The organism is Variovorax sp. P2_H12, assembly GCF_056403395.1.
The window spans coordinates 52,340-107,457 of sequence record NZ_JBFUFO010000027.1; the positions used below are offsets into that span (position 1 = coordinate 52,340).

The window sequence follows — 55,118 nt, forward strand, 5'->3', positions numbered from 1 at the left end:
GCGGGGGCAGTGCCCGGCCGGCCGGCCTGGGCTGATCTTCATTGCGCCGGGGCGCCGCGAGCGCGCTCGCGGTCCAGGGCGACATCAGGTCGTCGTGGGTCTCGGTGCGGCCGATCCAACTGCGCAGGTGGTCGATGTCCAGGGTGTCTTCGGTCATGGCGGGGTTCGTTCGATGGAGCGGGTCGCGCTCATTCCTGTCGCGGACCGCCGGCCTCGCGCTCGACCCGCTGCCAGATTTCGACGCCCATCGGGTCGTCGATCTCCTCGAGGATGTGGCCCACCAGGCCGATGGCGCGGGCCATCACGCCGAAGCCGCGGATGATGCGCCACGGAAAGCCGAACTCGGAGGCGATCGCGCCGATGGCGCCGGTGGCGTTGATCGGCAGCGACTTGCCCGACACCCGTTCGGCTTCCACCTGCACCGCCTGCATCAGCGCCACGTAATGGCCCGACAGCCCGTTCTCGGCCGCGATCTGGAACAGGCGCGGCGTGCGCGGGTCGATCGGCTTGTGCAGCGGGTGGCCCAGTCCCGGCACGATCTCCTTGCGCTCGCGGAAGGCGGCGACGATCTCGCGCGCCATGTCCTCGAGCGGCCGGGTCGGCTGGGTGCCGGGCGGGATCGCCTCGTACAGCATGCGGGCCGCGCCCTCGGTGCTGCCGACGAACACCGTGCCGAGCCCGCAGAGGCCGGCCGCCACCGCGGCCTGCAGCGCTTCCGGTGCGCCGGCATAGGTCAGGCGCGCGACCAGCGCGCTCGGCGTGATGCCGTGCTCGACCAGCGTGACCACGATGGCGTTGAAGGTCACGGACTCCTGCGGCGTCGGGATGCGGCCGGTGAGCTCGAGGAAGGCCATGTCGCCGAGGTTCAGGTGGCCGAGGATCTCGGACGGCAGGTCGCGCCCGCGCACCGTGATCCGGTCGGGCGTGCTGTGGCCGAGTTCGGTGTGCAGGGATTTCTTGATCTTGGTCATGGGTGGGCAGGCATTCAGCAAAGCGGCAATGCTGCGAATCTAGTCCTTCGCGGCCGCCCTGGTTCAGTCAATGCCGAACCCTGCCTTTGGCAAAGGCGAATGCCGCTCGCGGGGCTCTTCTGGCACGCTTGCCCTCGCCCTCCACTGCTCACCCAAGCCCCCATGGACTCCGATTCCCTGTCAGCGATCCGCGAAGCGGCGCTGGACTATTTCACCCGCAGCGACAGCATCCGCCGCGGCCGCGCGCTGACCGAAGCACAGCCCGCGGGCGACCGCGCACGCGCCGCGGCCGCCGGCTGGGCCGAACTGGCGGCACTGGGCTGGCCCGGCATGCTGGCGCCCGAATCGGCCGGCGGCATGGCCCTCGACCTGTCGGGCGCGGCAGAGATCCTGCACGCCGCCGGCGAGCACGTGGCCCCCGAGCCGCTGCTGGCCGTGGCCGGCCTTGGCGCCCTGCTGCTGGCCCGCCTCGACGGCGCGCCAGCCGCAGCACTGCTGTCGGCACTGGTGGCGGGCCGCAGCCTGCCTGCGCTGGCCTGGCAGGAGAGCGCCGGCGACCTGAGCGACGTGCCGCTCGACTGCGGCTGCGAAGCCGGTCCGCAGGGCGGCGTGCTGCTGCAGGGCGAGAAGCAGATGGTGCTGCCCGGCGCGGCCGCCAGCGGCTGGCTGGTGTCGGCCCGCGGCGACGACGACACCGTGCTGCTGTGGGTGCCGCGCGGCAGCGCCGGCGTGACCGAGACCCTGGTGCCGCTGGTGGACGGCGGCGAGGCCGCCACGCTGCGCTTCGATCGCGTGGCGCTGCCCGCCGGCGCCGTGCTGGCGCAGGGTCCGGCGGCGCGGGATGCGCTGCGGCATGCGCTCGCCGCGGGCCAGATCCTGCAGGCCGCCGAGCTGCTCGGCACCGGCCGCGCCATGCTCGAGCAGACGCTGGCCTACCTGCGCACCCGGACGCAGTTCGGCAAGCCGATCGGCGCGTTCCAGGCGCTGCAGCACCGCACGGTCGACATGTTCATCCACCTCGAGATCGCGCGCGCGACGCTCGACGAGGTGCTGGCGCTGGCCGGCGATCCGGCCGGCGTCGCCATCGAACGGCTCGAGGCCGAGGCCAGCCGGGTCAATGCGCGCTGCACGGCGGCCGCGCTGCAGGCCTCGCGCTCGGCGGTGCAGCTGCACGGCGCGATCGGCTACACGCAAGAGTGCGACCTCAGCCTCTACTACAAGCGCACGCTGCGTCTCTCGGCCTGGCTCGGCAATGTCACGGCGCACCAGCGCCGCTATGCCGCGCTGGCCGACGCCGGATCGCGCACCGACGAAGCCGTGGCCTGGCACGGCGAGTTTCCGCAGAGCGCCGACTGGAGCGCGATGCCGGAGGCCGAGTTCCGCCGCATGGTGCGCGCCTTCCTGCAGCAGCGCTATCCGGCCGCGCTGCGCTACCTGTCGCACCGCGCGCGCTGGAGCGAGATGCGCGAGTGGTATCTCACGCTGTCGGCGCAGGGCTGGGTCGCGCCGGCCTGGCCGCAGGCGCACGGCGGCATGGGCCTCGCGGCCGACAAGATGATCGCCTGGATCGAGGAGCTCGAGCAGCACGGCGTGGCGCGCGCGCCGGACCAGGGCATCGTGATGATCGGGCCGCTGCTGATCCAGCACGGCACGCCCGAGCAGCAGCAGCGCTTCCTGCCGCGCATCCTGGCCGGCGATCACGTCTGGTGCCAGGGCTATTCCGAACCCAACGCCGGCTCCGACCTCGCGGGCCTGCGCACCGAGGCCTTGCAGGCGCGCGATGCCGAGGGCGATCACTTCATCGTCAACGGCCAGAAGATCTGGACCACGCTGGCGCAGGACGCCAACCACATCTTCCTGCTGGTGCGCACCGACCGCGAGGCCAAGAAGCAGGAAGGCATCAGCTTCCTGCTGTGCGACCTGCGCACGCCGGGCATCACCATCCGGCCGATCGACACGCTGGCCGGCGAACCCGAGTTCTGCGAGGTGTTCTTCGACCAGGTGCGGGTGCCGGCCGAGAACCTGGTGGGCAAGCTGCACGGCGGCTGGACCATCGCCAAGGCGCTGCTGGGCTTCGAGCGCATCTTCCTGGGCAGCCCCAAGCAGGCGCAGTACGCGCTGGGCCAACTGGCGCGCCTGGCGCAGTCGCGGCGGCTGTTCGCGGATCCGGTGTTCGCACAGCGCTACACGGCGCTCAGGCTCGACGTTGCGGATCTTTCCGCCGCCTATACAGGGTTTGCCAACATCGTGAAGGCCGGCAAGCCATTGCCCGCCTCGGTCTCGCTGCTCAAGATCTGGGCCAGCGAAACCTTCCACCGCATCGGCGCGCTGCTGATCGAGGCCAGCGAAGAGCAAGGCGCCATCGCGGGCGACCAGGACCTCGATGGCCAGCCCTTCAACGCGCTGTCGCCGTTGATCGGATCGACCTCCGCCATGATCTACGGCGGCACCAACGAGATCCAGCGCAACATCCTCGCGCGGCAGGTCCTGAACCTGCCGGGCTGAGTTCCGCAAGCAAGAGCACACACAGGGAGACCAGACCATGAGCCAGCCGAAGACCGCATCGAACATCGACCTCTCAACCCCTCCTCCGCCCCGGCGGCGCACATTGGCGCTGCTGGCCGGCACGGCGCTGTGGCCTTTGCTGGCGCCCGCGCAGACCGCCGGCCCCGCGCCGCTGCCGACGCTGGTCAAGCTGGTGGTCGGCTACACGCCCGGCGGTCCGGTCGACGGCGCCGCGCGCCTGCTCGCGCCTGCGCTGGCGCAGGAGCTGGGCACGCAGGTGATCGTGGAGAACCGGGCCGGCGCGGGCGGGTCGATGGGCGGCGATGTGGTCGCCAAGGCGGCGCCCGACGGCGCCACCCTGTTCTTCGGCGCCAGCCCGACGATCACGATCAACCCGAACGTGCAGCGCAAGATGGCCTTCGACCCGATGAAGGACCTGACGCCGATCGCGCCGCTGGTGGCCTACACCAACGTGCTGGTGGTCAACAAGGACCTGCCGGTGCGCACCGTGGCCGAGCTGCTGGCCTACGCCAAGGCCAATCCGCAGAAGGTGTTCTACGGCTCCGCCGGCGTCGGATCGTCCAACCACCTGAGCGGCGCGCTGCTCGAGAAGATGACGGGCGCGCCGATGGCGCACGTGGCCTACAAGGGCAGCGCGCCGGCGCTGTCCGACGTCATGGGCGGCACGCTCGCGATGATGTTCGACATCATCGCGACCTCGCGGCCCTTCATCGAATCGGGCAAGGTGCGCGCGCTGGCAGTCACCTCGCGCCAGCGCAACCGCATGCTGCCCGAGGTGCCGACCATGATCGAATCCGGCGTTGCCGACTTCGACGTCGGCGGCTGGTTCGGCCTCTATGGGCCGGCTCGCATGGACCCGGCGCTGGTGGCGCGCATCAACGCGGCGGCCGTGAAGGTGCTGGCGCGCGAGGCGGTGGCGGCGCGGCTGCTCGACCAGGGCTACGAGGTCTGGTCCGGGGCGCCCGCGGTGCTCGACCAGAAGGGGCAATCCGACCGCAAGCTGTGGGCCACGGTGTCCAAGGGCATCGAGGCGGAATAGCGTGGTGCCGTCTCGAATCCACGAACTGCTGGCGCTGCGTGCGGCGCAGACGCCCGATGCGATCTTCCTGCACGAGCCCGCCGGCAACACCTCGTACGCCGCGCTGCAAGCCATGGTCGACGCCGCCGCCGAAGACCTGCGCGGCGCCGGCGTGCGGCCCACCGACCGCGTGCTGCTGGTGGCCGAGAACTGCGCCGCGCACATCGCGCTGATCATGGCCTGCAGCCGGGTGGGCGCCTGGTCCTGCGGCGTCAACGCGCGCATGTCGCCGGGCGAGGTCGTCGCCATCGTCGAGCGTGCCGACGCACGGCTCAGCTACTTCACGAGCGAGGTTTCATCCGCGGCACTGCAGCATGCGCAGCAAGCCCACGCGGTGCCGAGCGCCCTGCCCGGCGTGCTGCGTTCGCCGCTGCGCGCGGGCGCCACTCCGGAGCCCGACGCGGCGCTGGCCGATACCGCGGCCATCATCTTCACCTCGGGCACGTCGGGCACGCCCAAGGGCGTGATGGTGTCGCACCGCGGCCTGCTGCACTTCGGCCGCGTGTCGGCGGCCTCGCGTGCGCTCACGGCCGACGACCGCGCCTACGCCTTCCTGCCGATGACGCACATCTTCGGGCTCGGGACGGTGCTGATGGCCTCGCTGAGCGGCGCCGCCTCGCTGGTGCTGCGCAGCAGCTTCTCGCCCGCGGACATGCTGCAGGCGCTGGCGCATGAAAGGGTGTCGAACCTGCAAGGTCCGCCCACCATGTACGCACGGCTGCTGGCGTATGTGGAAGAGACGCGCACGAAGCCGGCCTTCCCGCAGCTGCGCTACCTCTATACCGGTTCGGCACCGCTCGACCTGGCGCTCAAACAGCGCGTCGAGACGATGTTCGGGCAAGCGCTGCACTACGGCTACGGCTTGTCGGAATACGCCGGCTCGGTGTTCCTGACCCGGCGCGGCGTGGCACGCGACGACACCTCGGCGGGCTACCTGGTGGACGGCGGCGAGGCTCGCATCGTCGCTGCCGACGGCCGCGATGCCGCACCCGGCGAAGTCGGCGAGATCTGGCTGCGCGGCGCCGGCCTGATGCTGGGCTACTTCCGCGACCCGGCCGCCACCGCGCAGGTGATGCGGCCCGGCGGCTGGTACGCCTCGGGCGACCTCGGCCAGCTCGACGCGGACGGTGCGCTGTTCGTCGTCGGTCGCCTGAAAGAAATGATCATCCGCTCGGGCTTCAACGTGTACCCGGCCGAGGTCGAGGGTGTGTTGAATCGCTTTCCGGGCGTGCACCTGAGTGCCGTGGTGGGTGTGCCGGAGGCCGATGGCAACGAGGCGATTGAAGCCTTCGTCGAACTCGAGCCCGGCGCCGCGCTCGACCCCGACGCCCTGCAAGCGCATCTGCGGCAGCATCTGTCGCCGTACAAGCGGCCGTCGCGCATCACGGTACTGGATGCGCTGCCGACCACGTCGACCGGGAAGATCCTCAAGCGGGCGCTGGCGCCGCCCGCTTGACGACCTCTCGATCTCATGCGGCGGAACTTCCCCCCGCGTCTACTCGTTGCGGGGCGTGCAAGGAGGAGGAGAGTCACACTCCGCCTTCTGCGCACTTCGTTGCCGTTTCGCCGGCGAACTGTTACAAGCGTTCCCTCCTCGTCGCGTCAAACGAAAGGGAACAGCATGATGTCCTGTATCAGGCGCCTCGGGCTGATGGTGGCCAGTCTCGCAGCGGCCCTGTTCCTCTTGCAGGCGTGCGCGCAACCCATCGTTTCACAAACGCGGCTGTCCGGCGTTCAGCGCCTCTACATCCTGAACTGTGGCGAAGGCGTCGCGGGAGACATCTCGCGCTGGTCGCCGGGCGTCAATGTGGGCAAGTCGATGCCATTCGCCGACAGCTGCTACCTCATCAAGCACGCGCAGGGCTGGCTGCTGTGGGACACGGGCCTCGCCGACTCAGTCGCGGCCATGCCCGAAGGCTTGCGACCCTCGGATCCGCGCGCGACCACCTGGCACCTGCCGAAGAAGCTCGCGGCGCAGATTGACGAACTCGGCTTGAAGCCGTCGGACATCAAGTACGTCGCGGTTTCTCATGGCCACCCCGATCACATCGGCAATGTCGACATGTTCCCGAACTCGATGCTGCTGGTGCAAAAAGCCGAATACGAGTCCCCGAACGGAAGCTCCCTTCGGGCCCGGCCCAGCGCAACGGTGACCGCACTCGAAGGCGACCGCGACGTGTTCGGCGACGGCAGCGTCACCATCATCTCGACGCCCGGGCACACTGTGGGGCACCAATCGCTGGTCGTGAAGCTACCCCGAACCGGCGCAGTCCTGCTTTCCGGCGATGCCGTCCACTTCAAGGGCAATTGGGACCACAGACGCGTTCCCTCGATCAACTTCAACGCGGAGCAGACTGCCGCCTCGATGCAGCGGATCGCGAACATCATGGCCAGGGACGACGCCCAGCTCTGGATCAACCACGACAAGGCGCAGCGCGACGGACAGAAGCTGTCGCCCGCGTTCTACGAGTAGGGCGGCAAGGGCGCGTTCTCGGGCGCATGTTCCGGGCTCGACGTTCCCCGGGCCTGTCCATCGTCAGAGCATCTTTCGATAGACAATGAAACCCGATTTCTCGGCAACCTTGTCATAGAGCATCATCGCGGTGGCATTGGTCTCCTGGGTCTGCCAGTACACCCTCGGGGAACCGCCCGCCTTCGCCCGCCGATAGACTTCCTCGATGAGCGCGCGTGCGACGCCCCTCCCCCTGGCGGCTTTAACCGTATACAGGTCCTGCAGGTAGCAGCTCGGCCCGAGCTGAGTCGTGCTTCGATGGAAAAGGAAGTGGGCCAGACCGAGAAGGCCCGATGAGCCTTCAGCCACCAGCGCATGCATTGGCTCGCCAACGTCGTGAAAGCGCGACCACGTCGTCCGTGTGATGTCGACCGGCAATGCCGTCGTTCCGCTTCGGCCGTAGAACGAGTTGTAGCCGTCCCAGAGGGGCAGCCAAGCATCGAAGTCGCCTTCAACGGCCGGGCGGATGCGGACTTGTTCGGGCATAGGAAGACGTGAACTTGGGTTTGGGAGAGGCGAAGGTCTGGTTCCGTACTGAACCTTGTGGGGGTAGCCGTCGACTGCAGGATTTACACGGCAGCCACCTCCACCATCCCCTCCTTCGCCGCCGCAGCAAAGCGCTCGTGGTCGGTCCGGGTCTGCAACGCATAAGCGGCGGCGAAGTTCACCAGCGCATCGTCGAACACATCCGACTTGCCGAGGTAGCCGCTGATCATCGCCGCATCGCCCGATTTGGCGTGCGCCAGCGCCAGTGCCCAGCCGCAGAGCCTGCAGTATTCAATGAAGCCGCCTGGCGTGGTCCCGCCCGGCTCCAGGTCCATGCCACCCTTCATGTCGCGCAGCTGCCGGATGTAGAAGTGCACGCCGTCGATCTCGCCCCAGCCCAGGAAGATGTCGGGCGAACCCTGGATCAGACGCTGCCCCCGGACGACACGCTCGCCATGGTTGGCCGGTCCGTCGGCCGCGACAGGGCCGCCCGCGTAGCCCGCCAGCACCGAGGGCTGGGCCTCCTTGAGCTGCAGGAACAGCGGGTCGTCCTCGTCGCGCCCCTGCATCAGGACCATCCAGCAGCGGGTGCCGACGCTGCCCACGCCGACCACCTTCTGCGCGGCATCGACCACCCGGTAGCGCGACAGCAGAAGCCGGCGTTCGGGCGCCAGCGAATCGAGGTAGTGGGCCAGGCAATGGCCGATCGCCTCGCCCACCGGACGGCCCATCGAGGTCAGGGGCGAACGCACGATGAAGGGATGCTGCTCGACGATCCGGTGCTGGTCGTCCACCAGGTCGGTCATCTTGTCGAGCACCTGCATGTGGGTGCGCTTGCGCGCCTTGTCCAGCGCCGCTTCCGCACTCGGACGCATGGCGGGCGGCAGCGAGTCGATCAGCCGCGCGCTGTGGATGGTGTCGTACCAGGTCTCCAGCTCGCCCATGCCCGCGTAGCGGCGCATGCGGCTGCGGTAGCTTTCCACCGCGGCGCGCGCCGCGGCCTCGCGCTCGGACCGGTCGCCGCCCAGATGGTGCGACGCCACGAAGGCGCTGGCCGCCAGCCGCTTGACGTCCCATTCCCAGGGCCCGGGCTGGGTCTCGTCGAAATCGTTGATGGCGAACACCAGCTGCCGCTCGGCGGACGCGAAGACGCCGAAGTTCGCCACATGCATGTCGCCACAGGCCTGCACCTGGAGCCCGGTGGCCGGGCCCGGGGCCAGGTCGGCCGCCATCACCGCCGCCGAGCCGCGCAGGAAGGCAAACGGCGACTGCAGCATGCGTGCGTGCCGCACCGGCACCAGCTCCTGCAAGCGGGTGGCCGCCTGCGCCTTCAGGATGGCCACGGGGTCGACATGCGGCTGGCGCTGGAAGGCGCGGTGACTGGCCCGGGGCACGCGCTCGCGCAAGGCCTTGCCGGCGGCCATGCGCTCCTCGACGGTCGGCCTCGGGGCGGTGAATGCGCTCGCCAGCGCCTGCGCTCGCGTCGCGTCTTCGCTCTCGTTCGCGTTCTCGGGTTCGGCTCTATCGGCACGCGCCATTCTTCTCTCCGGTGGGGCTGCGCCGCACATCATGCCGGAACCCGCGCCGTGGCGGCAGCCGCGGAAGATCAATGCGCGACGCGCTGGCGCCAGTCCCGCGGCGAGCAGCCGAAGCGGTCGCGGAACGCCCGGCTGAAGTGCGCGGCATCGCTGAAGCCGCGGCCATAGGCGATCTCGCCGACCGTGCGGCCGGCCGCGCGCGGGTCCAGCAGGTCGCGGCTGCAGGCCTCGAGCCGGCGCTCCCAGATGTACTGCGCCGGCGTCACCGGCTCGCTCTTGAACACCCGGTGGATCTGGCTCACCGAGAGGCCAAGACCGGCCGCCAGCGTGCCGACCGACAGCGCCGGATCGTCCAGCCGCTCGTCGATGCGCCGCTTGATGCGCGCGAGGTGGAAGGCCGTCAGGTTGCTCAGGCCCGGCGAGCGCGCGGCCGGCAGCGTCTGCAGGCCAGCCACCAGGATGTTGAGCACGCCGTTGGCGACCGCCAGCGCCGAGGCCGGCTGCAACGCGTCGATGTCCTCGTGCAGCGTGCGGATCATGCCCAGCAGCAGGTGGCCGGCGCCCTCCCGGCCGGACACCGTCGTGGCGGTCAGCGTGTGGGTGTCGCGCAACTCGCTGCGCAGGCGTTCGCCGGGCAGCTTGAGCACGATCTGCTCGAAGGCGTCGTCGAACAGCAGTTCGTAGGGCCGCGTGCTGTCGTAGAGCACGAAGTCGCCCACCGACAGCAGCGCATCGCGACCGTCCTGTCGCACCACGCCCCGGCCACGGGCCTGGATGCCGACCAGGAAGCAATCGTCCGAAGAGCGCGCGATGTGGCCGGAGGTGCGCATCACCCGCTGCGGCCCGGAAGTGACGACCGAGACGTCGAGACTGGGCAGCGTGTGCTGGCGGATGCTGCCGCCGAAATCGCCGCCGGCGCGGTCGCCCGGCACCGGATCGCAGTCGAGCTGGACATAGACATTGCAGATCATGTCGGTCCAGTAGGCGAGCCGCTGCTCGCGCGGAACGACGGCAGTGCTGAGCAGTTGGGTCATGGGGATCCTTCCGGGGAAGTGCGGCCTGCAACGCTGGATCAAGAACGCTGCGAATTCCGGACAAGGCGTTTCCAGGCGGCGAACTTACGCTTCAAGCAACCCGCATGCCACCGCGCTAACCCGGATGCGGCGGCTTCCTTCCGTCACTTTTGGAGTCCCCCACCATGTCCAGCACCACCCATCCCCGCCTTCGCGTCGCCGCGGTGCAGGCCGCGCCCGTCTTCCTCGACCTCGACGCCACCCTCGACAAGACCATCGAACTCATGGCGCAGGCGGCCGGCCAGGGCGTGCAGCTGATCGCCTTCCCCGAAACCTGGGTGCCCGGCTATCCGTGGTGGATCTGGCTCGATTCGCCGGCCTGGGGCATGCAGTTCGTGCAGCGCTACCACGACAACGCACTGGTGGTCGGTTCGGCCGAATTCGACCGCATCCGCGAGGCCGCGCGCAAGCACCGCATCTGGGTCTCGCTCGGCTACAGCGAGAAGGCCGCGGGCAGCCTCTACATCGCGCAGGCGCTGATCGACGACCAGGGCCACACGCTGCAGACCCGCCGCAAGCTGAAGCCGACGCATGTCGAGCGCACCGTGTTCGGCGAAGGCGACGGATCGGACCTCAGCGTGGTCGAGACGCCGATCGGCAACATCGGCTCGCTGTCGTGCTGGGAGCACCTGCAGCCCCTCAGCAAGTACGCGATGTACGCGCAGAACGAGCAGATCCACTGCGGCGCCTGGCCCAGCTTCTCGCTCTACCGCGGCGCCGCCTACGCGCTCGGCGCCGAAGTCAACAACGCGGCCAGCCAGGTGTATGCGGCCGAGGGCCAGTGCTTCGTGGTCGCGCCCTGCGCCACGGTCTCGAAGTCGATGCACGAGATGCTGTGCACCGACGCCGGCAAGCAGCAGATGCTGCTGGTGGGCGGCGGCTTCGCGCGCATCTACGGGCCCGATGGATCGCCGCTGGGCAAGAACCTGGCCGAGGACGAGGAAGGCCTGGTGGTGGCCGACATCGACCTCGGCATGATCTCGCTGGCCAAGGCGGCCGGCGACCCGGCCGGCCACTATGCGCGGCCGGACGTCACCCAACTGCTGTTCAACAAGACGCGGCGCGAACCGGTGGTGCTGCGGCGCCAGGCCGAGCCGGAGGCGGCAGGCGCCGAAGACGTGGCAGCCCCCGTCGAGCCTGTCGCGACCTGACCGGGGGCCTCAATCCGCGCTGGCCGGCACGCCGCGCACGATCGCCTCGCGCAGCGCCGCGGGAATCTCGAGCGCGCGATGGCTCTCGAGCGAGGTCGTCACCAGCACCTGGCGCATCTGCATGCGAAGCTCGTCTTCGGCGTCGACGCACTGCAGCGCCAGGGTCAGCGAGCGCGTGCCCAGGCGCTCGACCGCGAGCGCCAGCGTCACGCGGTCGCCGAAGCGGCTCACGGCGCGGAAGTCCGCTTCCAGGCGCACCGTCGGCAGGCCGATGCGCTGCTGCACGATCAGCCGCTGATAGCCGATGCCCAGCGCGTCGACCCAGTCCTCGACCAGGCCGTTGAACATGACGAAATACTGCGGGTAGAAGACGATGCCCGCCGGATCGCAGTCGGAGAAGCGGATCAGCCGCTCGCGGCGGAACGCACCGCCCAGCGCTTCGCTCACGAAGACTCCTCGCCCGCCGCCTCGTTGCGCATCACATGAACGCGCAGCTGGCCCAGCTGGCTGTGCAGCTGCTTCACCGTCTTCATGTCGAGCCCCGAGAACATCTCGAGGATCCACTGCTCGTGCTCGCTGGCCATGGCCTCGAAGCTGCGGCGGCCCTTGGGCGTGAGGCTCACGATCCAGGCCCGGCGGTCGTCCGGGCTGGCGGTGCGCGAGACCACGCCTTCTCGCTCCAGCTCGTCGGTGAGGCCGGTCACGTTGCCGCCGGTGACCATCAGGTAGCGCGACAGCACGCGCATCTTGAGGCCGTCCTTGTAGCGGTAGAGCTGCGCCATGTAGTCGAAGCGCGCCAGCGTGATGTCGAAGCGCTCGCGCAGCCGCTTGCGGATCTCGGCCTCGATCTGCGTGGTGCTGGCCAGCATGCGCAGCCAGAGCTTGAGCACGGCGTGGTCGTCGTTGCCCGCGCGGGCCTCGTGGCCCAGTTCCTCGGCGTCGCTGAGCGCCGCGTGCGAGGGGTCGTTGGTGCTGTCGATCATGTCACTTCTCCTCCCGACACCGAGATCGACTGGCCGGTGACCGAAGCCGCGCCCTCGCCGCAGAGCCAGCGCACCGCATCCGCCACCTCGGCCGGCTGCACGATGCGGCGCTGCGGATTGACGACCGCGAATTCCGCCAGCGCATCGGCCTCGCTGCGGCCGGTCTTACCGACCACGTTGGCGACGCTGGCGCGCAGGATGTCGGTGTCGGTGTAGCCCGGGCAGACCGCGTTCACGGTGATGCCCTTGCGCGCCACTTCGAGCGCCAGCGAGCGCGTGAGGCCGATCACGCCGTGCTTGGCCGCCGTGTAGGCCGAAACATAGGCGTAGCCTTTCTGGCCCGCGGTGCTCGCGATGTTGACGATGCGGCCCCAGCCGAGCTCGAGCATGTCGGGCAGCGCGGCCTGGGCGCACAGGAAGCTGCCCGTGAGGTTGACCCCCAGCATGCGCTGCCAGAGCTCGACCGAGGTCTTGAGGAAGGGCGCGCTCTCGGCCTGGCCCGCGTTGTTGACCAGGATGGCGACCGGGCCCGACGCGGCGCGCAGGGCCTCGAAGGCGGCGCGCACCGAGTCGGCGTTGCCGACATCGGCCACCGCCACGGCGTGTCCCGTACCCGGCAGTTCGCTCTGCACACGCTCCAGCGCGGCGCGATCGCGGCCGATCAGGCTCAGGCGGGCGCCCTCGGTCGCCAGGGTGCGCGCGATCTCGGCGCCGATTCCGCGTGCGGCGCCGGTCACGACCGCGTGGCGCCCATTCAGTGCATTCTTCATGGCTGGATAAATAGTTGACAACTAAACATTTTAACCACCGGTGCTTTTCAGCGCATCGAGCGGCCGCCGTTGAGGTCGAGCGTCGTGCCGGTCGCAAAGGCCCCTGCCGCCGAAGCGAGGTACACCACGGCCGCTGCCACTTCCTGCGCCTCGCCGAAACGGCCGACGGGAATGCCGCGCAGCAGCGCCTGCCGGTGCGGGGCGTCCATGGCGTCGAGCAGCGGGCTGCGGATCGCCGCCGGGGCGATCGCATTGACCGTCACGCCATCGGCCGCCAGGGCCTGCGCGAACGAACGCGTCAGCGCGATCAGGCCCGCCTTGGAGGCCGCGTAGTGAACACCGGTCGCGGCGCTGGGCTGCTGGCCCGCGATCGAGCTCAGGTTGATGATGCGTCCCGAGCCTCGCGCGCGCATGTGGCGCCCGGCGATGCGGCAGCCGAAGAAGCTGCCGCGCAGGTTCACCGCCATGACCTCGTCCCACTCGCCGGCCGTGATGTCCCAGAGCGAGGTGGTGGGTGTCAAGGCGGCGTTGTTGACCATCACGTCGACCGCGCCGAGGCGCTGCACCGCGGCTTCGAAGCAGCGGGCGAAGGCGGCCTCGTCGCGCACGTCGAGCGCCATCGAGACGCCCGCGTGGCCGGCGTCCCGCAGGCTCGCCGCGACGGCATCGGCGCCCGGGCCGTCGATATCGGCGAGCACCACGCTGGCGCCGGCCTCGGCCAGCCCGCGCGCGATAGCGGCCCCGAGGCCCTGCCCTGCGCCGGTGACGAAAGCCGTACGACCGTCGAGGGAGAACATCGCTCAGCCTCTGGCCCGCGCGGCCGGACCCCGGTCCCAGGTGGCGGCCGACACGCCGCGCTCGCGCAGCTTGTACTTCTGCACCTTGCCGTTCTCGGTGCGCGGCAGGTCGTCCAGCAGGTCGATATAGCGGGGCACGGCGAAGTAAGGCAGCCGCGCCTCGCAAAAGCGCATGAGTTCGTCGGGATCGATGCGGCTGCCGGGCCGGGCCACCAGCGCCGTCATCACCTCGTCCTCCGCCAGTTCGGAGTGCACCGGGTAGACCGCGCAGGCGGCCACGCACGGATGGCTCAGCAGCACCTGCTCGACCTCGAAGGAGGAGATGTTCTCGCCCCGGCGCCGGATCGCGTCCTTGATGCGGTCGACGAAGCGGAAGGCGCCGTCGGCGTCGCGCAGCACGCGGTCGCCGGTATGGAACCACAGGTTGCGCCAGGCCTCGACGGTCTTCTGCGGCATGTTGAAGTAGCCGCTCGCGAAGGCATGGGGCTCGTCGGCGCGCAGCAGCAGTTCGCCGGCCTCGCCCGCCGGCAGCTCGGCATCGTCCTCGTCGGCGACCCGCGCCTGGAAGCCCGGCCGCAGCCAGCCCATCACGCCGCCGCGCGGCGAATCGGGGGCGGTGGCGATCGCGAAGTTGGTCTCGGTCGAGCCGTAGCCTTCGAGCAGCCGCACGCCGGTGCGCGCCAGGAAGGCCTGGGCCGCCGCCGCCGGCACGCCCGGGCCGAGCCCGGTGCGAACCCGGTGCTCCCGCTCGCCCGGCCCTTCGGGCTGGGCCAGAAGGATCGGCACCATCGCGCCGAGCAGGTAGACCACGGTGGCGCCGCTGGCGCGCATCGAGGGCCAGAAGCCCGAGGCCGAAAAGCGCGATTCGAACACCACCTCGGCGCCCGTGAGCGCGGCCTGGGCGAAGGTGTTGAGCGCATTGATGTGGAACAGCGGCAGCGTGGTGCACAGCACGTCGTCGGCGCCGACACCGAGCACCTCGGCGCTGTTCACGCCCCACCAGAAATACTGGGCGTGCGGACAGATCACGCCCTTGGCCGGGCCGGTGGTGCCCGAGGTGTAGAGGATCGCGAGCGGGTCGCCGGGCTGGACGGCCGCCGGCGCGATCGCCTCGCCGCCGAGCGGATACGGCACCAGCCGAATGCCCGCGGGCGGCTGCCACGCGGCCTGGACGTCGCCGATGACCCAGATCTCGCGCAGCGCGGTTCGGCCGAGGTCCGCGGTCTGCAGGCGCTCCAGCCAATCCGCCTCGATCACGAGCAGCTTCGCCTCGCTGTTGGCGAGGAAGTACTCGATCTGCGGACCCATCGACGCCGTGTTGACCGGCACCGCCACGGCGCCGAGCCAGCCGGCGCCGAGAAAGGCCTCGAGGAACTCGATGCGGTTGCCGCACATCAGGGCCACGCGGTCGCCGCGCGCCACGCCCGATTGCGCCAGGGCCGCGGCGCGCGCCGCGGCGGCTGCGGCTGCATCGGCATGCGACCACGCGCGGCCCGCCACCCGCAGCAGCGGACGCCGGGCGAACAAGGCCGACTGGCGCTGCAGCATCGCGGGCAGCGTGCGCAGGGCGGCGGGCAGCGCGCGGACCTCATTCATCATCGTGGGTGCCTCCGCCGAGGTAGGTGGCCTGCACCCGCGGATCGCTCTCCAGTTCCTGTGAAGCGCCCGACAGCGCGATCTCGCCGGTCTCGAGCACGTAGCCATGGTCGGAACTCTCGAGCGCGGCGCGCGCGTTCTGCTCCACCAGCAGGATCGACACGCCGTCCTCGCGCAGCTTGCGCACGATCATGAGGATGTCGCGCACGATCAGCGGCGCCAGGCCCAGGCTGGGCTCGTCGAGCATCAGCAGGCGCGGTGCCGACATCAGTGCGCGGCCGACCGCGAGCATCTGCCGCTCGCCGCCCGACAAGGTATCGGCGCGTTGCGCACGCCGCTCGGCCAGCCGCGGAAAGCGCTCGTAGACCGATTGCAGCTGGCGCTTCAGCGCGGCGCCCCCCAGCCGCCTGGAAAAGGCGCCGAGCTGCAGGTTGTCGAGCACGCTGAGCTCGCCGAAGAGCTCGCGCTTCTCGGGCACCAGGCACAGCCCTCGCTCCACGCGCGCCTCGACGTCGAGGCCGTGCAGGTCCTCGCCTTCGAAGCGCAGAAGGCCCTTGCTCGGCAGCAGGCCCATCGCGGCGGCCAGCAGCGTGGTCTTGCCGGCGCCGTTGGGGCCGATCACGGAAATGATCTGGCCGTGTTCCAGGTTGAGCGAGACGCCGCGCACCGCGTCGACCTGGCCGTACGAAACGTGCAGGTCCCCGATTTCCAGCATCGCTGTCATACAACGCTCCCCAGGTACGCCGCCTGCACCCGCTCGTCCGCGCGCACCGCCGAGGGCACGCCCTCGACCAGCTTGGAGCCGAAGTTCATCACCACCAGACGGTCCACCAGTTTCATCACGAAGTCCATGTCATGTTCGACGATCAGGATGGTCACGCCGTCGTCGCGCAGCTTGCGCAGCAGGTCGCCGAGCGCCATCTTCTCCTTGCGCCTGAGGCCGGCGGCGGGCTCGTCGAGCACCAGCAGCACCGGATCGGCGGCGAGCGCCCGCGCGATCTCCAGGATGCGCTGCGTGCCCAGCGGCAGGCTGCCGGCGAGTTCGTGGGCGCGGTCGCCAAGGCCGATGCGGTCGAGCTGGCGCTGCGCTTCCTGCAGGATCTGGCGCTCCTCGGTGCGGTCCAGCCGCAGGCCGGCCTTGAGCACGCCCGAGGTGGTGCGCGAGTGGGCACCGAGCGCGACGTTGTCGAGCAGGCTCATGTGCGGGCGCAGCTTCACATGCTGGAAGGTGCGCGCCAGCCCGAGCCGCGCCACCGTGCGCTGCGGCAGGCCCGCGATGTCCTGGCCCAGGAAGCGCACCTGGCCCGCCGTCATCGGCAGCGTGCAGGTCAGCAGGTTGAACATGGTCGACTTGCCGGCGCCGTTGGGCCCGATCAGGCCGACGATCTCGCCCGCCTTGACATCGAAGCTCACGTCGTTGACCGCTACCAGGCCGCCGAAGCGCTTGACCGCACCGGTCACCGAGAGGATCGGCGAACCACGGTCGGGCAGGCTGCGATGCGGCAGCGGCTCGACCGGCACCGCGGGCTCGCGCGACGGCGCCGCGGCGAAGCGGCCACGGGTCCAGCGCCGCACGAAGCCCATCAGGCCGCCGCGGGCGAAGTGCAGCAGCAGGATGAAGATCGTCGCGAAGGCCACCGCCTCGAGCTGGCCGGCGCGCTGCGTGAGCATCGGCAGCACGTCCTGCAGGCCGTTCTTGAGGATCAGCACCAGCGCCGAGCCGACCAGCGCGCCCGCCAGCTGCCCGAGGCCGCCGGCCACCGCCATCAGCAGGTACTCGATGCTGGCGCGCACGTCGAAGGGCGACGGGCTCACGAAGCGGTTCATGTGCGCATAGAGCCAGCCCGCGAGGCCCGCGAACAGCGCGGCCGTGACGAACAGCGAGAGCCGGACGCGGTAGGCATCCGCGCCCACGCTGGCAAGCAGGGTCGCGCCGCCGCGCAGGCTGCGGATGGCGCGGCCCGGCCGCGACTGCAGCAGGTTGTGGCTGAACAGGAAGGCCAGCCCCACCAGCGCCCAGATCAGGTAGTAGATGGCGCGCGGATCGGCCAGCGACCAGGTCCCGATCGTCAGCGGCGGGATGTTCGACAGCCCCGTGTGCCGCCCCAGCGCATCGACGTTGCCGAACAGCATCGCGATCGACAGCCCCCAGGCGATGGTGCTGAGCGGCAGGAAGTGGCCGCCCAGGCGCAGCGTGAGCATGCCGATGGCGAGCGCGGAGAGGCCGGTCAGCAGCAGCGCGAACAGCAGCCCGAGCCACGGCGACAGGCCTTGGGCGGTGGTCAGCCAGGCGGTCGCATAGGCCGCGATGCCGACGAAGGCCGCCTGCCCGAAGGAGGTGGCGCCGCCGATGCCGGTCAGCATCACCAGGCCGAGCGCGACCAGCGCGCCGATACCGATGTCGTTGAGCAGCGAGACCGTGAAGTTGCCGGCGAGCGCGGGCGCGACGGCCAGCGCGACGACGACGAGGCCGAGGCCGATCCAGAAATTGCGGGTCCGAACGAGGTTCATTGGTCCACCTCGTCTTCTTCCTCTTCGGAATGCACGCTCATGAAGGATCGCAGCATCAGCACCGGGATCAGCAGGCTGAAGACGATCACGTCCTTCAGCGCGCCGCTCCAGAACGAGGCGAAGCTCTCGACCACGCCCACCGCGAGCGCGCCGATGGCGGTCATCGGGTAGCTCACGAGGCCGCCGATGATCGCGGCCACGAAGGCCTTGAGGCCGATGATGAAGCCGGAGTCGTAGTACATGGTGGTCACGGGCGCGATCAGCACCCCGATCAGGCCGGCCAGCAGCGAGGCGCTGCCATAGGCCAGCAAGGCGGTGCGCGCCGGCCGGATGCCGACCAGCCGCGCGCCGACGCGGTTGACCGCGGTGGCGCGCAGCGCCTTGCCCGCCACCGTGCGCTCGAACACCAGGAAGAACAGGCCGCTCAGCACGATGGCCGCACCGACCATCAGCACCACCTGCCCGCTCACGGAGAAGCCGTCGCCGAGCGCGATGCTGCCGCCGGCGAGCGGCTGGGTGCGCGAACCCTCAGGGCCGAAGAACAGCAGGCCGAGGCCCGACAGCAGGAAGTGCAGCGCCAGCGAGACGATCAGCAGCACCAGCACCGAGGCATCCGCGATTGGCTGGAACACTACGCGCGCCAGCAGCGGCGCGATCGGCACCACCAGCAGCACGGTGACCGCGATCTGCACGGCCGCCGGCATGCCCGGCCGTGCGGTCGCCCAGGCCAGCAGGCAGGGCAGCAGAGGCAGCACGCCCCAGGCCAGGATGGCCTTGGGCACCTTGCGGCCCTCGCCGCGCCGCAGCAGGCTGCCGACCTCGGTCACCACTGCCAGCGCGGCCAGCACCATGACCAGGCCGATCGTCGGCGGCAGGCGGCCGGTCTCGAAGGCCGCCAACGTCAGCGCCGCGAAGGCCGCGATGTCGCCGAAGGGCACGAACACCACCCGCGTGACGGAAAAAATCAGCACCAGCCCGAGCCCTGCGAGCAGATAGACCGCGCCATTGGCGAGCCCGTCGATGCCCAGGATGAGCGCCACGTCCCATGTCATTGAAATGCCCTTCGCATGATCGTCCTGAAGTTGCTATTGAAAAAAAGGTGCGTGAGGATCAGGCCGCCGCCGGGCCGCCAGCGCGGCGAAGTCCGCGCTTCGCGCAGACGGGCGGCCTGCGACTTCCCCCTCGGGGGGCAGCGACCCACACGCAGTGGGGGAGCGTGGGGGCCACATTCAGGGGGCGAGTTTCCATTGGCCGTTGTCTAGCTTGACGATCACGCGGGCGCGCTCGTCGACGCCGTACAGATTGCCCGGCTTGAAGTTGTAGACGCCATGCGTGCCCACCACTTCCTTGGTGCTGGCGATGGCGTCGCGCAGCGAGAGGCGGAACTCGGGCGTGCCCGGCTCGCCCTTGGCGCGCGCGGCGGCATCGGTGAAGACCAGCCAGCCGTCGAAGGAGTAGGCCGAGAAGGCGTCGCTGGTCGGCGCGTTGTTGACCTTCTGGAAGGCTGCGCGGAAGTCCATGGCGATCTTCTTGGTCGGGTAGCCGTCGGGCAGCTGCTCGGCGACGATCACCGGGCCGGTGGGCATCAGGGCGTTCTGGCCGGAGGCGCCGACGACGCGCACGAAGTCGGGGTTGATCAGGCCGTGCTGCCCGTACACGGGCCCCTTGAAGCCGCGCTCGGTCAGCGCCAGGAAGGGCAGCGCCCCTGGCGTGCCGGCGCCGCCGGTCATCACGGCATCGGGCTTCATCGCGACCAGCTTGAGCACCTGGCCGGTGACCGAGGCGTCGGCGCGCGCATAGCGCTCGTTGCCCAGCACCTTGATGCCGGCCTCGGGCGCCGACTTCATCAGCGCGTTGTAGACCAGGTCGCCCCAGGCATCGGAGAAACCGATGTAGCCCACCGTCTTGACGCCGTCCTTCTTCATGCGCTGGACCACCGCGTCGATCATGAGCTGGGTCGGCTGCGCGACCGTGAACACCCAGGCGTTCTCGGCGGCGTCGAGCTGGATCGGGGTCAGGCCGATCATCGGCACCTTGGCGTCGCGGCCCACCTGCGCCATCGCGATCGCGGCCGGCACGCCCGAGGTGCCCATCAGCACATCGACCTTGTCCTCCTCGACCAGCTTGCGCGCATTGCGGCCCGCAGTGGTCGGATCGGAGCCGTCGTCGAGCACGATCAGCTGGATCTTGCGGCCGTTGACCTCCGGCTTGTAGGCCAGCGCGGCCTGCATGCCCTTGGCGTAGGGCACGCCGAGCGAGGAGTTGGGGCCGGAGAGCGAGACGCTCAGGCCGACCTTGAGGTCGGCCGCGAACGCCGCTGCCGTGAGGCCGGCGCCCAGCGCGGCCGCCAGTGCGCTGCGGGTCAAGGTCTGCATCAAGCTCTTCATGTCGGGACTCCTGGTGGGTGGAATGGATGAGCGGATCGCTCAGATGAACAACTGGATCGCCGGCAGCGCGCGCCCGGCCTGGAGAAGGTCGACGCGCTTCTGCCGGATCGCCCAGCCGGAGGGCGTGCGCAGGAGCAGATGGCGGCAGGTGCCGGCCAGCAGGTGCTGCTGCTCGCCGCGGGCCTCGACATAGATGAAGGGCGTGCTGAGCGACACCTCGCCGGCGGCATCGTCCTCGTGTTCGATGCGCGAAAGTTGCAGCACGTGCTGGCAATGGCTGGCCGGATGCTGCGAATGCGCGCGCGGGTTCTTGAGGCGCTCGATGCGAAGTTGCAGCAGCAGCCGGTCCTCGTAGGCGATCGAGTTGTGCGAGAAGGGATCGGCCTGCGCCGCGCCTTGCAGCGGCACCCAGTAGTGGCCGTCCTCGGCGAACAGCGCCAGCCAGTCGTCGAAACGGCCGGCGTCGAGCAGGGCGGCCTCGGCGGCCACGAAGTCTTCGGGGGTCGTCACGCGCTCGTCTCCACGTCGTCCGCCATGAACTTCCTCCAGGCGCGGAACTGGTTGCGCATCAACAGCTCGTTGGTGCCGTTGGTGGTGATCGTCGACTGCTGCAGCTCCGACGGATCGAAGTTGCGGTGCAGGCTGACCCACTCGTTGCCCTCGGCGCGCAGGCCCTGCTGCATGCTCTCGAACAGGTGCACGTCGTCATGCGCCACCACCGACATCGGCGAGAAGACCAGCCGGTTGTAGGTCATCGCGCGCTCGAACAGCAGATCGGGTGCGCCGGCGGCACGGAAGCTCCAGGCCTCGACCAGCGTGCGGTCGGCGGCCAGCGGCCGGATCACGCGGATCGCCTGCGGCGAGCCCTTGACCGACAGGCTGGGGAAGAACACCGAGTTCTGCGGCGAGCGCTGCAGGATCTCGATCGCGCGCTCGGCGCCATGCGCATCGCGCATCGCCTGCTCGTAGTCGGGCAGCTGCGCGTAGTTCGAATGGATGCTGAAGTTGACGCCCAGCACGCTGTGGCCGTTGGCGAACACGCGCCCGCCCATCCGGTCGAAGAAGTCGTAGCCGGAGCCGAAAGGCAGGATCTGCTCCATCGCCATCGGCTTGGGCGCGTCGGGTTCGCGGCCCTGCCACAGCGCATCGGCCGCCTGCGTGGCCGACTCGTGGGTCGACATCGGATGCACCGTGTCGTTGATGTTCTCGAGGTACATCTTCCAGTTGCAATGGATGATGTTGCGCAGCACACCGCCGCCGACCGCGAGCCGGCCCTCGGGCGAACGGTCGACCATGTTGTCGATCGACTGCAGCACTTCGCCGAAATAGTCCTCGAAGCCCGGACCCTGGTCGGCCAGCCGCGCGAACACGAAGTCGCGGTACACGGCCACGTGCTTGAGCTCCGTGAGCCCCTGCCCCGATTCGCATTCCTTCAGGCGCGTGCCTTCATAGCCGCTCTTGAGCGGGATCGCGAGCGGCGCGCCGTCGAGCTTGTAGGTCCACGCGTGGTACGGGCAGCGGAAGAACTTGCCCGTGTTGCCGCTCTCGTCCGTGACCAGCCGGCTGCCCTTGTGGGCGCAGCGGTTGTAGAACACGCGCACCGCGCCGTCGGGCTGGCGCACCATCATCACCGGCCGGCCCGCGAGATCCAGCGACCAGAAGTCACCGGTGTTCGGCACCTGGCTCGCGTGCCCCACGTAGAGCCAGGTGTTGGCGAAGAACCGCTCCTGCTCGAGCGCGAACAGCTCTTCGCTCAGGTAGAGATCGCGGTGCACACGATCGTCCTGGACGAGCGCGGCGATCGCTTCGGGCCGGTCGCGATAGGTGGTCATCTACGGAACCAGCTTCCACTGGCCTTTTTCGCTGCGCACGATCACCACCGCGCGCTGGTCGGAACCGTAGCGGTTGTCGGGCTTGAAGTTGTAGATGCCGTGGGTGCCGGTCAGCTCCTTGGTGCTCACGATCGCGTCGCGCAGCGCCGTGCGGTAGGCCGGCGTGCCGGGCTCGCCCTTGGTGCGCGAGGCGGCGTCGGCCAGCAGCAGGTAGGCGTCGTAGGTGTAGGACGAGAAGGCGTCGTTCGGCGGCGCACCGTTGGCTTTCTGGTAGGCGCTTCGGAAGGCCATCGAGACCTTCTTGATCGGATTGCTGTCGGGCAGCTGGTCGGCCACCAGCACCGGGCCGCTGGGCACCTGCAGGCCCTCGATGGACGCGCCGCCGACGCGCACGAAGTCGGCATTGATCAGGCCGTGGGTGCCGTAGATCTGGCCCTTGTAGCCGCGTTCGGCCAGCGCGAGGTACGGCAGCGCACCGGGCGTGCCGGAGTTGCCGGCGAACACGGCATCCGGCCGCGCCGAGATGATCTTGAGCACCTGGCCCGCCACGGACGAGTCGCTGCGCGCATAGCGCTCGTTGGCGACCACCTTGATGCCGGCGGCTTCGGCGCTCTTCATGAGCGAGTCGTAGGCCAGGTCGCCCAGCGCGTCCGAGAAGCCGATGAAGGCCACCGTCTTGACGCCCGACTTCTTCATGCGCTCGACCACCGCCGCGACCATCAGCGGGAAAGGCTGCGACACGGTCACGGTCCAGGCGCCTTCGGGGCCCGGGATGGTGACCGGCGTCGGCGAGATCAGCGGCGTGTTGAGTTCGCGCGCCACGGCCGCGATCGCCATCGCACCGGGCACGCCCGAGGTGCCGATCAGCACGTCGACCTTGTCCTCGACCACCAGCTTGCGGGCATTGCGCCCGGCGGTGGTCGGGTCGGAGGCGTCGTCGAGCACGATCAGCTCGACCTTGTGGCCGGCCAGCGCCGGATGCTCGGCGATGGCGGCGCGGATGCCCTTCTCGTAGGGAATGCCCAGCGCCGACACGGGGCCCGAGAGCGAGCTGATGAAGCCGACCTTGAGGTCGGCGGCCATGGCCTGCGCTGCGGCAAGAGCCACGGCGCCGACGGCGAAGCTTCGAATGAGAGTGCGCATGATCAATTTCTTCCGTGAGGCGATGCGGTCAACTGCCCGCACCCGATGCAGGGGACATTCCAGGAATACCGCGGAACCGGCTCCGCCGGGCCGCTGGTATTGCCCTCGGTAGGGGGTGGGCGGCTACACGAAGTGAGCCAACCTGGGGGCGAGCTAAGGAACGAGTTTCCACTGGCCTTTTTCGAGCTTGACGATCACGCGCGAACGTTCGTCGGAGCCATAGCGGTCGTCGGGCTTGAAGTTGTAGACGCTGTGCGTGCCGGCCAGCTCCTTGGTGCTGACGATCGCGTCGCGCAGCGCCACGCGGTAGGCCGGCGTGCCGGGTTCGCCCTTGGCACGCGCGGCGGCGTCGAGGAACAGCAGCCAGGCGTCGAAGGTATAGGCCGAGAAGGCATCGGTCGGCGGCGCGCCGTTGGCCTTCTGGTAGGCCGCGCGGAAGTCCATCGAGACCTTGCGGATTGGGTTCGAATCGGGCAGCTGCTCGGCCACGATCACCGGGCCGGTCGGCGCCAGCAGGCCTTCGACCGACGTGCCGCCCACGCGCACGAAGTCGGGATTGATCAATGCGTGCATGCCGTAGATCTGGCCCTTGTAGCCGCGCTCGGCCAGCGCCAGGTAGGGCAAGGCGCCGGGCGTGCCCGAGGTGCCGGTGATCACCGCGTCGGGCTTCAGCGCGACGATCTTCAGCACCTGGCCGGTGACCGAGGTGTCGGCGCGCGCATAGCGCTCGTTCGACACCACCTGGATGCCGGCCGGCTCGGCGCTCTTCTTGAGCGCGTCGTAGACCAGGTCGCCCCAGGCGTCGGAGAAGCCGATGTAGCCAACCGTCTTCACGCCCGACTTCTTCATGCGCTCGACCACCGCGCTGACCATCAGCGGCGCCGGCTGCGGCAGGGTGACCATCCAGGCGCCGTCGTCGCCCGGCAGGTTGGCGTTGGCGATCGAGATCAGCGGCGTCTTGGTCTCGCGCGCGACCGCGGCGATGGCCAGCGCGCCGGGCGAACCCGCGGTGCCGATGATCACGTCGACCTTGTCCTCGTCGATCATCTTGCGCGCGTTGCGTGCGGCGGTCGACGGGTCCGAGGCATCGTCGAGCTGCACCAGCTGGATCTTGCGGCCGTTGAGCTCCGACTTGTAGGCCAGCGCGGCCTTCATGCCCTTCTCGTACGGAATGCCCAGCGAGGACACCGGCCCCGACAGCGAGGTGATGAAACCCACCTTGAGGTCGGCCGCCMGCGCGCKGGCGGCGGTCAGGGCGCTGAGGCCGGCCGCAAGGCCCGCCAGTGCGCAGATTCGGGTCAAGACTTTCATGCAAACCTCCTGAGGTTGGAGCCAAACGAAGAAGAACCGAGGGCGTCGAACAAAAACATGATTTATGAAATGTTTAAGTGTCAAGAATGCTAGTGAAGCTATGGCGCGCTGACAAGGGTGGGAACGATGAGTGGCGGCTGCTTGGCGTCAAAGGGCCAGGCTGCCGACGCTGGTGCCACCGCACACGTACAGCACCTGCCCCGTGACGAAACTGTTCGCGGGGTCGGCAAAGAAACGCACGGCCCGTGCCACGTCGGCCGATTCGCCGAGCCGCCTGACCGGCACCGAGGCCGCGAGCGCACGCTCCTTGTCGCTGCCGGCCTCGACGACGTCGTAGAACATGTCGGTGCGGATCGGGCCCGGCGCGACCACGTTCACCGTGATGCCCTCGGGCGCGAGTTCGAGTGCCCAGGTGCGCGCCATGCCCAGCATGCCGGCCTTGGTCGCCGAATAGCTGGTGCGCGTGGCGAGACCCAGCGCCGCGCGCGACGACAGCAGCACCACGCGGCCGAAGCGCTGCGCGCGCATCGCCGGCAGCGCCGCCTGCACCAGCTGGATCGCGCAGCCCAGGTGCAGGTCGACCAGCGCATCGAGGTCGTCGAGCTTGACGTCGGCGATCAGCGCCGGCCGGATCACGCCGGCGTTGTGCACCACGGTGGTCACCTCGAAGCGCCGCACCAGTTCGGCCGCGGCCTGCGCGGTGGCGGCGCGATCGGCAAGGTCGACCTCGATGCTGTGCAGCTTCGGGTGGTCGACGTCACTGCGACGGCGCGCGAGCGAGACGACTTCGTAGCCTTGCGCGAGCAGGTCCTCGCAAATGGCTCTTCCGATGCCGGCACTGCCGCCCGTGACGGCCGCGACCCGGGCCGTCATGCCGAGGCTCCAACCAACGCCAGCACGCGCAGCGGGCTGCCGCTGCCTTTCTCGATCTTCAGCGGCGGGCAGATCAGCACCGCGCCCGCGGGCGGCAGCAGGTCGAGGTTGCTGAGGCACTGCAGGCCGTAGCGCCCGGCCCCGTGCATGTAGTAGTGGCACGGATACGGCGGCCGCAGGTGGTAGCCCTGGCCGGCATCGGTGCCGATGGCCTCGGAGCCGAAGCCGATCACGTCGCGCTCTTCGACCAGGAAGCGCACCGCCTCGGTGCTCGGGCCCGGCGTGTGCTGGCCGGTCTCGTCGAAGTTCTGGTAGGCCTCGGGGTCCTGGCGCTTCGACCAGTCGGTGCGCATCAGCGCCCAGGCGCCCTTCGGGATGCGGCCATGGCGGCTCTCGTAGCGTTCGATGTCCGCGATGCTCAGCAGGTAGTCGTCGTCGGCCTTGACCTGTTCGGAGCAGTCGATCACGCAGGCCGGCGCCACGAAGTGCTGCACCGGAATGGTGTCGACCGAGTTGTTCGGCAGGTCGCGGCCCGAGATCCAGTGGATCGGCGCGTCGAAGTGGGTGCCCGTGTGCTCGCCGCAGGAGAAATTGTTCCAGTACCAGCCCGGCCCGCGCTCGTCGTACTTCGACACCTCCTCGATCCGGAAGGGCCAGCACTGGCCCATCTCGGGCGGCAGCGCGATCTGCGGGAACTCGGGCGTCAGGGTCTGCGTGAGGTCGACCACGCGGATGCGGCCGCTGGCCATTGCGCTCACCAGGCCGCCGAGGATCTCGGCGGCGGACATCAGTTCGGTTGTCGTCGTCATCGTGTTGCTCCTGGTCTCAGCCGCCCGCGGCCAACTCGCGCTCTAGGATCTTCGGGTTGTCGCGCCAGCGCTCCAGCCACTCCTGGGCCACATCGCCGGGGTACACGTCCTCCACACCATCGCGCAGCGCCTTGACGATCGCGTTGGCCAGCGCGCTGCCCGCCAGCTTGGGCGGCGGCGTGTGCTGGTTCCATTCGTCGTCGATCGGACCCGGGAACACATTGATCACACGGATGCCGGCCGGCCGCATCTCGGCGCGCAGGCATTGCGCGAGCGAATGGGCCGCCGCCTTCGAGGCGCTGAAGGTGCCGTGCGGCGGAAAGTTGCTGAGCGCGTAGATCGACAGCAGGTTGACCCAGGCGGTGGCGCCAGTCACGCCGTCGGCCGAGCGCCCCTTGAGCGCCGGGCCGAACTCCTGGGCGAGCCGCAGCAGGCCGAAATAGTTGATGTCCATCTCGGCCTTCGCGACATCGGTGCCGCGCCGCGCACCGATGCCGAAGCTGCGATGCACTTCGGCGTTGTTGATCACGATGTCGACCTTGCCGCCGATCTCGCCGGCCAGCTCGGTCACCGAGCGGCCGTTGGTCAGGTCGAGCGGCACCAGCGTGACCTGCGGCAGCGCCGTGATGTCGTCCAGTCCGCCCATCTTCTTCCAGGGCTCGGCATGGCCGACCCAGACGATGTCGGCGCCGGCCTTGACCAGCGCGCACACGATCGCCTGGCCCACCTCGGTCTTGCCGTCGGTGACCAGCACCTTGCGGAACTTCGGATCGCTGGTCATTTCTCTCAGCATCTTGTCGTCGGCCATGTGGGCGCTCCCTTCGTTCGGAAATCCAATCAATACCGCCTGCCCCGCGCGGTCGAGCCGGGCCCCCACGCGCACCCGCGACGGCGCCTCGCCGACCTCGCCGTGCAGGTGGACCATCAGCGTCGGGCCGGCATCGAGATGCACCAGGCCCAGCCGCCAGGGCAGCCGCTCGCGGAAGAACAGGTCGTTGCTGTGATGCAGCGTGGTGCTGCTGAGCAGCTCGCCCTCGCCGCCCTGCTCGCGCCAGTGCAGGTGCGGCGACAGGCACTTGTGGCAGGCCTCGCGCGGCGGGTACTGCACCGTGCCGCAGTCCTCGCAGGTCTGCAGTTCGAAGCGGCCCTCGGCGGCGGCCGCGGTGATGCCGAGGGCGACACGGCCGCGCGCCCACGGCGGCAGGTTCATCTGCCGGGTGCGCAGCACCGGGTTCTTGCGCTTGGGGCGCATGAGCGGCATGGTCATGAAGGTCTCCCCAGAATCACAGCGCCGGTACACAGGCAGCGGTCGTAAGTCACCATGCCGAAGCCGGCGACCAGGCCCAGCCGGGCATCGGGCACGGTGCGCGGCCCGGCGCTGTCGGTCAGCTGGCGGATCGCCTCCGTCATGCCGAGGAAGCCGCCCGCCGCACCGGCCTGCCCGGCCGAGAGCTGGCCGCCGCTGGTGTTGTTGGGGAAGCTGCCGTCGTTCGTCATGGTGTGCGAGCGCACGAAGGCCGACCCCTCGCCCTTCTCGCAGAAGCCGAGGTCCTCGAACTGCATCATCACGATCACCGGGTAGTCGTCGTAGGTCTGGACGAAGTCAATATCGGCAGGCTGCACGCCGGCTTGCGCGTAGAGGTCATCGCGATCGACACGCCAGCCGCCGCGCACCATCACCGGGTCTTCCGAGTAGGCGTTGTGGCGCTCGATCGCGCCGCGGATCACCGCATGCGGCAGGCCGAGATCGCGCGCGCGCTCCTCGCTCATCACCAGGAAGGCCTCGGCACCGGCACAGGGCATCACGCAGTCGAACAGATGGATGGGGTCCGAGATCGGCCTGGCGGCGATGTACTCGTCGAGGCCGAGCGGCTTCTTGAACATCGCGTTCGGATTCTTCAGGGCGTTGCTTCGCTGGTCGACCGCGATGCGGCCGAAGTCCTCGCGCGTGGCGCCGAAGCTGCGCATGTAGTGCGCGGTGATGAAGGCGAAGATCGAATTCGGTCCGCCCGAGCCGTAGGGATAGGTGGCGTCGCGCGCGAAGTTGCTGAAAGCGCCCAGCGTCTGGCGAAACGAATCCACATGGTTGGTGTCGGCCGCGACGCAGGCCACCACGTCGGCATCGCCGGCCTGCACCGCGCGCGCCGCGCGCCGCAGGCACATCACGCCCGAGGCGCCGCCGGTCGGCATGTGGTCGAGCCAGCGCGGCGACAGGCCCAGGTGCTGCGTCACGCCGACGGCGGTGTCGGGCGCCAGCGAGAAGCTGCTGACGCAGAGGCCGTCGATCTGTTCCTTCTTCAGGCCGCTGGCCTGGACCAGCGCTTCCATCGCCTGGCCGAGGAACCAGTGGGCGCCGAGCGTCGAATAGCGCTGGTAGGGCACGGTGATGGGCACGGCAACCGCCACGCCTTCGTAGGACATTCTCGTCATGCCTGCCTCTTCTTCATCGCGCGGGTGTCGATGCAATGCGCCTGCCCCGGCAACGCATGCGCGAGTTCGCGCAGCTGCCCGCGCTGGATCTTCTGCGAAGCCGTGAGCGGCAGCGCATCGACGAAAGCCACGTAGCCCGGCGCCTTGTAGTAGGCCAGCTGCGCCAGCGCATGCGCGACGATGCTGGCCGCAAGCTGCTCCGGCTCGGAGGCATCGGCATCCTCGCGCATGACGATGCAGGCCAGCACCTCGTCGCCGCGCACCGCGTCGGGCGTGGCGGCCACGGCGGAGGTCTTCACGGCCGGATGCTGGTTCAGCACGCTCTCGACCTCCACCGCCGAGATGTTCTCGCCGCTGCGCCGGATCACGTTCTTCTTGCGGTCGACGAAGTAGAAGTTGCCCCCGGCATCGCGGCGCACCATGTCGCCCGTATGGAACCAGCCGTCGGCCCAGGCCTCGCGCGTGGCGTCCGCATCCTTCAGGTAGCCGGAGAAGAAATAGCGCTTCGGATCGGCACCGCTGGCTCGCACCAGCAGTTCGCCCGGCGTGCCGTCGGCGACCTCGCGGCCTTCGTCGTCCACCAGGCGGATCTCGACGAAATCCTCGCGGCGGCCGAAGCAGCTGGTGCCGACGTGCCGCGGCTCGTGGTTGGCCATCACGCAGGCGGCGGCACCGGTCTCGGTCATGGCCCAGGCCTCGACCAGCGGAAAACCGAAGCGCGCCTCGAACGGCGCATGGTTCTTGCGGTCGACGCCGGCGCCGAAGCCCCAGCGGATGGCGTGCTCGCGGTCCGACGCCGATGCGGGCGCCGACAGCAGCATCGCCGGCATCACGCCGAGGTAGTGCGCGATGGTGGCGCGGCTCTCGCGCGCGCTCTGGAGCCAGGTCTTGGGATGGAAGCGGTCGAGCTGCACCAGGCAGCCGCCCGCGACCAGCACCACCATGGTCGAGAACGCCATCGCGTTCACATGGTTGAGCGGCAGCGGCGTGATGATGCGTTCGGCATCGGGCCGGACCGGGCAGAGGTCGCCGAGCTCCGCGTACCACTGGCCCGCGCGCAGGAAGTACTCGTTGCCCAGCATGCAGCCCTTGGGGCGCCCCGTGGTGCCTGACGTGTAGAGCAGCGCGCATTCGGTCGCGAGGCCGATCGGCTCGGCGGCACGCGGCGGCGGCATCTTCGACCGCGGCACGGCGTCGAACTCCTCGGGGCCCATCGTCTCGAAAGGCCGGCCCGCGGTTTCGGCCGCAGCCCGCAGGTCGGCCGCGCGGTGAGGCAGCGTCACCGCCAGGCCGATCTCGCTGTGGCCGATCAGGTAGCTCAGTTCGGCCGAACGCATGTCGGCGTTGATCGGCACCACGCTCACGCCCAGTGCGTTGAGCGCAAACCAGTGAAGGAGAAACTCCGGGCGGTTTTCGAGCAGCAGGCCGACGCGGTGGCCGTGCCCGTAGCCGGCGTCGGCGAAGGCAGTGCGCAGGCGCTCCACCCGTGCGGCGGCTTCGCCCCAGTGAATCGCACCCGGCGCCATGCCGTAGGCCGCGGCGGTGACCGCCTCGGTGAACAGGAACTCGGCGTCGGGCGTGCGCCGGGCGCTCGCACGGAAGGCGTCGTGGACGGTGGCGTGAGGCATGGCGTCCCTAGATGAACAGCTGCACCGCGGGCAGCGCCGCGTCGCAGTTGAGCAGGTTCACGCGTTTCAGCGTCATGCGCAGCGCGCCATCCTGCAGCGTCAGGTGGTGGAAGAAGGTGCCGACGTAGAACTGCAGTTCGTCGCCCTGCGACTCCGTGTAGTGAAACTCGCTGCGCACCACGAAGCGCTTGCCCTCGAGATCGAAGGCCTCGACCGTCGGCGTCTGCAGCAGGTGGTGGCAACGGCTGGGCGGCAGCTGCGAGAAGGCACGCGGGCTCTTGAGCCGCTCGATGCGCAGCTCGCGCAGCAACTTGTCCTCGTACATGTGCGAGGTGTGGTTGAGGCCGTCCTCCTGGTCGGGCACCAGCGGCACCCAGTAGAAGGCGTCGTCGGTGAAGAGCGCGTTCCATTCCTCGTAGCGCCTGGCATCGAGCAGGCGCGCCTCGTTCACCACGAAGTCGATCAGGTCCTGGCGGGTCACTTCGGATGCCATCACATCGTCTCCGTCATATAGCGGGCCCAGGCGCGGTACTGGTTGCGCATCGGCAGCTCGCTGGTGCCGACCGTGGTGATCTCGCCGCCCTTGGTTTCCGAAGGGTCGAAGTTGCGATGCAGGCTCACCCATTCGTTGCCGCTCGCATGCAGCCCGGCCTGGATGCCGCGGTAGGCCTGCAGGTCGTCATGGCCGACCACCGAGAACGGCGAGTTGATCAGCCGGTTGTACATGGTCGTGCGCTGCAGCAGCTCGGGCGGCGCGCCCTTGAGGCGGAAGGTCCAGCTCTCGACCAGCGTCTTGTCGACCGCGATCGGCCGCACCACGCGGATCGCCTGGATGGCGCCCTTGATCGTGAGGTTGGGGTAGTACACGGTGTTGTGCCGCGCCATGCCGAGGATCTGCGCGGTGCGCTCCTCGCCGTAGCGGGCCTTCATCGCGTCGTCGTACGCGGGAATCGCCTTGTACTTGCTGTGGATGCTGAAGTGCACGCCCGTGAAGCTGTGGCCGTTGTCGTAGGTGCGAACGCCCATGTCCTCGAAGAACTTGTAGTCCGACATGAAGGGCACGAACTGCTCGATCGCCATCGGCTTGGGCTCGTCCTCGGGCTTGCCGGCCCACATGCTCTTGGCGGTGCCGGCGGAGGATTCGTGCGCCACCATCGGATGCATGGTGTCGTTGAGGTTCTCGACGAACATCTTCCAGTTGCACTGGTGCACGAAGCGCAGGCAGCCGCCGGCGATCTCGAGTTCGCCCTCGGGCGAGCGGTCGGCCATGTTGTCGATCGAGCTCAGCGAGTCGCCGAAGAATTCCTCGAAGTCGGGTCCGACGTCGTTGATCTTGATGAAGATGAAGCCGCGATGGCTGCGCACATTGCGGATCGTGGTCAGTCCCTTGGCCGATTCGCATTCGTGCAGCTGCGTGCCTTCGTAGCCGTTCTTGAGCGGGATCGACAGCAGCGAGCCGTCGGTCTTGAAGGTCCAGGCGTGGTAGGGGCAGCGAAAGAACTTGCCGGTGTTGCCGCACGGCGCGGTCACCAGGCGCGAGCCCTTGTGCGCGCAGCGGTTCATCATCGCGCGCACCGAGCCGTCGGTGTGGCGCACGATGATCAGCGGACGGCCCGCGAGCTCGGTGTGGAGGTAGTCGCCGGACTTCGGGATCTGGCTCTCGTGGCCCGCGTAGTTCCAGGTGTTGGCGAAGAAGTGCTCCTGCTCGAGCTCGAACAGCTCGGCGCTGGTGTAGAGGTCGCGGTGCACGCGGTCGGGCTGCACCAGCGAGCGCACCGCCTCGGGGTTGCCTCGGTACTTGCTCATGGTCCTCTCCAGTTCAGTTTTTCAGCACGCTATCGATTTCTCGCGACGCATGAATCCGGCGCCGCAAAAGCCAGGGATACCGCGGAACCGGCTTCGCCGGGCCGCTGGTATCGCCCCCTTGAGGGGCTGAGGTCCGCGGCTCCAAGTCTGCCGGCGCAGACTTGGACGGACCCGAAGAGCCGCTGCCTCTGGCAGCGACTCGGGGCGTCGCAGGCGCTTCGGGGGTGTTCATATGTCCAGCACCAGCCGCGGCCCCTTGGCGCGCGAGATGCAGATCTGCATGACGTTGCCTTGCGCCTTTTCGCGCGCGGTCAACACATAGTCGCGATGGTCGATCTCGCCGGCCATCACGGGCGTCGCGCAGACGCCGCACTCGCCGCGCTTGCAGTCGAACATCGGGTCGCAGCCGTGCTCGATCAGGCAGTCGAGGATGCTCTGGTCGGCCGGCACCGTGAAGCGCTGGCCCGACTGGGCCAGCTCGACCTCGAAGGCATGGTCGCCCTCCTCCACCACCGGCGTGGTGAAGAGCTCGAAGTGCACGCGGTCGTGGGTCCAGCCGCGGGCCTGTGTCTGCGCCAGCACGGCATCGAGCATCAGCTTGGGGCCGCACACGTAGAGCCGGTCGCCGGCGGGAATGCCGTCCAGCATCGCGCCGATGTCGAACGGGCCGCCCTGCTCGACATCGGCATGCAGGCGCAGTTCGTCGCCGAGCAGCGCCTGCAACTCGGGCACGAAGGCCATCAGCTCCGGGCTGCGGCCGGCGTAGTGCATGCGCACCGGCAGGCCCTCGGCGCGGCGGCGCGTCGCCATGCTCGCGAGCGGCGTCACGCCGATGCCGCCGGCCAGCAGCACGGTGCCGCCCGGGCCGGTGTGGAGCGGGAAATCGTTCTTGGGCGCCTCGATCGTGACCAGGTCGCCTTCGCGCAGGCGCTCGTGCATGAAGCGCGAGCCGCCCCGCCCCTCGGCCTCCTTGCGCACCGCGATCACGTAGTCGGTGGGTGCGTCCGTGGCCTTGGCGTCGACGGCGAAGTTGATCAGCGAGTAGTGGCGCCAGTCGTGCGCGCCGTCGGGCAGTTCGACCCGCACGCGGATGTGGGCGCCGGCGGCGAAGCCGGGCAGCGCGCCGCCATCGTCCGATCGCAACCTGAAGGTCTTGATCAGCGGGTTCAGTTCGCGCGCCTCGGCGACGCGCAGTTGGAGGGTCAGGGGCTGGGCGGACATGGCAGGTTTCCGTGGTCAGGCGAGCGCGTGCTGCACCAGCACGGCTTGCAGCTTGTGGCCGTGTTCGTCGGCGAGCGCCGCATCGCGCAGCTCGCGCACGGTGGCCGGTGCGAGTCGCGCGCCCGCGCGCTGCACGGCCGCCATCACGGTGTCGTAGTTGCGCACCCCGCGTTCGTGGGTGTCGCTGTAGCCCTTGACCAGCCGCTGGCACTGCGCGATCTCGATCGCCAGCTGGGGATGGCGCGGCGCGATCTCCGCGATGCGCGCGAGCCAGTCCTCGATGCGCCGGTTCTCCTCGGCATAGCGCAGGGTCGAGCGGCGCCAGCGCTTGCAGGCCGCCACCGTGCGCAGCATCAGGTAGCCGCGCAGCGAGCTGGTCTGGACCACGCGGCCCTTCTGCGTGAAATGCTCGACCATCCGGCGCGGCAGCCGCGAGTCCATCAGCCAGCGGCCGATGCCGGCCGGCAGCGTCTCGCAGATCTCCTGCAGGCGCGGGTGCATGTATTCGTTGATCGCCAGCACCTGGCCGTCCTGCACCCGGGCCTCGCCGCGCACCCGCTCGAAGCGCGTCGCGCGCGTCTTGAGCGCCGCGACGCGCGCCGTGTCTTCGTAGGACATCCAAAGCGCCAGGCAGCGCGCGATTTCCTTCAGCAGCCGGCCGTCGTCATCGACGGGCAGGCGGGCGAGCGCGGCCATGCGGTCGAGATAGAGCCCCGCATAGTCCAGGTCCTGGTAGTCGATCAGGCGGCGCACGCCTTCGAGCAGGAAGTTCTGCGCCGGCGCGGCGAAGTCCTGCTGCACGCGCTCCACCAGCGCCCGCACCCCCGGATGGCGCGGCTGAGGCACGGAGGGCACGTCGGCGGCCACCGCGGCGCCCGTCTCCGGCGCACCCTGGGCTCGCGAGAAGGCCTCGCCGAAAGCCTTGAGGCTGGGCTTGACGCCGACCCCGCCGCGCTCGATCGTGGCTTCGAACTGGGCCCGGCTGAACGGCAGCACGCCGGCGCCCGCGAGCGCGCCGAACAGCACCGCGCTGATCACGCTGCCCGAGGCCTCGGCGGCCTGTGCCATGTCGAAACGGATGAAGCGCTTGGCGGCGCGCTCGGCATGCTTGAGCAATTCGGCGCTGTCGACCCGGCCGTCGCCCAAAGCGCTTTTCTCGGCGATCGAATAGACCCGGTGCGTCGATGCGACCAGCGTGGTGCGCTCGCGCGTGACGAGGCCGCGCTGCACCGCGCGGCCGGCTTCCATCAGCTCCGAGGCCAGCACCACGTCGACGTCGCCCGGCAGCGGCATCAGCGCCAGCACCGGCTGGCCGCCGTCGGCCTCGGCCTGCGCCTCGGGGTAGAGCTCGACGTAGTAGATGGTGGCGCCGGTGCGCTGGGCCACGCCCGGCACCGAGGTGGTCTGCGCCAGGTAGCCGTTGGCTTCGCCCATGTCGACGATCCAGTCGGCGAGGACGCCACCACCCTCGCCGCCCATGGCGAGGATCGCGATCTTTATGGGTTGTGCGCGCATCGTTGTCCGTTCAGAAGGCATAGGCCGCGCGGCGCTTGGCCTCGCCCTTTTGCAGCCAGCCGATCACCCGCGTGCGAAGGCTCTCGCGCAGCCGGTCCCAGCGGGTCGGATTGCTGACGATCTGCGCCTTGTAGAAGGAAGGGCACAGCACCGCGGCATGCGAGACCTCGCCGCAGACGCCGCAGCCGACACAGCTGTCGAGCACGGTCGCGACCGGGTCGGTGCGCAGCGGATCGGGGTTGGGCTTGATCGACAGCGACGGGCAGCCCGAGAGCCGGATGCACGAATGGTCGCCGGTGCAGGTGTCGGAATCGACGCCGAACTTCTCGCGCACCGAGCGCCTGCCCTCGGCGATCGCGCGGCGCACCAGCGGCTTCTCGCGCCGCTGGCGGTTCAGCATGCACTCCGATTGCGCGATCAGCACCTTCGGGCCTTTTTCCTTCGTCGTCAGCGCGTCCTTCAGCGCATCGCGCATGCCGGCGACGTCGTAGGTGCGGCGCAGCGTCTTCACCCACTTCACGCCGACGCCGCGCACCGCGCGCTCGATCTCGTGGCCGGTGCTGCGCGTCGCGTTCACGGCGTTCGACGACAGGATGTCCTGGCCGCCGGTGGCCGAGGTGTAGTTGTTGTCGACCACGATCGTCAGGTTGTCGCTGCGGTTGAAGACCGCGTTGGCGACGCCGCTGGTGAGGCCGTTGTGCCAGAAGCCGCCGTCGCCCATCACCGAGATCGCCCGCTTGCCTGCCGGCGCGTTGAGCGCCGAGGCGCCCGCGCCGCCGAGCCCGTAGCCCATCGTGGTGTTGCCGATGTTGAAGGGCGGCAGGATCGAGAACAGGTGGCAGCCGATGTCGGCGCTCACGTGGTGCGCGCCGAGCTCGCGCTCGACCAGCTTCATGGCGCTGAAGATCGGGCGCTCGGGGCAGCCGGTGCAAAAGCCCGGCGGACGCGCGTGGACGCTGTCGCCGAGCGGCAGCGAGGGCTCGGGCGCGCCATCGACCCCGAGGGCAGCCACTTCGGTGAGCGGGATCACCTTGCGCACCGGCGGCGGCAGCGGCTGCAGCCGGCCGTAGCGTTCGCCGAAGGTGCGCGCGCCCTTGAGCAGCTCGGCCGCCGTGTATTCGCCGGCCACCGGCAGCATGTCCTTGCCGTGCAGCGCGGTGGCCGAGCCGGCCTGGCGCAGGATGGTCGCCAGGTTCTGCTCGACGAAGTTGGGCTGGCCTTCTTCCACGATCAGCACCGCGCGCTTGCCCTCGCAAAAGCGCAGCACCTCGCTCTCGATCACCGGGTAGGCCACGTTCATGACGTAGAGCGGCACCTTGGAGTTGCCGTAGACGTCGGCCAGGTCCAGGCGCTCGAGCGCGCGCACCATCGTGTTGTAGCTGCCGCCCTGCACGATGATGCCGATGTCGTCGGCGCCCTCGGCGAAGAATTCGTTGAGCCGGCGGTCCTCGATGAACTTCACGGCGGCGGGCCAGCGGTCGCGCACCTTCTCCTGCTCGTGCACGAAGCTGGCCGGCGGCAGCACGATGCGGCCGACGTCGCGCTGCGGGTTCTCGAGCGCGTCCTGCAGCGTGAAGCTGGCGCGCTGGTTGTCGCCGGCGACGAAGTGCCCGTGCACGTGGCAGGCGCGGATGCGCAGCTGCAGCATCACCGGCGTGTGGCTGGCCTCGGACAACTCGAAGCCCTGCTTCACGGCCTCGACGATCGAGGGCAGGTTGGGCCGCGGGTCGAGCAGCCAGATCTGCGACTTCATCGCGAAGGCGTGGCTGCGCTCCTGCATGATCGACGAGCCCTCGCCGTAGTCCTCGCCGACGATGATCAGCGCGCCGCCGGTCACCCCGCCCGAGGCCAGGTTGGCCAGCGCGTCGGAGGCCACGTTGGTGCCGACCGTCGCCTTGAAGGTCACGGCGCCGCGCAGCGGGTAGTTGACCGAGGCCGCCAGCGTCGCGGCGGCGGTGGCCTCGCTGGCGCTGTTCTCGAACCGGATGCCGTGCTCGGCCAGGATGTCCTGCGCGTCGGCCAGCACGTCCATCAGGTGCGAGATCGGCGCGCCCTGGTAGCCGGCGACATAGGAAACTCCTGACTCCAGCAACGCCTTGGTGACTGCAAGAATGCCTTCACCGCGGAATACGTCGCCGTTGGCGAGCCGCAGCTTCTTCACCTCTTCGACGAACGATCGCTCTGCCATGGTGTTCCTTCATGCGTGGGACTTGCGCGTCGACCTCGACATCGCGGTCTCTATAATGTTGACAACTGAATGTATTCACAATCATGAATAACCCTAGACAAGCAAGCATCGTGCCCGCGACGGGTCCGGGGCCGTTCAGTGAAAAGGCGGCAGCGCCCAGCCGCCGCTTCGTCGACGACTACCTGCCCGCGCTGCTGGCGCAGGCGAGCCAGCTGATCTCGTCCGAGTTCCATCGGGTCGCGCGCCAGCATGGTTTTTCGGTGTCCGAATGGCGCGTGATGGCCTCGCTGGCCGGCGGTGCGGCGATCAGCATCGGCCAGCTGGCCCAGGTCACGGTGACCAAGCAGCCGACCGTGACGCGGCTGCTGGACCGGATGGAAGCCCGGGGCCAGATCGAGCGCCTGCCCCATGAAAGTGATCGGCGTGTCACTCTGGTGCGCATCACGCCCCAGGGCACGCAGGCGGTCGAGCACCTGATGGATCTGGCGCGCGAGCACGAGCTGCGCGTGCTCGAGCCCTTCGGGCTGCAGCGCGCCGAGGAACTCAAGAGCACGCTGCGCCACATCATCGAGCTGCACGCGCGTGCGCCGGGCGAGGCGGCAGAAGACGACGAGTGAGGTGAACGCGCCTCAGCGACGAGGCACCAGCACCGCGCGGCCGCGATGGCCGCGCTGGCCGATCCAGTCCATGGCGGCCGCGGCCTCTTCCAGTGCAAAGGGCTGCACTTCCAGCCGCAGCCTGCCGTCGGCCAGCCGCGCCAGCAGCTCCGGCGCCGCCGCGCGGCCGGCGGCTTCGCGTCGGAACATGTTGAGCGGCAGCAGCGCCACGTCGCGCTGCAGGAAATGCGCGAGGTCCAGCGCCAGTGTGTGGCCCGCGGTATAGCCGACCAGCACTGCGCGACCGCCGGCCTGCACCTGCATCAGTGCGGCCGCAAGCACCGATCCGCCGACGGTGTCGACCAGCAGGTCCGCGGACGCGGATGCCAACGCCGCGAACGGGTCGTCCCCCAGCACCAGCACCGTCGCCGCGGCCGGGATCGACGGCGCCTGCGCCGCGAGGCTCACCACCGCCGTCACTTCGGCACCGGCATCGAGCGCGAGCTGCACCACCAGCGAGCCGACCGCACCGGTGGCGCCCGTCACCAGCACGCGCTCGCCGGCACGCACGCGGGCGACTTCGTGCAGCGCGACCCAGGCCGAGGTGCAGGGCGAGAAGAACGCCGAGCCGAGGGTCGCGGGCACCGCATCCGGCAGCAGGCCGAGCGCCTCGTCGGGCGCATCGATCTGCTCGCACCAGGTGCCGTCGGTCAGCGTGCCCAGGCCGCTGCCGCGCAGCCACACGCGCTGCCCCGGAGCCAGGCTGGCGCTCGCGACCACGACGCCCGCGGCCTCGACGCCCGGCGTATAGGGAAAGGGCGGGTGTTTCAGGAAGCTGCCTCGCCAGACCGTGCGGTCGATATGGCCGACGGTGGCGGCCTCCATGCGCACGATCGTGCGGCCCGGGCGCAGCTGCGGCTCGGGCAGCTCCTGCACAGTGGGCGGCGCGTCGAAGGCATGCACGCGCACCGCCTTCATGCCAGCGTCTCCAGGAATTCGAGCACCGCGGCCGCGAAGGCCTCCGGCAGCTGGTCGGGCAGCGGCACCATGCCGCCCGCGATGTCGACGGTGCGCGCATGCGCCAGCTCGCGCTGCAGTTCGGCCGCATGCGGCGAGGCGAAGGGGTCCTCGGTGGCGCGCAGGATCAGCGTCGGCTGCAGCACGCGATGGATGCAGTCCTCCATCCGGTAGGCCGCGACCGCGCGATGGCCGTCTTCGGGGCTGCCGCTGGCGCGCAGCGCATCGCGCACGAAGGCTTCCAGCAGCTCCGGCCGACCGGCCGGGTAGAAGCCCTGGCGCCGCTGCCACAGCGCGGCGAGATGGGAGCCGTCGCCGCTGGGCGCGACTTCGTCGATCGGCGGCCGCCTGGCGCGCGCGCGCCGGAAGTTCAAGTCGGTGAACGGGGTGGACGACAGCACCAGGCCGCGCACCCGCTGCGGGAAACTGGCCGCGATCTCGACCGCGATCACGCCCCCCGTGTGGTGGCCCACGACGTCCGCGCGTTCGATCTGCAGCGCATCGAGCAGCTCGACGGCGACGCGGGCCCAGCCTTCGATGCTGGCCGGCCCGTCGCCCGCGGCCGAGTCGCCGAAGCCGGCGGTGTCCATGGCGATCGCGCGATACCGCTGGCCGAGCAGCGGCAGCACCTCGCGGTACTCGGTCCAGCTGCGCGGCGACTGGTGCAGCAGCAGCACCGGCGGCGCCTGGATGGCGCCGCATTCGGCGTAGTGCACCTGCCCCACAGACAGGTCGGCGAAGGCGCGCCGGAGGGTCATTCCAGCGTCTCTGCGGCGGGCGGTTGCCAGAGACCCGCGTGCTTGAGCATGCCGAGCGTGCGCGACAGCACGTCGCGGCGATAGGCGCCGACGTCGCGCCCTTCATAGGCGTAGAAGCCGCTGCCGCTCTTCAGCCCCAGCCGCCCCTCCTGCACCATCCGGTCCACGATGGCCGGCGCGGTGTAGCGCGCCTTGTCGATCGAGGCCGACATCTCGCGGCTCGCGTGATGCAGGATGTCGCAGCCCCCGAAGTCGATGAACTCGACCACGCCGAGCGCCGCGAAGCGCAGGCCCAGGCCATAGCGCGTGGCCTTGTCGATCTCTTCCGCGGTGGCGGCGCCCTCCTCGATCATGCGGGCCGCCTCGTTCATCACCAGCGCCTGCAGCCGCGGCACGATGTAGCCGGGCGTGGCGCCGCAGACCACCGGCAGCTTACCGATCGCCTCCATCAACGCCTTGGTGCGCGCGAGCACGCCCGGGTCGGTGCCGGGATGGCAACTCAGTTCGACCACCGGGATCACATAGGCCGGGTTGAGCCAGTGCATGTTGAGGAAGCGCTCGGGCCGGCGCACCAGCGCCGCCAGCTGCGTCACGAGGATGCTGCTGGTGGTCGACGTGAGGATCGCGTCGTCGCGGCAATGCCGGTTGAGCGCCTCGAAGGCCTCGCGCTTGGCCTCCAACGTCTCGGGCACGCCTTCGAACAGCAGCTCCGCCGCGGCCAGCGCGGCCGGTGCGCCTGCCGCAGGCACGAACTCGACCCGCGCCGCGATCGCAGCGACCTGCGCCGCGTCGATCACGCCGAGCTGGGCCAGCCCCGCGAGGCTGGCTTCGATCTCGGCCTCGGCCTCGCCGCGCAGCTTCTGCCAGGCCTCGTCGCTGCGTGGGCGCAGGTCGACCAGCGAGATCCGATGGCCCGCATAGGCGAAGGCGATCGCAATGCCGCGGCCCATCCGGCCCGCGCCGACGGCCGCGAAACGAGGCAGGTCGGACCGGTGCCGGGCCGCCCCAAGGCGGTCTGCGCCCCCTCGGGGGGCAGCGAGCACACGAAGTGACGAGCGTGGGGGCCTCTCATTTGCCATCGTGCAGTCTCTGTTTGAGCTGAGCCGGCGTCAGGCCCGAGAGTCCCAGCGTCTCCAGCGTGCGCGGGCCCCGGCGCAGGTCGCGGCCGAGGAAGCCGCCGACGATGGCCAGCAAGCCGTGCGCGATCGGCGCATCGACGCCGGCAAAGCGCGCGGCCGAGGCCAGGAAGGCCAGCCCGAGCTCGGTGTCCTCGGTGATGTAGCGGTGCGTGTACAGGTCGATGTTCTCGCGCCAGTCGCCCGACTTCACCAGTTGCTTGTGGGCGTCGCCGTACATCCACTGGTCGTTGTTGTAGTGGTCGGCCAGCGGATAGTGCGGCGCGCCCTGGCCCAGCGCCTCGCGCACCGCGATGCGCTCCTGGTCGAGCCGGTCGGTCACGTCGCGCACCGCGCGCTGCGTGCCTTCGTTGTGGATGTCCCAGCGCTCGAAATGCTGCAGCGGCGCGGCGTTCATCACCATCAGCGGCGGATGGATCACCGGGCCGGCATTCATCAGTGCGCCGGAGAGGGCATCGCCGCAGCCGTGCACCGCGGGATAGGCCTTGCGGATCACCTCGATGGCCTGGGCTTCCTTGCGCGCCGGATAGACGCCGGTCGGCAGGCGGACGGCGCGGATCGTCACGTTCACCTCGCGCTCGCCGTGCTTGCGCGCCAGATAGGGCAGCGTGCCGGTCTCGGCCCAGGCGACGTCGGCGCGGCTGCCGGCCTCGGCCACCCGGCGCGCCATCACGTAGCTGCCGAAGGTGCCCGGGGGCAGGAACACCACCTGGCCGTCGACCAGGTGCGGCGCCATCGCGCGGGCGATGTCCTCCTGGGCGATCGCCGGCGTCGGGATGACGATCAGCTCGGCATCGCGCAGCGCCGCGCCGATATCGGCCGTGGCCAGGGCGATCTTCACGTCGCGGCTGCCCTGCGCATCCTTCAGCGTGATCGATGCGGCCTGCACCACCGGTGCCAGCGCAGCGGCGTCGCGGCGCCACAGACGCACTTCATGGCCGGCTTCGGACAGGTCGGCGGCGGCGGCATAGGCGCCGTGGCCGCCGCCGAGGATTGCGATTTTCATGGGTTGCAGTCGAGGTTGGAAGTGGATGGGGCTTTAATACATTACTTTTCATCTGTTCATGTGTCAACTAAAAGCAAGGCATGTTCGCGTTTCCACTGATGGGACGGCGGCGAGCAGTTGCACCCCGGTTCCCGATCCATCGCACCGACCGGCAGTGCTGTCTGCGCCTCGCTCAGCCGTTGCGAAAGATGAAGCTGTAGGCGTTGAGCGCCGGCACGCCGCCCAGGTGCGCGTAGAGCACCTTGGAGCCGGCCGGGAACTCGCCGAGCCGCACCTTCTCGATCATCCCGTGCATCGACTTGCCCTCGTACACCGGGTCGGTCAGCATGGCCTCGAGCCGCGCACTGAGGCGGATGGCCTCGAGCGTGCCGTCGTTCGGCAGCCCGTATTCGGGGCCGCCGAAGCGGGTGTCGAGCACCACGTCCCTGTCGCTGATGTCACGCCCGAGATCGACCAGCGCCGCCGTGTGCTTCGCGATGCGCAGGATCTGGTCGAAGGTCTGCTGCGGCTTGGCCGACGCGTCGATCCCGATCACGCGGTCGGCTCGCCCGTCGGCCGCGAAGCCGACCACCATGCCGGCCTGCGTGCTGCCGGTGACCGCGCAGGTCACGATGTAGTCGAACCTGAAGCCGAGTTCCGCCTCCTGTTGGCGCACCTCTTCGGCGAAGGCCACGAAGCCGAGCCCGCCCTTCGGGTGTTCGGAGCAGCCGGCGGGGATCGGGAACGGCTTGCCGCCGGCCCGGCGCACGCTCTCCAGCGCGTCTTCCCAGCTCTTGCGGATGCCGATGTCGAATCCTGCCGCGTCGAGCCGCACGTCGGCGCCCAGGATGCGCGACATCTCGATGTTGCCGACCCGGTCGTACACCGCATCGGAATAGTTGACCCAGTTCTCCTGCACCAGCACGCACTTGAGGCCGAGGTGTGCCGCCACCGCCGCCACCTGGCGCGTCTGGTTCGACTGGATGCCGCCGATCGACACCAGCGTGTCGTAGCCGCCCTCGAGCGCCTCGGGGATCAGGTACTCGAGCTTGCGGGTCTTGTTGCCGCCGAACGCGAGGCCGCTGTTGCAGTCCTCCCGCTTGGCAAACAGCTCGACCTTGCCGCCCAGATGGGCACTGAGCCGCTTGAGCGGCTGGATCGGCGTGGGGCCGAAGGTGAGCGGGTAGCGAGGGAATTGGGCGAGGTTCATGGCAACGGCTCCTGGTTCAAGACATGAACGGAATCGTAGAGAGAATCGACATTTCGATGGTTGCGAAGTAGAGTGATTTCTTGCGCCAAACCTTCGTCATTGCTGGCAAATCATTATTTTTATTTTGCATTTTTCTCAATGAACGCAACAAAATTGCCAACCAAGAATGAGCTCGATCGCACCGACCGCGCGATCCTGCGCGCGCTGCAGCGCGACGCCTCGGTGTCGAACGTGGCGCTGGCCGCCAAGGTCAACCTCAGCGCGCCGGCCTGCCTGCGGCGCGTCGAGCGGCTCAAGTCGATGGGGCTGATCAAGGGCGTGGTCGCGCTGCTCGACCCGGCCGCGCTGGACTGCGGCACGCTGGTGATGATCGGCGTGGTGCTCGATCGCTCCACGCCCGAGTCGTTCGCCGACTTCGAGAAGGCCGTGCAGAAGGTGTCGGGTTGCCTCGAATGCCACGTGGTGACAGGCGAATTCGACTACTTCATGCTCGTGCGCACGCGCGACAACGACAGCTACAACCGCCTCCACGCGGAGCAGCTGCTGTACCTGCCGGGCGTGCGGCAGATCCGGACGTTCATGGTGCTGAAACAGGTCCTGTCGACCACGCAGCTGCCGCTTTGACGGACGGGGCCAGCCAGAAACGACAAAGCCCGCACAAGTGCGGGCTTCGTTCAGAGCAACATGCGGCCTCGCGACCGCTCAAGCTCAGCGCGTCGGCTTGAACCCACGCGGCTTTTGCGCGTCGCGCGGCACGAACACCTTGCCGCCGCCGGCATGGCCGCGCGGCGCGAAGCCTTCACCGCCGCGACCGGCGCCGCCGCCGAAGCCGCCGCGCGGGGCATTGTCGAAACCGCCGCGCGGAGCGCTGTCGCCCCAGCCCGGCTTGCGACCGTAGCCGCCGCCGCCTTCATCGCGGCCGCCGCCGAAACCGGCGTTGCCCGCATTCTGGAAGCCGCGCGGCGCACCGGCGCCCGGGCCGCGTGCATTGCGGTCGTTGAAACCGCTGGCACCGGCGTAGTTGCTGCCGCCGCCACCGAAACCGCCCGTGTTGCCGCCGCGATGGCCACCGCCGCCACCGAACTTGCGGTCGCGCGAATGGTTGTCGCGGCTGTCACGGCCACGGAAGTCGCCCTGCGGCGCACGCGATTGCGGCGCGCGCTGCTGCGGCTCGAGGCCGGGGATCACCTCGGACTTGAACTGCTGGCGGGTGTAGCCCTCGATGTCGAAGATCCGGCGGCGGTCACGCTGCTCGGCGAAGGTGATCGCCAGGCCGTCGCGGCCGGCACGGCCGGTACGGCCGATGCGGTGGGTGTAGTCCTCGGCCTTCATCGGCAGGCCGAAGTTGAAGACGTGCGTGATGGTCGGCACGTCGATGCCGCGCGCGGCCACGTCGGTCGCCACCAGGATCTGCACCTGGCCCTGGCGCAGCGCCATCAGGCGGCGATTGCGCAGGCCCTGGCTCAGGGCGCCGTGCAGCGCCACGGCGCTGAAGCCGTCTTGCTGCAGGTCGTTGGCGAGGCCGTCGCACTCGACTTGCGTGCTGGCGAACACGATCGCCTGGTTGATGGTCGTGTCGCGCAGCCAGTGGTCGAGCAACTTGCGCTTGTGCTGCATGTTGTCGGCCCAGAACAGGCTCTGCTTGATGTTGGCGTGCTTTTCCTGCGGGCTGTCGATGGTCACGCGCTGCGGCTCGCGCATCACGCGCTGGGCCAGTTGCTGGATGCGCGGCGCGAAGGTGGCGCTGAACATCATGGTCTGCTGGCGTTCGATCGTCAGCTGGTTGACTTCGGCCAGGTCGTCCGAGAAGCCGAGGTCGAGCATGCGGTCGGCTTCGTCGACCACCAGGAACTTGACCTGGTCGAGCTTGATCTGCATCGAGCGCTGCAGGTCGAGCAGGCGGCCCGGCGTGGCGACCACGAGGTCGGCGTTCTGCAGCTTGGCGATCTGCAGCTGGTAGGGCATGCCGCCCACCACGTTGGCGATGCGCAGGCCGCGGCAATGCTTGACCAGGTCGATGGCGTCGTGCGCCACCTGCTGCGCGAGTTCACGCGTCGGGCACAGGATCAGGGCGCCGGGCGTGGCGGCCTTGAAGTGGCGCGAGTTGGTCGGGTCCTTGCGCTTGGCCTTCTTCGGCGGCGCTTCGCCGCGGGCGGCGGCTTCGGCGGCCAGGCGCTGGAACTCGGCCTTGCTTGCCGCCTCGGCTTCGGCCTGGCGCTGCAGCAGGGTGTGCAGCACGGGCAGCAGGAAGGCCGCGGTCTTGCCGCTGCCGGTCTGGCTCGACACCATCAGGTCGACGAAGCGGGTGGCGCCGTCGGCACCGCCGCTGGCGGTCATGGCGCGCGGGATCACCTGCTCTTGCACGGTGGTCGGCTGGGTGAAGCCCAGGTCTTCGACCGCGGCGATCAGCTCGGGCGCCAGGCCCAGCTTGATGAAGCCGTTCGGCAGCTTCGGCTCGGCGGTGGTCTCGACCGCGTCCAGAGCCTCGAGCTCGGGTGCATCGTTGGAAACGGAAAGCGACTCGCTGATCACGGCGGAAACAGCGAAATCATCGGATTGCACAGGCGCGAACTCGCCCTGCGCTTCAAAAGCGTCGGTCATTTATTCAATCTCAAACGCGAGCGCTGCCGTAAGCGGCGCCCCGTCGGGTGGTGAAAAACATCAACCATCCAACGACGTTCAGCCTTCGACTCTCGTCGGGGCTGCGGCCCGTGATTCAGTCACTCAATGACTCGGGCGCGATGTGCAAGATAGGGAGATGCAAGAAAACGCTGAAAAGGCTCTCTCAGCGAAGTTTTCGATTATCGCATGGACTCGGGTTTTTACCTAATCCTTAATCCTGAACCTCAATCCTGAAGCCGCAGGAAGGTCTCCCGGTAATGCGCGAGCTCTTCGATCGACTCGTGCACATCGGCCAGCGCCGTGTGGGCCTGCTGCTTCTTGAAGGCGTTGTAGGCCGCCGGCTTCCAGCGCTTGGCGAGTTCCTTCAGGGTGCTGACGTCCAGGTTCCGGTAGTGGAAGTACGCTTCCAGCTTGGGCATGTACTTGACCAGGAAGCGCCGGTCCTGGCCGATGGTGTTGCCGCACATCGGCGAGCCGCTCTTCGGGATGTAGCGCGAGATGAACTGGATCAGTTGCTGCTCGGCCGTGGCCTCGTCCAGCGTCGAGGCCTTGACCTTCTCGATCAGCCCGCTGCGCCCGTGCGTGCCCTTGTTCCAGGCATCCATCGCATCGAGCACTTCGTCGCTCTGGTGGATCACCAGCACCGGGCCATCGATGCAGGGCGTGAGGTCGGGGCCGGTGACGACCACCGCGATCTCGAGCAGGCGCTCTTTCTCGGGGTCGAGGCCGCTCATCTCGCAGTCGAGCCAGACGAGGTTCTGGTCGCTCTTCTTGAGCGTGGCGGGGGCGGTCGATTCGATGGTTTCAGGCATCGGGCGATTGTCGTCGATGGCCCCGCGCCCGGACCGGCGCCGGACGCCCCTGCTGGCAGCAGGCCGACAGGCCGACCCGGGTTGGCGGCCGGTGGGCGGGGGCTAAACTCAGCCGCCATGTCCTCTGCCCTGCCCGCCTCCCTCATTCTCACGATGGCCTTCGCGCTCGCGCTGGTCGCGGGCCTGGCCGTGAAGTTCTGGCTCGCCAGCCGCCAGGTGCGCCATGTCGCGCGCCATCGCGATGCCGTGCCGGCGCCTTTTCAGCAGGCCATCACGCTCGCGGCACACCAGAAAGCCGCCGACTACACCGTCGCGAAAACCCGCTTCGGCCTGCTCGAGACGGCCTGGAGCGCGGCCCTGCTGCTCGCCTGGACCCTGTTCGGCGGCCTCGACCTGCTGAACCGGGTGCTGCTGGACGCGATGGGCAGCGGCATGTGGCAGCAGCTCGCGCTGCTGGCCGCCTTCGCGCTGATCGGCGGCCTCGCCGAGCTGCCCTTCACGCTGTGGCAGACCTTCAGGCTCGAGGAGCGCTTCGGATTCAACAAGATGACCTGGCGGCTGTGGCTCGCGGACGCCGCCAAGGGCCTGCTGCTGGGCGCGCTGATCGGGCTGCCGATCGCGGCGCTGATCCTCTGGCTCATGGGCGCCGCCGGCAAGCTGTGGTGGCTGTGGGCGTGGGCCGTATGGATGGGCTTCAACCTGCTGCTGATGCTGGTCTATCCGACCTTCATCGCGCCGATCTTCAACAAGTTCAAGCCGCTCGACGACGCAACCCTCAAGGCGCGCGTCAACGCGCTGATGCAGCGCTGCGGCTTCGCGGCCAAGGGCCTGTTCGTGATGGACGGCAGCAAGCGCAGCGCGCATGCCAATGCCTACTTCACGGGCTTCGGCGCCAGCAAGCGCGTGGTCTTCTACGACACGCTGCTGCGCCAGCTCAGTGCCGGCGAGGTCGAGGCCGTGCTCGCGCACGAGCTGGGCCATTTCCGCCACAAGCACGTGATGAAACGCATGGCGGCCATGTTCGCGCTGAGCCTGGCCGGCTTCGCGCTGCTGGGCTGGCTGTCGGCCCACACCTGGTTCTACACCGGCCTGGGCGTGCAGCCCAACCTGGCGGCGCCCAACGACGCGCTCGCGGTCCTGCTCTTCATGCTGGCGATGCCGGTGTTCGGCTTCTTCGTGGCGCCGCTGCCGGTGCTGGTGTCGCGCAAGCACGAGTTCGAGGCCGACGCCTATGCGGTCGCGCAGACCAGCGGCGCCGACCTGTCGGCCGCCCTGCTCAAGCTCTACCAGGACAACGCCTCGACGCTGACGCCCGACCCGGTCTTCGTGAAGTTCTACTATTCGCATCCGCCGGCCTCCGAGCGCTTGGCGCGGATGACGGTATGAAGGAAACACCCCCGATGCGCCTGCGGCGCCTCCCCCTTAAGGGGGCGATACCAGCGGCCCGGCAAAGCCGGTTCCGCGGTATCCCTGGCATTGGGCTGCGCCGGGTTGAAGCGTTGCGGGTCACGTGACGCGCAAGAGTAACCAGGATCAGACCATGAGCAGCATGCTGAAAATCAAGGACTGGAAGACCGAGGCCGCCCGCCGGGCGCTGAGCGCCACCGAGATCGTGGCCGGGCTGGCCCGGCTCGAGGGCTGGAAGCTGACGGGCGACGGCCCGAATGTCGCGATCGAGAAGAGCTTCGGCTTCGCCAACTACTTCGAGACCATCGCCTTCGTGAACGCGCTGGCGCTGGTGGCGCACAGGCAGGACCACCATCCCGACCTGTCGGTGCACTACAACCGTTGCGTCGTGCGCTTCAACACGCACGACGTCGGCGGCCTCACCGCGACCGACTTCGAGTGCGCGGCCCAGGCCGACGCACTGCTTGGGCCCTGACCGCATGGATCGCACCCTTGGCTAAGCAGCAGCGCGGCGGCAGCAGCGGCGCTGCCTTGCGCGACGGACTGGTGGTCGCCGGCCACGGACGCCACTGCCTGGTCGAGACGCCAGAGGGCGAACGCCTGATCTGCCATCCGCGCGGCAAGAAGAGCCAGGCCCTGGTCGGCGATCGTGTGCAATGGCAGGCCAGCGAGGACGAGGGCACGATCGAGAAGGTGCTGCCGCGCAAGAACCTGTTCTACCGCCAGGACGAGATCCGCACCAAGTCCTTCGCGGCCAACCTGGACCAGGTGCTGATCCTGATCGCGGCCGAGCCCGAGTTCTCCGAAACCCAGCTGACCCGCGCCCTGATCGCGGCCGGCGCCGAGCGCATCACGCCGGTCATCGCGCTCAACAAGAGCGATCTGGCCGCGCCCTTCGAACGGGCCTCGGGACGGCTCGCGCCTTATCGCCGCATGGGCTATCGCGTACTGCCGATGTCGCTGACGGCGGAAGGCGGCGCTGGCCATGCCGAGCTGACCGAACTGCTGTCGGGCAAGGTCACCCTCGTGCTCGGGCCCTCCGGCGCCGGCAAGAGCACCTTGATCAACCTGCTGGTGCCGGGCGCCCGCGCGCTGACTGGAGAGATCTCGCAGGCCCTCAACTCGGGCAAGCACACCACCACCAGCACCACCTGGTACTGGGTGGACGCGGCGCGGACCACGGCGCTGATCGACTCGCCGGGCTTCCAGGAGTTCGGGCTGCACCATATCGAGCCGATGCAGCTCGCGCACCTGATGCCCGACATTGCCGAACACGCCACAGCCTGCAGGTTCTACAACTGCACGCACCTGCACGAGCCGGGCTGCGGCGTCATCGCGCAGGTGGCGTCGCCTTCGCACGAAGGCGCGATCAGCGCTTCGCGCTACCGGATCTACGGCGAGTTGTTCGCCGAGCTGAGCGAAACGCGGTACTGAACTGGCCCCCACGCTCCCCCACTGCGTGTGGGTCGCTGCCCCCCCGAGGGGGCCGCAGGCCGCCTTGGGGCGGCCCGGCGCCGGCCTGCCCCCACGCTCCCCCACTGCGTGTGGGTCGCTGCCCCCCGAGGGGGCCGCAGGCCGCCTTGGGGCGGCCCGGCGCCGGCCTGCCCCCACGCTCCCCCACTGCGTGTGGGTCGCTGCCCCCCCGAGGGGGAGTCAGCAGGCCGCCCGTCTGCGCGAAGCGCGGACTTCGCCGCGCTGGCGGCCCGGCGCCGGCCTAATGCTCTGTCAGGATCTCGCCCAGCGCATCGACCAGCGCGCCGCACTGGTCGCGCGTGCCGACGCTGATGCGCAGGTACTGCGCGATGCGCGCCTGCGCGAAATGGCGCACCAGCACGGCACGCGAACGCAGCGCCGCCGCCAGCGCCGCCGCATCGTGCCCGGGATGGCGCACGAACAGGAAGTTGGCCTGCGACGGCAGCACCTCGAAACCCAGGTCCTCGAGCTGCAGCGCCAGGCCCTCACGGGTGTCGATCACCGCGTCGCGGGTCTTCGCGAACCAGGCGTCGTCCTCGAGCGCGGCGATGGCGCCAGCGCTGGCGAGTCGATCGATCGGGTAGGAATTGAAGCTGTTCTTGACGCGCCGCAGCGCATCGATGAGCGGCGGCTGGCCGCAGGCGAAGCCGACGCGCAAACCGGCCAGCGAGCGCGACTTCGACAACGTCTGCACCACCAGCAGGTTCGGATGGCGGGCGATCAGCGGCAATGCGCTCTGGCCGCCGAAATCGACGTACGCCTCATCGACCAGCACGACCCGGTCCGGGCAGGCCGCGAGCAAGTCCTCGATCTGCGCCAGCGGCAGGCCGATCCCCGTCGGCGCGTTCGGATTGGCGACCACGATGCCGGCACGGCGGCCCGCCCTGGCGCGCGCGGCCAGTGCCTCGGCGTCGATGCGCAGCGCCTCGTCGACCGGCTGCAGCTCGCAGGCGATGCCGTAGAGCTGCGCGTAGACCCGGTAGAAGCTGTAGGTGATGTCGGGGACGAGCAGCGGCGCGTCCTGCTGGAAGAAGGCGAAGAAGGCGTGTGCCAGCACCTCGTCAGAGCCGTTGCCGACGAACACCTGGCTGCTCTCGAGGCCATGGCAGGCGGCGATCGCTTCCCGCAGCAAAGTCGACTCGGGGTCCGGATAGCGCTCGAGCCCGGCCTCCGCCGCACGCTGGATCGCATCGATGGCCCGCGGCGAAGGCGGGTACGGGTTCTCGTTGGTGTTGAGCTTGACGAGGTTCGCGATGCGCGGCTGTTCGCCCGGCACATAGGGCTCGAGCGCCGCGATGCGGGGGCTCCAGAAACCCGGGGTCATCCGAGCAGTCGGGCGAGCGTCAGCAGCGCCAGCAGCACCATCCACATCACGACCGAACGCCACACCAGGCCGACCACGCTGCGCAGGTGGCCGGGCTCGGGCTCGCGGCCCGGGGTGCTGCCGCCATCGGGCGCCGGGCCGCCGGCGAAGGAGTCGCCGGCCTGGGCGCGCGACAGCGGATCGTTGATAGGCAGCACGCTCAGCGTGCCGCCACCGAGGCTGACGTTGACCGCCCCCGAGGTGGCCGCGAGGATCACGCCGTCGTTGCCGTTCGGGAAGCGCCGGGCGTCGTTGCGCCAGCAATCGATCGCTTCCTCGAAGCTGCCGACCACCGCGAAGCCCAGCGCGGTGATGCGCGCCGGCAGCCAGTCGATCACCTCCCAAGCTCGCGCCGCGGCCTGCTGGACCCAGATGCTCGACGGCTGCATCGAGGCGCCGTTCTTGTGGGCCCAGTAGCGCGAGACGAACTCGCTCATGCGATAGAAGACCGCACCGGCCGGCCCGAGGCCGATGGCCGCGAGGATCGAGAACCATGCGAGCACGCCGAACACGTGCCGATGCGCCGCGATCACCGAGTGCTCGATCACGTGGCGCACGATCTCGCTGCGCGGCAGGTCGGCCGCATCGACCTGTTGCCACTGGGCGAGCAGCGAACGCGCGAGCGGCTCGTCGCCTTCGTCGAGCGCATCGCGGATGCCGGTGAAATGGTGGCTGAACTGGCGAAAGCCCAGCGTGACATAAAGCAGTGCGATGCTCCAGAGCACTGCAAAGGGAAGGCCCAGCGTGAGGACCAGCGCCCAGTGCACGGCCAGCGCAAGCAGCGTCGGCACCCCCACCGCGAGGCTCCAGGCCACCCAGCCGTGGTTCGGCTTGCCGGCGTCGAAGTTGCGGCTGGTCCAGCGCGTCCACGCCAGCACGCCGCCGTACACGGGGTTGTGGTACGCCAGCGGGCGCACCTGCTCGATCAGCAACGCGCAGAGGATCGCAAAGAAGCTCATTTGTCGATGATAGCGACTGGCGCAGTTGAGTTCAGATGTGCCACTCTTCGGCCTGCGAAGCCAGGCCTGTTGGTGAAACACCGCGGAACCGGCTTCGCCGGGCCGCTGGTGTTGCCCCCGGTCGGGGGTGGGCGGCTACACGAAGTGAGCCAACCTGGGGGCGAGACGGATATCAGGCACTGAGGAAACGATAGAGATTGCGCAGCATGCCCGCGGTCGCGCCCCACACGTAGCGCTCGTGCGGCCCGTCCTGATAGGGCATCGAGAGCCATTGGCGCGCGTTCTGGCCGTCGCCGACCAGGGCATGGCGGCGGTGGTTCGCCGGGTCCATCAGAAAGGCGAAGGGCACCTCGAAGGCCTCCTCGACCTCGTAGGGATTGAGGTTCAGCTCGAAGCCCGGACGCACCAGCGCGACCACCGGCGTCACGATGAAGGAAGTGACCGTGGTGTAGGTCGGCAGGCTGCCGAGGATCTCGATGTAGTCCGCCGACAGGCCGACCTCCTCCCAGGCCTCGCGCAGCGCGGCGGCGGCGATGTTGGCGTCTTCGGGGTCGACCCGGCCGCCGGGGAAAGCCACCTGGCCCGAATGGTTCTTCAGGTGCGAGCTGCGTTCGGTCAACAGCACCGTGGGCTCGTCGCGCATCACGATCGGGACCAGCACCGCGGCCTGCGCCGGCGCGCGGTCGATCATGCGCGGCTCACGCCGCGTCTCGGGCGTCCAGGCCGGCGGCATGGCGAAACGATCGCGCAAGGCCTTGACGCCGAGGCGTGCCGGATCCACCGGCGGCAGGCCGCGGTCGACACCGATCACGGGCACCGCGCGCGGGTCGAAGGACTGCAATGCCGGCGGGACGATGGCATTGATGACTTCGACGGGAGAGGCGCGCATGGCCGGCGGTGGAGTGGTCAAAGAGGGAACTCGAGGAGTGATATGAAAAATCCCCGGCCGGGGGGCACGGGGCGCACAACCAGATCATGAATCGGTAGCGGCCTTGCGGCACCAATGCAAAAAGCCGCCTCGAGTGGCGGCTTTCTGCACGGCAAGGGGCGCTCTTCTTACTGAGCGGCCGCTGCGGACGGAGCCTTGCCCGGCAGCTTTTCCTTGATGCGAGCCGAACGGCCGCTGCGCTCGCGCAGGTAGTACAGCTTGGCACGGCGGACGTCGCCGCGGCGCTTGACTTCGATCTTGGCGATCAGCGGGCTGTAGGTCTGGAACGTGCGTTCCACGCCTTCGCCGCTGGAGATCTTGCGCACGATGAAGCCGCTGTTGAGGCCGCGATTGCGCTTGGCGATCACGACGCCTTCGTAGGCCTGCAGACGCTTGCGCGTGCCTTCGACGACGTTCACGCTGACGATGACCGTGTCACCGGGCATGAAATCGGGAATCTGCTTGTTGAGCCGGGCGATTTCTTCCTGCTCGAGAGTCTGGATAAGGTTCATATTTTCCTGCGTTCGATCTTGTCCGCGCTACACAAAAGGCGCCATGAAGTCCGTTAAAAGTCCGTCAAGCCAACTCAGATGGCTCGGCGCGGCCGGATAGAGGATCGGGGAACCGAGGATTATAGCTTTTTTTTCAGCGACTTCTCGTCCACTGCGCTGAGCCGTCCGGCACGCCGGGCGGCGTCGATCAGATCGGGGCGCTTGTCGCGGGTGATCGCAAGGCGCTGGTCGCGGCGCCAGCGCTCGATCTGCACGTGATGGCCCGACAGCAGCGGCGCCGGCACGCCTTCGCCCCGCCATTGCTCGGGCCGCGTGTAGTGGGGGCAGTCGAGCAGGCCGTCGAGCGCCGGATTGAAGCTGTCCTGCACATGGCTGGCTTCGTCGCCGAGCACGCCGGGCTGCAGCCGCGCGACCGCATCCAGCAGCGCCATGGCCGGGATCTCGCCGCCCGAAAGCACGAAATCGCCCAGGCTCAGCTGGTGCGTGACCCGCGCATCGATGAAGCGCTGGTCGATCCCCTCGTAGCGCCCGCAGACCAGCACCGCGCCCTCGCCGGCCGACCAGCGCTCGACCGCCTCGTGGCGCAGCGCCTCGCCGATCGGCGAGAACAGCACCACCGGCGCCGGTGCGCCGCGCGCGGCCAGCGCCGCGTCGAGGCAGGCCGCGAGAGGCTCGGCCATCATGACCATGCCGGGGCCGCCGCCGAAGGGCCGATCGTCGACGCGCCGGTAGTTGCCCTCGGCGAAGTCGCGCGGATTCCACAGCACGACCTCGACCTGCTTCGACTCGTAGGCGCGGCGGGTCACGCCGCTCGCGAGGAAGGGCGCGAACAGTTCGGGAAAGAGGGTGATGACATCGAAGCGCATGAGCGCCGGGCCGGGGGCCGGATCTGGCCGGGTCAGTAGTCGGGCTGCCAGTCGACCGTGATCAGCCGACCCGCCAGATCGACCTTGTCGACGAAGACGGCAACGAAAGGCACCATGCGCTCGACCGGCTTGCCGTCTTCCTGCGCATCGAGCACCAGCGTGGTCTGCGGGCCGGAGGCGAGCAGCTCGCGCACGGTGCCGAGCGCCACGCCCTCGCGGTTGACCACCGCCAGGCCGATCAGGTCGACCCAGTAGTACTCGTCATCGCCGGCGGTCGGGAAACTCGAACGCGGCACGAACACGCGCGCGCCGCGCAGCGCCTCGGCCGCATTGCGGTCGGGCACGTCCTCGGACGAGGCGACGATGCAGTCGGAATGTTCCTTGGCCTCGCGGATCGCGAGCCGGAAAGCCTGGCCGCCCGCTGCGCCCGGGGGCTGGAGCAGCCATCGCTTGGAAGAAAAAAGCGCCTCGGGCTGGGCGCTGTGGGGCAGGACCTTGAACCAGCCCTTGATGCCCCAGGCATCGGCGATGCGCCCCACTTCGATCGCGTCCGCCGGCAATGCGGCGGCTTCGAGGGTGGGCAACATCGCCTGGCCGGCAGTCTTAGGCTGCAGCCTTGGGAGCGGCGGCTGCCGCTTGCTTGATCAGGCGAATGACCGTGGGCGAGGCTTGCGCGCCGACGCTCTTCCAGTAGGTCAGGCGGTCCTGGGCGATGCGGATGCTTTCCTCGTTTTCCTTCGCGGTCGGGTTGTAGAAACCCAGGCGCTCGATGAAACGGCCATCGCGGCGAACGCGCTTGTCCGACACGACGATGTTGAAGAACGGACGGCCTTTGGAACCGCCGCGGGAGAGTCGAATGACGACCATGATTTATCCTTGGGGTGGTGCAGCAAACCCGCAAGGTTCGCCCACAGTGTTCTTTCAGCGTCGAGACACGCGACATGGCCACCCGGCCAGCGACACGCTGAAAAGCCCACGATTATAGCCCGCTCTCCCGTTTTTCCAATTCCGGCCTCGCCAAGTTCCCCCGAATGACCCAGATCCGACCCAGCCGCGACGACGACGTCGCGGCCATTGCCGCCATCTACGCGCACCATGTGCTGCATGGCACAGGCACCTTCGAGACCGAGGCGCCGACCGCCGCCGACATGGCCGCCCGCCGGGCCGACGTGCTGTCCAAGCACCTGCCCTACCTGGTGGCCGAGCGCGACGGCGAGTTGCTCGGCTTCGCCTACTGCAACTGGTTCAAGCCGCGCCCCGCCTATCGCTTCTCGGCCGAGGACTCGATCTACCTGGCCGACAGTGCCCGCGGCCAGGGCCTCGGCGCCCGGCTGCTGTC

General features: G+C 69.2%; 52 protein-coding genes (1 of these 52 cut by a window edge). 11 read left to right on the top strand and 41 right to left on the bottom strand.

Features of this window, described 5'->3' with window-relative positions:
- Window positions 1-188 precede the first annotated feature (188 nt).
- Window positions 189-971: a citryl-CoA lyase gene (locus AC1DYK_RS21085; RefSeq protein WP_478168085.1), complete on the bottom strand. Its 783-nt coding sequence runs from the start codon at window positions 969-971 to the stop codon at window positions 189-191.
- Between the two features lie 162 nt (window positions 972-1,133).
- On the opposite strand from AC1DYK_RS21085, the gene AC1DYK_RS21090 reads away from it, so the two are divergent.
- From AC1DYK_RS21090 to AC1DYK_RS21105, 4 genes are all read left to right on the top strand, one after another.
- Window positions 1,134-3,476, top strand: a complete 2,343-nt coding sequence (locus tag AC1DYK_RS21090; RefSeq protein ID WP_478168086.1) for an acyl-CoA dehydrogenase — start codon at window positions 1,134-1,136, stop codon at window positions 3,474-3,476.
- Window positions 3,477-3,513: 37 nt separating this feature from the next.
- Window positions 3,514-4,536 carry a Bug family tripartite tricarboxylate transporter substrate binding protein gene (locus AC1DYK_RS21095; RefSeq protein ID WP_478168087.1) on the top strand — a complete coding sequence of 341 codons (1,023 nt, stop codon included), beginning with the start codon at window positions 3,514-3,516 and terminating at the stop codon, window positions 4,534-4,536.
- 4 nt (window positions 4,537-4,540) lie between these two features.
- Entirely contained in the window at window positions 4,541-6,031 is a 1,491-nt protein-coding gene (locus tag AC1DYK_RS21100; RefSeq protein ID WP_478168088.1) for a class I adenylate-forming enzyme family protein, read from the top strand.
- A gap of 99 nt (window positions 6,032-6,130) precedes the next feature.
- The gene (locus AC1DYK_RS21105) at window positions 6,131-7,048 is read left to right on the top strand and encodes an N-acyl homoserine lactonase family protein (protein ID WP_478168089.1); all 918 of its coding nucleotides are present in this window, start codon (window positions 6,131-6,133) and stop codon (window positions 7,046-7,048) included.
- A 63-nt stretch (window positions 7,049-7,111) separates the two neighbouring features.
- Here the strand turns inward: AC1DYK_RS21105 and AC1DYK_RS21110 are convergent, their stop codons facing one another.
- The 3 genes from AC1DYK_RS21110 to AC1DYK_RS21120 all read right to left on the bottom strand — a co-directional run bounded on the left by AC1DYK_RS21110 (window position 7,112) and on the right by AC1DYK_RS21120 (window position 10,145).
- Window positions 7,112-7,573, bottom strand: coding sequence for an N-acetyltransferase family protein (locus AC1DYK_RS21110; RefSeq protein ID WP_478168090.1), 462 nt, complete (start codon window positions 7,571-7,573; stop codon window positions 7,112-7,114).
- A gap of 83 nt (window positions 7,574-7,656) precedes the next feature.
- Window positions 7,657-9,111: a DUF2252 domain-containing protein gene (locus AC1DYK_RS21115; RefSeq protein ID WP_478168091.1), complete on the bottom strand. Its 1,455-nt coding sequence runs from the start codon at window positions 9,109-9,111 to the stop codon at window positions 7,657-7,659.
- A 68-nt stretch (window positions 9,112-9,179) separates the two neighbouring features.
- A complete protein-coding gene (locus AC1DYK_RS21120; protein ID WP_478168092.1) occupies window positions 9,180-10,145 on the bottom strand; it encodes an AraC-like ligand-binding domain-containing protein in 966 nt (321 codons plus the stop codon).
- A gap of 164 nt (window positions 10,146-10,309) precedes the next feature.
- On the opposite strand from AC1DYK_RS21120, the gene AC1DYK_RS21125 reads away from it, so the two are divergent.
- A complete protein-coding gene (locus tag AC1DYK_RS21125; RefSeq protein ID WP_478168093.1) occupies window positions 10,310-11,335 on the top strand; it encodes a carbon-nitrogen hydrolase family protein in 1,026 nt (341 codons plus the stop codon).
- A 9-nt stretch (window positions 11,336-11,344) separates the two neighbouring features.
- Here the strand turns inward: AC1DYK_RS21125 and AC1DYK_RS21130 are convergent, their stop codons facing one another.
- The 23 genes from AC1DYK_RS21130 to AC1DYK_RS21240 all read right to left on the bottom strand — a co-directional run bounded on the left by AC1DYK_RS21130 (window position 11,345) and on the right by AC1DYK_RS21240 (window position 37,135).
- Window positions 11,345-11,782, bottom strand: a complete 438-nt coding sequence (locus tag AC1DYK_RS21130; protein ID WP_478168094.1) for an acyl-CoA thioesterase — start codon at window positions 11,780-11,782, stop codon at window positions 11,345-11,347.
- The gene (locus tag AC1DYK_RS21135; protein ID WP_478113494.1) at window positions 11,779-12,318 is read right to left on the bottom strand and encodes a MarR family winged helix-turn-helix transcriptional regulator; all 540 of its coding nucleotides are present in this window, start codon (window positions 12,316-12,318) and stop codon (window positions 11,779-11,781) included. The genes AC1DYK_RS21130 and AC1DYK_RS21135 overlap by 4 nt, the downstream gene beginning before the upstream one ends.
- Window positions 12,315-13,088, bottom strand: coding sequence for an SDR family NAD(P)-dependent oxidoreductase (locus AC1DYK_RS21140; RefSeq protein WP_478168095.1), 774 nt, complete (start codon window positions 13,086-13,088; stop codon window positions 12,315-12,317). Before AC1DYK_RS21140 ends, AC1DYK_RS21135 begins: the two co-directional genes overlap by 4 nt.
- Before the next feature lie 47 nt (window positions 13,089-13,135).
- Window positions 13,136-13,885: an SDR family NAD(P)-dependent oxidoreductase gene (locus AC1DYK_RS21145; protein ID WP_478168096.1), complete on the bottom strand. Its 750-nt coding sequence runs from the start codon at window positions 13,883-13,885 to the stop codon at window positions 13,136-13,138.
- 3 nt (window positions 13,886-13,888) lie between these two features.
- Window positions 13,889-15,484, bottom strand: a complete 1,596-nt coding sequence (locus AC1DYK_RS21150; RefSeq protein ID WP_478168097.1) for an ATP-dependent acyl-CoA ligase — start codon at window positions 15,482-15,484, stop codon at window positions 13,889-13,891.
- On the bottom strand, window positions 15,474-16,205 hold the full coding sequence (locus AC1DYK_RS21155; protein ID WP_478168098.1) for an ABC transporter ATP-binding protein: 732 nt from the start codon (window positions 16,203-16,205) through the stop codon (window positions 15,474-15,476). The genes AC1DYK_RS21150 and AC1DYK_RS21155 overlap by 11 nt, the downstream gene beginning before the upstream one ends.
- The gene (locus AC1DYK_RS21160; RefSeq protein WP_478168099.1) at window positions 16,202-17,992 is read right to left on the bottom strand and encodes a branched-chain amino acid ABC transporter ATP-binding protein/permease; all 1,791 of its coding nucleotides are present in this window, start codon (window positions 17,990-17,992) and stop codon (window positions 16,202-16,204) included. Before AC1DYK_RS21160 ends, AC1DYK_RS21155 begins: the two co-directional genes overlap by 4 nt.
- Window positions 17,989-19,044 (bottom strand): branched-chain amino acid ABC transporter permease, encoded by a 1,056-nt coding sequence (locus tag AC1DYK_RS21165; protein WP_478168100.1) that lies wholly within the window; start codon window positions 19,042-19,044, stop codon window positions 17,989-17,991. The genes AC1DYK_RS21160 and AC1DYK_RS21165 overlap by 4 nt, the downstream gene beginning before the upstream one ends.
- Window positions 19,045-19,221: 177 nt before the next feature.
- Window positions 19,222-20,379, bottom strand: coding sequence for an ABC transporter substrate-binding protein (locus AC1DYK_RS21170; protein WP_478092050.1), 1,158 nt, complete (start codon window positions 20,377-20,379; stop codon window positions 19,222-19,224).
- Between the two features lie 39 nt (window positions 20,380-20,418).
- The gene (locus AC1DYK_RS21175; RefSeq protein ID WP_478168101.1) at window positions 20,419-20,889 is read right to left on the bottom strand and encodes an aromatic-ring-hydroxylating dioxygenase subunit beta; all 471 of its coding nucleotides are present in this window, start codon (window positions 20,887-20,889) and stop codon (window positions 20,419-20,421) included.
- Window positions 20,886-22,211, bottom strand: coding sequence for an aromatic ring-hydroxylating dioxygenase subunit alpha (locus AC1DYK_RS21180; protein ID WP_478168102.1), 1,326 nt, complete (start codon window positions 22,209-22,211; stop codon window positions 20,886-20,888). Before AC1DYK_RS21180 ends, AC1DYK_RS21175 begins: the two co-directional genes overlap by 4 nt.
- Window positions 22,212-23,354, bottom strand: a complete 1,143-nt coding sequence (locus AC1DYK_RS21185; protein WP_478168103.1) for an ABC transporter substrate-binding protein — start codon at window positions 23,352-23,354, stop codon at window positions 22,212-22,214.
- 153 nt (window positions 23,355-23,507) lie between these two features.
- The gene (locus AC1DYK_RS21190) at window positions 23,508-24,665 is read right to left on the bottom strand and encodes an ABC transporter substrate-binding protein (protein WP_478168104.1); all 1,158 of its coding nucleotides are present in this window, start codon (window positions 24,663-24,665) and stop codon (window positions 23,508-23,510) included.
- 147 nt (window positions 24,666-24,812) lie between these two features.
- Window positions 24,813-25,538 (bottom strand): SDR family oxidoreductase, encoded by a 726-nt coding sequence (locus tag AC1DYK_RS21195; protein WP_478168105.1) that lies wholly within the window; start codon window positions 25,536-25,538, stop codon window positions 24,813-24,815.
- Window positions 25,535-26,347 (bottom strand): cyclase family protein, encoded by an 813-nt coding sequence (locus tag AC1DYK_RS21200; protein WP_478093785.1) that lies wholly within the window; start codon window positions 26,345-26,347, stop codon window positions 25,535-25,537. The genes AC1DYK_RS21195 and AC1DYK_RS21200 overlap by 4 nt, the downstream gene beginning before the upstream one ends.
- A 16-nt stretch (window positions 26,348-26,363) precedes the next feature.
- The gene (locus tag AC1DYK_RS21205; RefSeq protein ID WP_478168106.1) at window positions 26,364-27,614 is read right to left on the bottom strand and encodes an SDR family NAD(P)-dependent oxidoreductase; all 1,251 of its coding nucleotides are present in this window, start codon (window positions 27,612-27,614) and stop codon (window positions 26,364-26,366) included.
- On the bottom strand, window positions 27,611-28,777 hold the full coding sequence (locus AC1DYK_RS21210) for a thiolase family protein (protein WP_478168107.1): 1,167 nt from the start codon (window positions 28,775-28,777) through the stop codon (window positions 27,611-27,613). Before AC1DYK_RS21210 ends, AC1DYK_RS21205 begins: the two co-directional genes overlap by 4 nt.
- On the bottom strand, window positions 28,774-30,405 hold the full coding sequence (locus tag AC1DYK_RS21215) for an AMP-binding protein (RefSeq protein WP_478168108.1): 1,632 nt from the start codon (window positions 30,403-30,405) through the stop codon (window positions 28,774-28,776). Before AC1DYK_RS21215 ends, AC1DYK_RS21210 begins: the two co-directional genes overlap by 4 nt.
- A gap of 7 nt (window positions 30,406-30,412) precedes the next feature.
- A complete protein-coding gene (locus tag AC1DYK_RS21220) occupies window positions 30,413-30,898 on the bottom strand; it encodes an aromatic-ring-hydroxylating dioxygenase subunit beta (protein WP_478168109.1) in 486 nt (161 codons plus the stop codon).
- Window positions 30,898-32,211 (bottom strand): aromatic ring-hydroxylating dioxygenase subunit alpha, encoded by a 1,314-nt coding sequence (locus AC1DYK_RS21225; protein WP_478168110.1) that lies wholly within the window; start codon window positions 32,209-32,211, stop codon window positions 30,898-30,900. The genes AC1DYK_RS21220 and AC1DYK_RS21225 overlap by 1 nt, the downstream gene beginning before the upstream one ends.
- Window positions 32,212-32,439: 228 nt before the next feature.
- Complete coding sequence (locus AC1DYK_RS21230) at window positions 32,440-33,432, bottom strand: PDR/VanB family oxidoreductase (protein WP_478168111.1); 993 nt, start codon at window positions 33,430-33,432, stop codon at window positions 32,440-32,442.
- A gap of 15 nt (window positions 33,433-33,447) precedes the next feature.
- Window positions 33,448-34,947 carry an indolepyruvate oxidoreductase subunit beta family protein gene (locus AC1DYK_RS21235; protein ID WP_478168112.1) on the bottom strand — a complete coding sequence of 500 codons (1,500 nt, stop codon included), beginning with the start codon at window positions 34,945-34,947 and terminating at the stop codon, window positions 33,448-33,450.
- A gap of 10 nt (window positions 34,948-34,957) precedes the next feature.
- Complete coding sequence (locus tag AC1DYK_RS21240; protein WP_478168113.1) at window positions 34,958-37,135, bottom strand: thiamine pyrophosphate-dependent enzyme; 2,178 nt, start codon at window positions 37,133-37,135, stop codon at window positions 34,958-34,960.
- Between the two features lie 83 nt (window positions 37,136-37,218).
- Here AC1DYK_RS21240 and AC1DYK_RS21245 point away from each other — a divergent pair, with 83 nt between their 5' ends.
- Complete coding sequence (locus tag AC1DYK_RS21245) at window positions 37,219-37,752, top strand: MarR family winged helix-turn-helix transcriptional regulator (protein WP_478168114.1); 534 nt, start codon at window positions 37,219-37,221, stop codon at window positions 37,750-37,752.
- Window positions 37,753-37,764: 12 nt separating this feature from the next.
- Here the strand turns inward: AC1DYK_RS21245 and AC1DYK_RS21250 are convergent, their stop codons facing one another.
- From AC1DYK_RS21250 to AC1DYK_RS21270, 5 genes are all read right to left on the bottom strand, one after another.
- Window positions 37,765-38,709: a quinone oxidoreductase family protein gene (locus tag AC1DYK_RS21250; protein ID WP_478168115.1), complete on the bottom strand. Its 945-nt coding sequence runs from the start codon at window positions 38,707-38,709 to the stop codon at window positions 37,765-37,767.
- Window positions 38,706-39,506 (bottom strand): alpha/beta fold hydrolase, encoded by an 801-nt coding sequence (locus tag AC1DYK_RS21255; protein WP_478168116.1) that lies wholly within the window; start codon window positions 39,504-39,506, stop codon window positions 38,706-38,708. The genes AC1DYK_RS21250 and AC1DYK_RS21255 overlap by 4 nt, the downstream gene beginning before the upstream one ends.
- Entirely contained in the window at window positions 39,503-40,489 is a 987-nt protein-coding gene (locus tag AC1DYK_RS21260; protein ID WP_478168156.1) for a 3-hydroxybutyryl-CoA dehydrogenase, read from the bottom strand. The genes AC1DYK_RS21255 and AC1DYK_RS21260 overlap by 4 nt, the downstream gene beginning before the upstream one ends.
- Before the next feature lie 85 nt (window positions 40,490-40,574).
- Window positions 40,575-41,648, bottom strand: a complete 1,074-nt coding sequence (locus AC1DYK_RS21265) for an NAD/NADP octopine/nopaline dehydrogenase family protein (RefSeq protein WP_478168117.1) — start codon at window positions 41,646-41,648, stop codon at window positions 40,575-40,577.
- A 172-nt stretch (window positions 41,649-41,820) separates the two neighbouring features.
- Window positions 41,821-42,837 (bottom strand): 1-aminocyclopropane-1-carboxylate deaminase, encoded by a 1,017-nt coding sequence (locus tag AC1DYK_RS21270; protein WP_478168118.1) that lies wholly within the window; start codon window positions 42,835-42,837, stop codon window positions 41,821-41,823.
- A 138-nt stretch (window positions 42,838-42,975) separates the two neighbouring features.
- On the opposite strand from AC1DYK_RS21270, the gene AC1DYK_RS21275 reads away from it, so the two are divergent.
- Complete coding sequence (locus tag AC1DYK_RS21275) at window positions 42,976-43,461, top strand: Lrp/AsnC family transcriptional regulator (protein ID WP_478168119.1); 486 nt, start codon at window positions 42,976-42,978, stop codon at window positions 43,459-43,461.
- Window positions 43,462-43,545: 84 nt separating this feature from the next.
- On the opposite strand, the gene AC1DYK_RS21280 is transcribed toward AC1DYK_RS21275, so the two are convergent.
- Together AC1DYK_RS21280 and orn are read right to left on the bottom strand one after the other, a co-directional pair.
- Window positions 43,546-45,438, bottom strand: coding sequence for a DEAD/DEAH box helicase (locus AC1DYK_RS21280; RefSeq protein WP_478168120.1), 1,893 nt, complete (start codon window positions 45,436-45,438; stop codon window positions 43,546-43,548).
- Between the two features lie 245 nt (window positions 45,439-45,683).
- On the bottom strand, window positions 45,684-46,271 hold the full coding sequence (gene orn, locus AC1DYK_RS21285; protein WP_478168121.1) for an oligoribonuclease: 588 nt from the start codon (window positions 46,269-46,271) through the stop codon (window positions 45,684-45,686).
- Window positions 46,272-46,388: 117 nt separating this feature from the next.
- On the opposite strand from orn, the gene AC1DYK_RS21290 reads away from it, so the two are divergent.
- The 3 genes from AC1DYK_RS21290 (at window position 46,389) to rsgA (ending at window position 49,112) form a co-directional block, all read left to right on the top strand.
- Window positions 46,389-47,657, top strand: a complete 1,269-nt coding sequence (locus AC1DYK_RS21290; RefSeq protein ID WP_478168122.1) for a M48 family metallopeptidase — start codon at window positions 46,389-46,391, stop codon at window positions 47,655-47,657.
- Between the two features lie 154 nt (window positions 47,658-47,811).
- Window positions 47,812-48,153, top strand: a complete 342-nt coding sequence (locus tag AC1DYK_RS21295; protein ID WP_478168123.1) for a 4a-hydroxytetrahydrobiopterin dehydratase — start codon at window positions 47,812-47,814, stop codon at window positions 48,151-48,153.
- 17 nt (window positions 48,154-48,170) lie between these two features.
- Entirely contained in the window at window positions 48,171-49,112 is a 942-nt protein-coding gene (rsgA, locus tag AC1DYK_RS21300) for a ribosome small subunit-dependent GTPase A (RefSeq protein WP_478168124.1), read from the top strand.
- A 280-nt stretch (window positions 49,113-49,392) separates the two neighbouring features.
- On the opposite strand, the gene hisC is transcribed toward rsgA, so the two are convergent.
- From hisC to rpsP, 7 genes are all read right to left on the bottom strand, one after another.
- Window positions 49,393-50,475 (bottom strand): histidinol-phosphate transaminase, encoded by a 1,083-nt coding sequence (gene hisC / locus AC1DYK_RS21305; protein ID WP_478168125.1) that lies wholly within the window; start codon window positions 50,473-50,475, stop codon window positions 49,393-49,395.
- A complete protein-coding gene (locus tag AC1DYK_RS21310) occupies window positions 50,472-51,473 on the bottom strand; it encodes a CobD/CbiB family protein (protein WP_478157276.1) in 1,002 nt (333 codons plus the stop codon). Before AC1DYK_RS21310 ends, hisC begins: the two co-directional genes overlap by 4 nt.
- Window positions 51,474-51,645: 172 nt before the next feature.
- On the bottom strand, window positions 51,646-52,362 hold the full coding sequence (locus tag AC1DYK_RS21315; RefSeq protein ID WP_478168126.1) for a CoA pyrophosphatase: 717 nt from the start codon (window positions 52,360-52,362) through the stop codon (window positions 51,646-51,648).
- Between the two features lie 167 nt (window positions 52,363-52,529).
- Window positions 52,530-52,913, bottom strand: coding sequence for a 50S ribosomal protein L19 (gene rplS / locus AC1DYK_RS21320; RefSeq protein WP_286368449.1), 384 nt, complete (start codon window positions 52,911-52,913; stop codon window positions 52,530-52,532).
- Between the two features lie 119 nt (window positions 52,914-53,032).
- Entirely contained in the window at window positions 53,033-53,779 is a 747-nt protein-coding gene (trmD, locus tag AC1DYK_RS21325; RefSeq protein WP_478168127.1) for a tRNA (guanosine(37)-N1)-methyltransferase TrmD, read from the bottom strand.
- A 32-nt stretch (window positions 53,780-53,811) separates the two neighbouring features.
- Window positions 53,812-54,366 (bottom strand): ribosome maturation factor RimM, encoded by a 555-nt coding sequence (gene rimM, locus AC1DYK_RS21330; RefSeq protein ID WP_478168128.1) that lies wholly within the window; start codon window positions 54,364-54,366, stop codon window positions 53,812-53,814.
- Between the two features lie 16 nt (window positions 54,367-54,382).
- Window positions 54,383-54,646: a 30S ribosomal protein S16 gene (gene rpsP, locus AC1DYK_RS21335; protein ID WP_262072830.1), complete on the bottom strand. Its 264-nt coding sequence runs from the start codon at window positions 54,644-54,646 to the stop codon at window positions 54,383-54,385.
- A 164-nt stretch (window positions 54,647-54,810) separates the two neighbouring features.
- On the opposite strand from rpsP, the gene AC1DYK_RS21340 reads away from it, so the two are divergent.
- On the top strand, window positions 54,811-55,118 hold the 5' portion of the coding sequence (locus AC1DYK_RS21340) for an N-acetyltransferase family protein (protein WP_478168129.1). It continues 214 nt past the right edge of the window; the window shows 308 of its 522 coding nt (coding positions 1-308); its start codon is at window positions 54,811-54,813; its stop codon lies beyond the right edge, outside the window.

What these genes read in the sequence shown, in the direction of transcription:
- orn (WP_478168121.1), bottom strand. Translation starts at nt 46,271, where the DNA reads ATGCCTGAAACCATCGAATCGACCGCCCCCGCCACGCTCAAGAAGAGC.
- AC1DYK_RS21095 (WP_478168087.1), top strand. Translation starts at nt 3,514, where the DNA reads ATGAGCCAGCCGAAGACCGCATCGAACATCGACCTCTCAACCCCTCCT.
- AC1DYK_RS21120 (WP_478168092.1), bottom strand. Translation starts at nt 10,145, where the DNA reads ATGACCCAACTGCTCAGCACTGCCGTCGTTCCGCGCGAGCAGCGGCTC.
- AC1DYK_RS21110 (WP_478168090.1), bottom strand. Translation starts at nt 7,573, where the DNA reads ATGCCCGAACAAGTCCGCATCCGCCCGGCCGTTGAAGGCGACTTCGAT.
- AC1DYK_RS21170 (WP_478092050.1), bottom strand. Translation starts at nt 20,379, where the DNA reads ATGAAGAGCTTGATGCAGACCTTGACCCGCAGCGCACTGGCGGCCGCG.
- AC1DYK_RS21205 (WP_478168106.1), bottom strand. Translation starts at nt 27,614, where the DNA reads ATGACCATGCCGCTCATGCGCCCCAAGCGCAAGAACCCGGTGCTGCGC.
- AC1DYK_RS21165 (WP_478168100.1), bottom strand. Translation starts at nt 19,044, where the DNA reads ATGACATGGGACGTGGCGCTCATCCTGGGCATCGACGGGCTCGCCAAT.
- AC1DYK_RS21230 (WP_478168111.1), bottom strand. Translation starts at nt 33,432, where the DNA reads ATGTCCGCCCAGCCCCTGACCCTCCAACTGCGCGTCGCCGAGGCGCGC.
- AC1DYK_RS21315 (WP_478168126.1), bottom strand. Translation starts at nt 52,362, where the DNA reads ATGCGCGCCTCTCCCGTCGAAGTCATCAATGCCATCGTCCCGCCGGCA.
- AC1DYK_RS21160 (WP_478168099.1), bottom strand. Translation starts at nt 17,992, where the DNA reads ATGAACCTCGTTCGGACCCGCAATTTCTGGATCGGCCTCGGCCTCGTC.
- AC1DYK_RS21275 (WP_478168119.1), top strand. Translation starts at nt 42,976, where the DNA reads ATGAACGCAACAAAATTGCCAACCAAGAATGAGCTCGATCGCACCGAC.
- AC1DYK_RS21245 (WP_478168114.1), top strand. Translation starts at nt 37,219, where the DNA reads ATGAATAACCCTAGACAAGCAAGCATCGTGCCCGCGACGGGTCCGGGG.
- trmD (WP_478168127.1), bottom strand. Translation starts at nt 53,779, where the DNA reads ATGCGCTTCGATGTCATCACCCTCTTTCCCGAACTGTTCGCGCCCTTC.
- rpsP (WP_262072830.1), bottom strand. Translation starts at nt 54,646, where the DNA reads ATGGTCGTCATTCGACTCTCCCGCGGCGGTTCCAAAGGCCGTCCGTTC.
- rimM (WP_478168128.1), bottom strand. Translation starts at nt 54,366, where the DNA reads ATGTTGCCCACCCTCGAAGCCGCCGCATTGCCGGCGGACGCGATCGAA.
- AC1DYK_RS21085 (WP_478168085.1), bottom strand. Translation starts at nt 971, where the DNA reads ATGACCAAGATCAAGAAATCCCTGCACACCGAACTCGGCCACAGCACG.
- AC1DYK_RS21155 (WP_478168098.1), bottom strand. Translation starts at nt 16,205, where the DNA reads ATGACAGCGATGCTGGAAATCGGGGACCTGCACGTTTCGTACGGCCAG.
- AC1DYK_RS21150 (WP_478168097.1), bottom strand. Translation starts at nt 15,484, where the DNA reads ATGATGAATGAGGTCCGCGCGCTGCCCGCCGCCCTGCGCACGCTGCCC.
- AC1DYK_RS21145 (WP_478168096.1), bottom strand. Translation starts at nt 13,885, where the DNA reads ATGTTCTCCCTCGACGGTCGTACGGCTTTCGTCACCGGCGCAGGGCAG.
- AC1DYK_RS21185 (WP_478168103.1), bottom strand. Translation starts at nt 23,354, where the DNA reads ATGCGCACTCTCATTCGAAGCTTCGCCGTCGGCGCCGTGGCTCTTGCC.
- AC1DYK_RS21135 (WP_478113494.1), bottom strand. Translation starts at nt 12,318, where the DNA reads ATGATCGACAGCACCAACGACCCCTCGCACGCGGCGCTCAGCGACGCC.
- AC1DYK_RS21295 (WP_478168123.1), top strand. Translation starts at nt 47,812, where the DNA reads ATGAGCAGCATGCTGAAAATCAAGGACTGGAAGACCGAGGCCGCCCGC.
- AC1DYK_RS21280 (WP_478168120.1), bottom strand. Translation starts at nt 45,438, where the DNA reads ATGACCGACGCTTTTGAAGCGCAGGGCGAGTTCGCGCCTGTGCAATCC.
- AC1DYK_RS21180 (WP_478168102.1), bottom strand. Translation starts at nt 22,211, where the DNA reads ATGACCACCTATCGCGACCGGCCCGAAGCGATCGCCGCGCTCGTCCAG.
- AC1DYK_RS21220 (WP_478168109.1), bottom strand. Translation starts at nt 30,898, where the DNA reads ATGGCATCCGAAGTGACCCGCCAGGACCTGATCGACTTCGTGGTGAAC.
- AC1DYK_RS21225 (WP_478168110.1), bottom strand. Translation starts at nt 32,211, where the DNA reads ATGAGCAAGTACCGAGGCAACCCCGAGGCGGTGCGCTCGCTGGTGCAG.
- AC1DYK_RS21210 (WP_478168107.1), bottom strand. Translation starts at nt 28,777, where the DNA reads ATGACGAGAATGTCCTACGAAGGCGTGGCGGTTGCCGTGCCCATCACC.
- AC1DYK_RS21240 (WP_478168113.1), bottom strand. Translation starts at nt 37,135, where the DNA reads ATGGCAGAGCGATCGTTCGTCGAAGAGGTGAAGAAGCTGCGGCTCGCC.
- AC1DYK_RS21235 (WP_478168112.1), bottom strand. Translation starts at nt 34,947, where the DNA reads ATGCGCGCACAACCCATAAAGATCGCGATCCTCGCCATGGGCGGCGAG.
- AC1DYK_RS21215 (WP_478168108.1), bottom strand. Translation starts at nt 30,405, where the DNA reads ATGCCTCACGCCACCGTCCACGACGCCTTCCGTGCGAGCGCCCGGCGC.
- AC1DYK_RS21290 (WP_478168122.1), top strand. Translation starts at nt 46,389, where the DNA reads ATGTCCTCTGCCCTGCCCGCCTCCCTCATTCTCACGATGGCCTTCGCG.
- AC1DYK_RS21310 (WP_478157276.1), bottom strand. Translation starts at nt 51,473, where the DNA reads ATGAGCTTCTTTGCGATCCTCTGCGCGTTGCTGATCGAGCAGGTGCGC.
- AC1DYK_RS21125 (WP_478168093.1), top strand. Translation starts at nt 10,310, where the DNA reads ATGTCCAGCACCACCCATCCCCGCCTTCGCGTCGCCGCGGTGCAGGCC.
- AC1DYK_RS21255 (WP_478168116.1), bottom strand. Translation starts at nt 39,506, where the DNA reads ATGACCCTCCGGCGCGCCTTCGCCGACCTGTCTGTGGGGCAGGTGCAC.
- AC1DYK_RS21270 (WP_478168118.1), bottom strand. Translation starts at nt 42,837, where the DNA reads ATGAACCTCGCCCAATTCCCTCGCTACCCGCTCACCTTCGGCCCCACG.
- hisC (WP_478168125.1), bottom strand. Translation starts at nt 50,475, where the DNA reads ATGACCCCGGGTTTCTGGAGCCCCCGCATCGCGGCGCTCGAGCCCTAT.
- AC1DYK_RS21265 (WP_478168117.1), bottom strand. Translation starts at nt 41,648, where the DNA reads ATGAAAATCGCAATCCTCGGCGGCGGCCACGGCGCCTATGCCGCCGCC.
- rplS (WP_286368449.1), bottom strand. Translation starts at nt 52,913, where the DNA reads ATGAACCTTATCCAGACTCTCGAGCAGGAAGAAATCGCCCGGCTCAAC.
- AC1DYK_RS21090 (WP_478168086.1), top strand. Translation starts at nt 1,134, where the DNA reads ATGGACTCCGATTCCCTGTCAGCGATCCGCGAAGCGGCGCTGGACTAT.
- AC1DYK_RS21195 (WP_478168105.1), bottom strand. Translation starts at nt 25,538, where the DNA reads ATGACGGCCCGGGTCGCGGCCGTCACGGGCGGCAGTGCCGGCATCGGA.
- AC1DYK_RS21115 (WP_478168091.1), bottom strand. Translation starts at nt 9,111, where the DNA reads ATGGCGCGTGCCGATAGAGCCGAACCCGAGAACGCGAACGAGAGCGAA.
- AC1DYK_RS21140 (WP_478168095.1), bottom strand. Translation starts at nt 13,088, where the DNA reads ATGAAGAATGCACTGAATGGGCGCCACGCGGTCGTGACCGGCGCCGCA.
- AC1DYK_RS21200 (WP_478093785.1), bottom strand. Translation starts at nt 26,347, where the DNA reads ATGACGACGACAACCGAACTGATGTCCGCCGCCGAGATCCTCGGCGGC.
- AC1DYK_RS21250 (WP_478168115.1), bottom strand. Translation starts at nt 38,709, where the DNA reads ATGAAGGCGGTGCGCGTGCATGCCTTCGACGCGCCGCCCACTGTGCAG.